The organism is Kribbella caucasensis (assembly GCF_004361855.1).
GTDB classification, from domain to species: domain Bacteria; phylum Actinomycetota; class Actinomycetes; order Propionibacteriales; family Kribbellaceae; genus Kribbella; species Kribbella caucasensis.
Map to the genome: position 1 here is coordinate 398157 of NZ_SNWQ01000002.1, position 57150 is coordinate 455306.

54 protein-coding genes (2 of these 54 running past the window's edge) are annotated in these 57150 nt (G+C 68.5%); 36 read left to right on the forward strand and 18 right to left on the reverse strand.

The features are described from left to right. On the reverse strand, positions 1-455 hold the 5' portion of the coding sequence (locus EV643_RS05940; RefSeq protein ID WP_133798939.1) for a phytanoyl-CoA dioxygenase family protein. 328 nt of this gene lie to the left of the window's left edge; the window shows 455 of its 783 coding nt (coding positions 1-455); it begins with the start codon at positions 453-455; the stop codon falls past the left edge of the window. 51 nt (positions 456-506) lie between these two features. Between EV643_RS05940 and EV643_RS05945 the strand changes: the two genes are divergently transcribed. The 4 genes from EV643_RS05945 to EV643_RS05960 are packed head-to-tail and all read left to right on the forward strand — an operon-like array spanning position 507 to position 3773. After that, positions 507-1313 (forward strand): helix-turn-helix domain-containing protein, encoded by an 807-nt coding sequence (locus tag EV643_RS05945; RefSeq protein WP_238165382.1) that lies wholly within the window; start codon positions 507-509, stop codon positions 1311-1313. 17 nt (positions 1314-1330) lie between these two features. Then, positions 1331-2185, forward strand: a complete 855-nt coding sequence (locus tag EV643_RS05950; protein WP_133798940.1) for an ABC transporter substrate-binding protein — start codon at positions 1331-1333, stop codon at positions 2183-2185. Then, on the forward strand, positions 2182-3033 hold the full coding sequence (locus EV643_RS05955; protein ID WP_133798941.1) for an amino acid ABC transporter permease: 852 nt from the start codon (positions 2182-2184) through the stop codon (positions 3031-3033). The genes EV643_RS05950 and EV643_RS05955 overlap by 4 nt, the downstream gene beginning before the upstream one ends. Continuing rightward, the gene (locus EV643_RS05960; protein ID WP_133798942.1) at positions 3030-3773 is read left to right on the forward strand and encodes an amino acid ABC transporter ATP-binding protein; all 744 of its coding nucleotides are present in this window, start codon (positions 3030-3032) and stop codon (positions 3771-3773) included. The genes EV643_RS05955 and EV643_RS05960 overlap by 4 nt, the downstream gene beginning before the upstream one ends. Here the strand turns inward: EV643_RS05960 and EV643_RS05965 are convergent. From EV643_RS05965 to EV643_RS05980, 4 genes are all read right to left on the reverse strand, one after another. Further along, positions 3770-4186 (reverse strand): YciI family protein, encoded by a 417-nt coding sequence (locus tag EV643_RS05965; protein ID WP_133798943.1) that lies wholly within the window; start codon positions 4184-4186, stop codon positions 3770-3772. The genes EV643_RS05960 and EV643_RS05965 overlap by 4 nt on opposite strands. A 79-nt stretch (positions 4187-4265) precedes the next feature. After that, on the reverse strand, positions 4266-5771 hold the full coding sequence (locus EV643_RS05970; RefSeq protein ID WP_133798944.1) for an Nramp family divalent metal transporter: 1506 nt from the start codon (positions 5769-5771) through the stop codon (positions 4266-4268). 96 nt (positions 5772-5867) lie between these two features. Further along, positions 5868-6515 (reverse strand): response regulator, encoded by a 648-nt coding sequence (locus tag EV643_RS05975; RefSeq protein ID WP_133798945.1) that lies wholly within the window; start codon positions 6513-6515, stop codon positions 5868-5870. Continuing rightward, the gene (locus tag EV643_RS05980) at positions 6467-7771 is read right to left on the reverse strand and encodes a sensor histidine kinase (RefSeq protein WP_133798946.1); all 1305 of its coding nucleotides are present in this window, start codon (positions 7769-7771) and stop codon (positions 6467-6469) included. Before EV643_RS05980 ends, EV643_RS05975 begins: the two co-directional genes overlap by 49 nt. A gap of 234 nt (positions 7772-8005) precedes the next feature. On the opposite strand from EV643_RS05980, the gene EV643_RS05985 reads away from it, so the two are divergent. From EV643_RS05985 to EV643_RS06000, 4 genes are all read left to right on the forward strand, one after another. Beyond that, positions 8006-9049, forward strand: coding sequence for a fatty acid desaturase family protein (locus EV643_RS05985; RefSeq protein ID WP_133798947.1), 1044 nt, complete (start codon positions 8006-8008; stop codon positions 9047-9049). Between the two features lie 61 nt (positions 9050-9110). Continuing rightward, complete coding sequence (locus EV643_RS05990) at positions 9111-9410, forward strand: Rv1322 family protein (protein WP_133798948.1); 300 nt, start codon at positions 9111-9113, stop codon at positions 9408-9410. 14 nt (positions 9411-9424) lie between these two features. Beyond that, on the forward strand, positions 9425-10186 hold the full coding sequence (locus tag EV643_RS05995) for an alpha/beta fold hydrolase (protein WP_133798949.1): 762 nt from the start codon (positions 9425-9427) through the stop codon (positions 10184-10186). Between the two features lie 214 nt (positions 10187-10400). Further along, positions 10401-11093 carry a PIG-L deacetylase family protein gene (locus tag EV643_RS06000; protein WP_133798950.1) on the forward strand — a complete coding sequence of 231 codons (693 nt, stop codon included), beginning with the start codon at positions 10401-10403 and terminating at the stop codon, positions 11091-11093. A gap of 48 nt (positions 11094-11141) precedes the next feature. Here EV643_RS06000 and EV643_RS06005 read toward each other — a convergent pair whose 3' ends face one another. From EV643_RS06005 to mce, 5 genes are all read right to left on the reverse strand, one after another. After that, positions 11142-12626 (reverse strand): AI-2E family transporter, encoded by a 1485-nt coding sequence (locus EV643_RS06005; RefSeq protein ID WP_133798951.1) that lies wholly within the window; start codon positions 12624-12626, stop codon positions 11142-11144. Beyond that, entirely contained in the window at positions 12623-14395 is a 1773-nt protein-coding gene (locus EV643_RS06010; RefSeq protein ID WP_238165383.1) for a transposase, read from the reverse strand. The genes EV643_RS06005 and EV643_RS06010 overlap by 4 nt, the downstream gene beginning before the upstream one ends. A gap of 132 nt (positions 14396-14527) precedes the next feature. Then, positions 14528-15859 (reverse strand): crotonyl-CoA carboxylase/reductase, encoded by a 1332-nt coding sequence (ccrA, locus tag EV643_RS06015; RefSeq protein WP_133798952.1) that lies wholly within the window; start codon positions 15857-15859, stop codon positions 14528-14530. 156 nt (positions 15860-16015) lie between these two features. Next, complete coding sequence (locus tag EV643_RS06020) at positions 16016-16918, reverse strand: sensor histidine kinase (protein WP_133798953.1); 903 nt, start codon at positions 16916-16918, stop codon at positions 16016-16018. A 66-nt stretch (positions 16919-16984) separates the two neighbouring features. Beyond that, the gene (mce, locus tag EV643_RS06025) at positions 16985-17428 is read right to left on the reverse strand and encodes a methylmalonyl-CoA epimerase (protein WP_133798954.1); all 444 of its coding nucleotides are present in this window, start codon (positions 17426-17428) and stop codon (positions 16985-16987) included. Positions 17429-17496: 68 nt separating this feature from the next. Between mce and EV643_RS06030 the strand changes: the two genes are divergently transcribed. The 17 genes from EV643_RS06030 to EV643_RS06105 all read left to right on the forward strand — a co-directional run bounded on the left by EV643_RS06030 (position 17497) and on the right by EV643_RS06105 (position 37106). Continuing rightward, positions 17497-18348, forward strand: coding sequence for an SDR family NAD(P)-dependent oxidoreductase (locus tag EV643_RS06030; protein ID WP_133798955.1), 852 nt, complete (start codon positions 17497-17499; stop codon positions 18346-18348). Then, positions 18348-19796 carry an AMP-binding protein gene (locus tag EV643_RS06035; RefSeq protein ID WP_133798956.1) on the forward strand — a complete coding sequence of 483 codons (1449 nt, stop codon included), beginning with the start codon at positions 18348-18350 and terminating at the stop codon, positions 19794-19796. The genes EV643_RS06030 and EV643_RS06035 overlap by 1 nt, the downstream gene beginning before the upstream one ends. Positions 19797-19839: 43 nt before the next feature. Beyond that, entirely contained in the window at positions 19840-21057 is a 1218-nt protein-coding gene (locus EV643_RS06040) for an acetyl-CoA C-acetyltransferase (RefSeq protein ID WP_133798957.1), read from the forward strand. A 21-nt stretch (positions 21058-21078) separates the two neighbouring features. Then, entirely contained in the window at positions 21079-22038 is a 960-nt protein-coding gene (gene meaB / locus EV643_RS06045) for a methylmalonyl Co-A mutase-associated GTPase MeaB (RefSeq protein ID WP_133798958.1), read from the forward strand. Positions 22039-22280: 242 nt separating this feature from the next. Continuing rightward, on the forward strand, positions 22281-22439 hold the full coding sequence (locus tag EV643_RS44025) for a hypothetical protein (RefSeq protein WP_166665331.1): 159 nt from the start codon (positions 22281-22283) through the stop codon (positions 22437-22439). Positions 22440-22528: 89 nt separating this feature from the next. Continuing rightward, positions 22529-23251, forward strand: a complete 723-nt coding sequence (locus tag EV643_RS06050) for a PH domain-containing protein (RefSeq protein ID WP_133798959.1) — start codon at positions 22529-22531, stop codon at positions 23249-23251. A 57-nt stretch (positions 23252-23308) separates the two neighbouring features. Continuing rightward, positions 23309-23812, forward strand: a complete 504-nt coding sequence (locus EV643_RS06055; RefSeq protein WP_133798960.1) for a MarR family winged helix-turn-helix transcriptional regulator — start codon at positions 23309-23311, stop codon at positions 23810-23812. A 189-nt stretch (positions 23813-24001) separates the two neighbouring features. Then, on the forward strand, positions 24002-25600 hold the full coding sequence (locus tag EV643_RS06060; protein WP_133798961.1) for a peptide ABC transporter substrate-binding protein: 1599 nt from the start codon (positions 24002-24004) through the stop codon (positions 25598-25600). Next, a complete protein-coding gene (locus EV643_RS06065) occupies positions 25600-26982 on the forward strand; it encodes a M14 family zinc carboxypeptidase (RefSeq protein ID WP_133798962.1) in 1383 nt (460 codons plus the stop codon). Before EV643_RS06060 ends, EV643_RS06065 begins: the two co-directional genes overlap by 1 nt. Next, a complete protein-coding gene (locus EV643_RS06070) occupies positions 26976-27902 on the forward strand; it encodes an ABC transporter permease (RefSeq protein WP_133798963.1) in 927 nt (308 codons plus the stop codon). Before EV643_RS06065 ends, EV643_RS06070 begins: the two co-directional genes overlap by 7 nt. Further along, entirely contained in the window at positions 27895-28788 is an 894-nt protein-coding gene (locus tag EV643_RS06075) for an ABC transporter permease (RefSeq protein WP_133798964.1), read from the forward strand. Before EV643_RS06070 ends, EV643_RS06075 begins: the two co-directional genes overlap by 8 nt. After that, the gene (locus EV643_RS06080) at positions 28789-30288 is read left to right on the forward strand and encodes a serine hydrolase domain-containing protein (protein WP_133798965.1); all 1500 of its coding nucleotides are present in this window, start codon (positions 28789-28791) and stop codon (positions 30286-30288) included. Positions 30289-30398: 110 nt separating this feature from the next. Further along, positions 30399-30902 carry a GbsR/MarR family transcriptional regulator gene (locus EV643_RS06085; protein WP_133798966.1) on the forward strand — a complete coding sequence of 168 codons (504 nt, stop codon included), beginning with the start codon at positions 30399-30401 and terminating at the stop codon, positions 30900-30902. Next, positions 30899-32536 (forward strand): dipeptide ABC transporter ATP-binding protein, encoded by a 1638-nt coding sequence (locus EV643_RS06090; RefSeq protein ID WP_133798967.1) that lies wholly within the window; start codon positions 30899-30901, stop codon positions 32534-32536. The genes EV643_RS06085 and EV643_RS06090 overlap by 4 nt, the downstream gene beginning before the upstream one ends. 172 nt (positions 32537-32708) lie before the next feature. Then, positions 32709-34382 (forward strand): coenzyme B12-dependent isobutyryl-CoA mutase large subunit, encoded by a 1674-nt coding sequence (gene icmA / locus EV643_RS06095; protein ID WP_133798968.1) that lies wholly within the window; start codon positions 32709-32711, stop codon positions 34380-34382. Then, entirely contained in the window at positions 34303-36144 is a 1842-nt protein-coding gene (locus EV643_RS06100; RefSeq protein ID WP_133798969.1) for an NAD-binding protein, read from the forward strand. Before icmA ends, EV643_RS06100 begins: the two co-directional genes overlap by 80 nt. Beyond that, positions 36141-37106, forward strand: coding sequence for a co-chaperone YbbN (locus EV643_RS06105; RefSeq protein WP_133798970.1), 966 nt, complete (start codon positions 36141-36143; stop codon positions 37104-37106). Before EV643_RS06100 ends, EV643_RS06105 begins: the two co-directional genes overlap by 4 nt. A gap of 56 nt (positions 37107-37162) precedes the next feature. Here EV643_RS06105 and EV643_RS06110 read toward each other — a convergent pair whose 3' ends face one another. From EV643_RS06110 to EV643_RS06120, 3 genes are all read right to left on the reverse strand, one after another. Beyond that, positions 37163-38485, reverse strand: coding sequence for an enolase C-terminal domain-like protein (locus EV643_RS06110; protein WP_202869409.1), 1323 nt, complete (start codon positions 38483-38485; stop codon positions 37163-37165). Between the two features lie 2 nt (positions 38486-38487). Beyond that, positions 38488-39402, reverse strand: coding sequence for a 5-dehydro-4-deoxyglucarate dehydratase (gene kdgD, locus EV643_RS06115; RefSeq protein ID WP_133798972.1), 915 nt, complete (start codon positions 39400-39402; stop codon positions 38488-38490). A gap of 71 nt (positions 39403-39473) precedes the next feature. Next, positions 39474-40388 carry a LysR substrate-binding domain-containing protein gene (locus EV643_RS06120; protein WP_133798973.1) on the reverse strand — a complete coding sequence of 305 codons (915 nt, stop codon included), beginning with the start codon at positions 40386-40388 and terminating at the stop codon, positions 39474-39476. A gap of 115 nt (positions 40389-40503) precedes the next feature. Between EV643_RS06120 and EV643_RS06125 the strand changes: the two genes are divergently transcribed. Genes EV643_RS06125 through EV643_RS06140 form a run of 4 tightly spaced genes read left to right on the forward strand, consistent with a single transcriptional unit; the run spans position 40504 to position 44733 of the window. Beyond that, positions 40504-41499 (forward strand): Bug family tripartite tricarboxylate transporter substrate binding protein, encoded by a 996-nt coding sequence (locus EV643_RS06125; protein ID WP_133798974.1) that lies wholly within the window; start codon positions 40504-40506, stop codon positions 41497-41499. A gap of 3 nt (positions 41500-41502) precedes the next feature. Continuing rightward, on the forward strand, positions 41503-41991 hold the full coding sequence (locus EV643_RS06130) for a tripartite tricarboxylate transporter TctB family protein (RefSeq protein ID WP_133798975.1): 489 nt from the start codon (positions 41503-41505) through the stop codon (positions 41989-41991). A 1-nt stretch (position 41992) separates the two neighbouring features. Continuing rightward, positions 41993-43486 carry a tripartite tricarboxylate transporter permease gene (locus tag EV643_RS06135; protein WP_133798976.1) on the forward strand — a complete coding sequence of 498 codons (1494 nt, stop codon included), beginning with the start codon at positions 41993-41995 and terminating at the stop codon, positions 43484-43486. Continuing rightward, a complete protein-coding gene (locus EV643_RS06140) occupies positions 43483-44733 on the forward strand; it encodes a glucarate dehydratase family protein (protein ID WP_133798977.1) in 1251 nt (416 codons plus the stop codon). Before EV643_RS06135 ends, EV643_RS06140 begins: the two co-directional genes overlap by 4 nt. Before the next feature lie 27 nt (positions 44734-44760). Here EV643_RS06140 and EV643_RS06145 read toward each other — a convergent pair whose 3' ends face one another. The 3 genes from EV643_RS06145 to EV643_RS06155 all read right to left on the reverse strand — a co-directional run bounded on the left by EV643_RS06145 (position 44761) and on the right by EV643_RS06155 (position 48974). After that, the gene (locus EV643_RS06145) at positions 44761-45462 is read right to left on the reverse strand and encodes a FadR/GntR family transcriptional regulator (RefSeq protein ID WP_133798978.1); all 702 of its coding nucleotides are present in this window, start codon (positions 45460-45462) and stop codon (positions 44761-44763) included. 7 nt (positions 45463-45469) lie between these two features. After that, positions 45470-46606, reverse strand: coding sequence for an L-talarate/galactarate dehydratase (locus EV643_RS06150; protein WP_133798979.1), 1137 nt, complete (start codon positions 46604-46606; stop codon positions 45470-45472). 814 nt (positions 46607-47420) lie between these two features. Next, on the reverse strand, positions 47421-48974 hold the full coding sequence (locus tag EV643_RS06155) for a citrate synthase (protein WP_238165384.1): 1554 nt from the start codon (positions 48972-48974) through the stop codon (positions 47421-47423). Positions 48975-49049: 75 nt separating this feature from the next. Here EV643_RS06155 and EV643_RS06165 point away from each other — a divergent pair, with 75 nt between their 5' ends. Further along, the gene (locus EV643_RS06165) at positions 49050-50204 is read left to right on the forward strand and encodes a citrate/2-methylcitrate synthase (protein WP_133798980.1); all 1155 of its coding nucleotides are present in this window, start codon (positions 49050-49052) and stop codon (positions 50202-50204) included. A 216-nt stretch (positions 50205-50420) separates the two neighbouring features. Here the strand turns inward: EV643_RS06165 and EV643_RS46840 are convergent, their stop codons facing one another. Continuing rightward, positions 50421-50855, reverse strand: coding sequence for an NAD(P)-binding protein (locus EV643_RS46840; protein WP_370452225.1), 435 nt, complete (start codon positions 50853-50855; stop codon positions 50421-50423). A gap of 151 nt (positions 50856-51006) precedes the next feature. Here EV643_RS46840 and EV643_RS06175 point away from each other — a divergent pair, with 151 nt between their 5' ends. The 3 genes from EV643_RS06175 (at position 51007) to EV643_RS06185 (ending at position 53174) form a co-directional block, all read left to right on the forward strand. Continuing rightward, a complete protein-coding gene (locus EV643_RS06175) occupies positions 51007-51375 on the forward strand; it encodes a YciI family protein (protein ID WP_133798981.1) in 369 nt (122 codons plus the stop codon). A gap of 163 nt (positions 51376-51538) precedes the next feature. Next, positions 51539-52783, forward strand: a complete 1245-nt coding sequence (locus EV643_RS06180) for an RNA polymerase sigma factor (RefSeq protein ID WP_133798982.1) — start codon at positions 51539-51541, stop codon at positions 52781-52783. Positions 52784-52817: 34 nt separating this feature from the next. After that, the gene (locus tag EV643_RS06185; protein WP_238165385.1) at positions 52818-53174 is read left to right on the forward strand and encodes a DUF4870 domain-containing protein; all 357 of its coding nucleotides are present in this window, start codon (positions 52818-52820) and stop codon (positions 53172-53174) included. Positions 53175-53181: 7 nt separating this feature from the next. Here EV643_RS06185 and EV643_RS06190 read toward each other — a convergent pair whose 3' ends face one another. Then, a complete protein-coding gene (locus EV643_RS06190) occupies positions 53182-54207 on the reverse strand; it encodes an NUDIX hydrolase (RefSeq protein WP_238165386.1) in 1026 nt (341 codons plus the stop codon). 122 nt (positions 54208-54329) lie between these two features. Between EV643_RS06190 and EV643_RS06195 the strand changes: the two genes are divergently transcribed. The 3 genes from EV643_RS06195 to EV643_RS06205 all read left to right on the forward strand — a co-directional run. Further along, complete coding sequence (locus tag EV643_RS06195) at positions 54330-55661, forward strand: hypothetical protein (protein WP_133798984.1); 1332 nt, start codon at positions 54330-54332, stop codon at positions 55659-55661. Between the two features lie 133 nt (positions 55662-55794). Next, positions 55795-57030: a hypothetical protein gene (locus tag EV643_RS06200; RefSeq protein WP_238165387.1), complete on the forward strand. Its 1236-nt coding sequence runs from the start codon at positions 55795-55797 to the stop codon at positions 57028-57030. A 13-nt stretch (positions 57031-57043) separates the two neighbouring features. Then, positions 57044-57150, forward strand: partial view of a hypothetical protein gene (locus EV643_RS06205; protein WP_133798986.1) — the beginning only. Its footprint extends 1201 nt past the window's final position; the window shows 107 of its 1308 coding nt (coding positions 1-107); its start codon is at positions 57044-57046; its stop codon lies off the right edge, out of view.

A 57150-nucleotide genomic window follows, 5' to 3' on the forward strand; every position in this document is an offset into this window, starting at 1 on the left:
CGGTGCGATCCCGGGACCACCGCCAGCCCGCCGTTCTCGGCGTCCACGTCGTCGACCGCGATCCAGGCGGCCAGGCAGGTCTCCGGATCGGCTCGCAGGAAGGTGTTGTCCTGGTGCATCGCCTGGCCCCGAGCACCCGGCGGCTTGAAGTAGAACATCGACTGGGCACCAAGCGGCGGCCCGATCAGCAAGGTCGCGACATCGAGGATCCGGCTGTCCAGCATCAGCTCCAGCGCGAGCCGGCCGGCCTCGACCTCCGGCCGCCGGTGCGGGTGCACGAAACGCGGATAGCGGGCCAGCGGGTCCTCCGCCGGTACGCCGTCGTCGATCGCCAACGAATGGTCGACGGCGACCTGCTCCATGAATACGGTCCTGATCCGGTCGATCTCGGCCGGGCTGAGCAACTGAGGGACCTGAACGATCCCGTCTCGCTGGTAGATCTCGGCAACGGTCATATCAACGAGTCTGCTCGCCGCGACCCTGATCCGGGGATACCGTAAAGAGCTGTGAACCTTCGAGATCCTGCTGTCCCGGACTCGTACACCCCGATCGTACGACGGCTGCTCACCGGCGAGTTCGACGAGGGACCGGGGTACGCGACGTACCGGCGTCGTGGCACCACCGACTGGCTCCTGGTCCAGACCCTCGGTGGTCGCGGGCACTTCAGCGCGGTGATGGCGGACCCAGGCACGATCACGCTGGTCCGACCGGGCACGCCGCACGACTACGGCGTCGAGGAGGAGCTGCGGCACTGGCATTTCCTCTTCGCACACTTCCACCCCAAGCCCGACTGGCTGCCGTTGCTGGACTGGCCGGAGGTTGCCCCCGGCATCGTTCAGCTCCGGCCCGGCGTACCGGCCGCCGAGCGGATCGCGGACCATCTGCGCGAGGCGGTCCGGCATCAACTCAGTGTGCTGCCACAGGGTGAGCTGCTCAGCGTCAACAGCCTGGAGGCGGCGCTGCTCTGGTGCGACACCCAGAATCCGAAGGCGATCCGGATCGACGACCGGCTGCTCCGTGCGATCGAGCTGATCGACCACGATCTGAAGGCGACCCTGGACGTGCCGCGGCTGGCCCGGGCGGTCAACCTGTCGGTCTCCCGGTTCGCCCACCTGTTCCGCGAGCAACTCGGGGTCGGCCCGCAGCAGTTCGTCGAACGCCGCCGGCTGGACGCCGCCTGCCGATTGCTCGAGCTCACCACCCGGCCGGTCGCCTCGGTCGCCGCCGAGGTCGGCTACCCGGATCCGCTCTACTTCTCCACCCGATTCCGCCGCCACACCGGCACCAGCCCCACGGCGTACCGGAACCGCTGAGCCTTACCCTTGCAGGCATGAATCCTCGGTCTCTCGTGGCGCTGGCCACGTTCGCTGTTGTCGGTCTGGTCGGCTGCGCCCCGGAGAACCAGCCGACCGGTACGTCGTCCCCGTCCGGAGCCGATGCTTGCGGCAAGGACAAGCTGGCGTTGAAGGTGCCGGGGACGTTCTCGGCCGGCACCGACAAACCGGCGTACGAGCCGTGGTTCTCCGGCGACGACCCGAGCAACGGCAAGGGGTACGAGTCGGCGGTGACATACGCGGTGGCGGCCAAGCTCGGGTTCCAGCCGGGCGAGGTGAAGTGGCAGACCGTGCAGTTCAACACCGCGTTCGCACCGGGGACGAAGAAGTTCGACGTGGACGTGAACCAGATCTCGATCTCCGAGGACCGCCGGAAGGCCGTCGACTTCTCCACCGGGTACTACGACGTCCGGCAGACCGTGATCACCACGGCCGGCAGCAAGATCGCCACGGCGAAGTCGATCGCCGAACTGGCCGACGCCAAGCTCGGCGCCCAGGTCGGGACGACGAGCTACACGGCCCTCCGCGATGTGATCAAGCCGAAGCCGTCGCCGGCCGTGTTCGACACCAACGACCTGGCCGTGCAAGCCCTGAAGAACAAGCAGATCGACGGCATCGTGGTCGACCTGCCGACCGCGTTCTACATGACCGCGGCGCAGCTCGACGCCGGCAAGATCGTCGGCCAGCTCCCGGCCGGCGCGCAGGCCGAGCAGTTCGGGTTTGTACTGGAGAAGGGCTCGGCGCTGACGGCGTGCATCTCGCAGGCGGTGGACGCGCTGAAGACCGACGGCACGCTGGCCAAGCTCCAGCAGCAGTACCTGACCGAGGAAGGCGCACCGGAGCTCTCGTGAGCGACTGGCAACCCTCGGCGCTGCAGGTCGAGCGGCTCGCGTACCGGCGGCGACGGACGATCCGGTCCGGCCTGATCGCCGGGATCAGCACGGTGCTGCTGGTCGCGCTGGCCGTTGCCGGGATCGGGTCGACGCCGGGCTGGCCGCGGGTGCGGGAGACGTTCTTCGACCTAGACCGGGGTTGGGAGGCGCTGCCGACCGTCGCTCAGGGGTTGTGGCTGAACATCCGGGTGATGCTGGTCTGCGCGGTCCTGATCGTGATCCTCGGGATGACGCTGGCGATCATGCGGACGCTGCGGGGTCCGGTGTTCTTCCCGCTGCGGATGTTCGCCGCCGCCTACACCGATGTGTTCCGCGGGTTGCCGTTGCTGCTGGTGATCTTCCTGCTCGGCTTCGGCGTACCGGCTCTGCAACTGCGCGGTCTGCCGAACGAGGCCGTCATCTGGGGTGGCGCCGCGCTGGTCCTCACCTACTCGTCGTACGTCGCGGAGGTCTTCCGGGCCGGCATCGAGTCGGTGCACCCGTCGCAACGGGCCGCGGCGCGCTCCCTGGGGTTGTCGCACCGGCAGACGCTGCGGTTCGTCGTACTGCCGCAGGCCGTCCGACGCGTGATGCCGCCGTTGCTCAACGACTTCGTCTCACTGCAGAAGGACTCCGGGTTGATCGCGGTGCTCGGCGTGATCGACGCGATCCGGGCCGCGCAACTGGAGACGGCCGAGGACTTCAACTTCACCCCGTACGTCGTGGCCGGGCTGCTGTTCGTCGCGTTGACGATCCCGTTGACCCGGCTGACGGATTGGGTGGCGCGACGACAAGGCTGGTACGGCGGGGGAGGTGGTCCGGTATGAGCCTGTTGTCCATCCGCGGCGTGCGGAAGACGTTCGGGGCCAACGTGGTGCTCGACGGGTTCGACCTGGACGTCGAGCAGGGCGAGTGCGTCGTACTGATCGGCGCGTCCGGCTCGGGCAAGTCGACGTTGCTCCGCTGCGTCAACCTGCTGGAGACGGTCGACGACGGCGTGATCGAGCTCGACGGCACCGACATCACCGATCCACGCGCCGATGCCGACCGGATCCGCTCGGGGATCGGCATCGTCTTCCAGTCCTACAACCTGTTCCCGCACCTCACCGTGCTCGACAACGTCACGCTCGCCCCTATCCGCGTCCATGGCGTACGCCGTGACGTCGCGCGGGCGCAAGCCCTGGAGATGCTGGACCGGGTCGGACTGGTCGAGAAGGCCGGCGCGAAACCGGACGAGCTGTCCGGCGGTCAGCAGCAGCGGGCCGCGATCGCCCGGGCGCTGGTGAACTCGCCGAAGCTGATGCTGCTCGACGAGGTCACCTCGGCCCTGGACCCCGAGCTGGTCGGCGAGGTCCTCGACCTGCTCCGCGAGCTCAAGGCGGACGGCATCACGATGCTGATCTGCACCCACGAGATGAGCTTCGCCCGCGAGGTCGCCGACAAGGTCTGCTTCCTCCACCACGGCCGCCCGCTCGAGGTCGGCCCACCCGGCCAGGTCCTCGCCGACCCGAAGGAACCCCGCACCCGCGAGTTCCTCAGCCGAATCATCAAATCCGGCCGCCTCTAACCGAGGGGGTTGAGTTCTTCGAAGTCGGCTGGTCCCATGACTCGGCGTACGCCGATCGGCTGCTGCAGCGGGACGCCGCCGGGGCCGGGGACCTGCGAGACGAGAGCGGCGATCTCGATCGCGCGCTCCTCGGACTCGACGTCGACGATCTGGTAGCCGGCCAGCAGTTCCTTGGACTCCGGGAACGGGCCGTCGGTCACCACCGGGGCGGAGACGCCGTCGGCGGTGACCTTCTTCGCCTGGTCGGGCCTGGTCAGCGACTCGCCGCCGATCAGCTCACCGCTCGCCCTCAGTCGCTCGTTGAGCTCACGGTAGTAGTCCATGTGCGCCTTGATTTCCTCCGGCGACCACTCGAGCATCGGCATGTCGATCACACCGGGGCTGTAGTCCACCGTCAGCAGGAACTTCGTCATCTCTGGCTCCAATCCGCTCGCGCCCAGTTTGGCGCATTCACCACGGAGACGAAGCCGGCGGCGCGCTCTCGACATCCAGTCAGAACGTGACCAGCGGATCTCCCACGAAGTCGGCGATGAAGTTGATGAAGAAGAACCCGAAGAACAGGAAGTTCAGCACCAGGATCACGTAGTGCCACCAGTGCGGACGCGCCGGCCTGGGCAGTTTGCTGTTCAGGTACATCAGCAGGAACGGATAGATCAGCGCGCCCAGGTTCGACATGTTCGCGGACCACTGGACCAGGCCGACCGGCAGCGCCAGGTGGATGATGACCGAGATCACCACCAGCAGCACGAGCATGAACGGGTAGTAGAACTTCCGCGGGTCGCCCTCGATCCGTGCCCGCAGTCTGGAACTGCTCGCGTGGGAGGCGTCAGTGGTGACCCGGACCATCGCCTCGAAGATGCCGAGCTGGGTGCTGAACAGGATCAGGACGCCCATCAGCAGCGCGATGTAGAAGATGAAGCTGCCGTACTCGCCCTTCAGCACGTCGGCGACGAACGTCGGCACGTTGGCCTGCGTCGGCGTATCGCCGCTGATCTCCACGGCGCGCGTCATCAGGATGGTCGGCAGCAGCATGCCGAGCATCGCGCCGACGAAGAAGACACCCCACATGTCGGTCAGCAGCAACCGGTACCACCGTCGCCACAAGCCGCGGTTCTTCTCGTCGTCCGGGAAGGTGACACCACTGGCGAGCAACTGCTTCCGCTCACCGCGCATACCGGCCAGATAACCTGCCCGGTGGCCCATTCCGTAGCCCTTGTCACGGTAGTGGCCCATCACGTACCAGTTCAGGCCCGAGGCGAGCGCGGTGAAGCCGGCCAGCGCGCCCAGCTGGGTCGCCGAGATCCCGTCCGGCGGCGCCGCCGGAGTGAAGAAGCCGCTGATGCCGTCCCACCAGATCCGGCCGGGGACGATCACGATGTCGATGATCAGCAGGCCGACCAGGATCGAGACGACCATCACCCAGTTCGCCAGCTCCAGCGCACGGCTGATCCGCCGGGCGGCCGCGGTGATGGCGAACACCAGCACGAGCAACAGGATCGCGTAGATCCTCGGTTCCTCGGCGTCACCGGAACCAGCGACCCGGCCGTGGACCAGCGCATAGACCCCTTGCCCGGCCGACGCCGCCCAGCCGCCGGCGATGAACGCGAAGATGATCAGGAAGACCGACGCCGGGACCCAGAAGAACCAGCCCGGCGGCACCCGTCCCCAGCCGACGACCGGTACCTCGCCGGTGGCCACGACGTACCGGGCGCACTCGACGTTGTAGAACGTCTGCAGCAGCGCGGACACGGTGATGATCCAGCCGACGCCGACGAACCCGTACTGACCCACGTTGAGCGGGCCGAGCAGCCATTCGCCACTGCCGATGGAGATCCCGAGTGCGATCAGGCTCGGGCCGATCGCGAACTGGATCAGTTCGCGCGGGCCGATCCGTCTGACCTTGAAGACTTCCTCGGGGGTCGGCAGGTCCTGGACCGCCAGGTCCGGACGGCTGACACCGAGAGGGTACGTGTTCTCCGACTGCACGATATCGGCCATCTGACTCTCCTCTGGCCAAGCGAGACCGGGCGTGAACCGCCGTGCACCTGACCCGATGGTCACGCGCGGTCACGGCCTTGGCAAGGCCTCGCGGGGTCAGCGAGAGGAGAGGTAGGTGAGCACCGCCATCACCCGGCGGTTGTCGTCCTCCGACGGCGGCAGATCGAGCTTCGCGAAGATGTTGTTGGTGTGCTTGGAGACCGCCTTCTCGGTGACGAACAGGCGGCCGGCGATGGCGGCGTTCGAACGGCCCTCGGCCATCAGCCCGAGTACTTCGGCCTCGCGGGGCGTCAGCCGCTGGATCGGTTCGTCCCGGGTGTTGCGGGCCAGCAGCTGACCGATCACGTCCGGGTCCATCGCGGTGCCGCCGGCCGCGACCCGGCGTACCGAGTCGAGGAACTCGGCCACGTTCGACACCCGGTCCTTGAGCAGATAGCCGACCGCGCCTCCGCCGCCGGTGAGGAGCTCGCGAGCGTACAGCTGTTCGACGTACTGCGAAAGCACCAGGACCGGCAGCCCCGGGACCTTCTGACGGGCCTCGATCGCGGCCTTCAGACCCTCGTCGGTGAAGGTCGGGGGCAGCCGGACGTCGACGACGGCCACATCCGGCCGGTGCTCGACGAGCGCGGGCACCAGCCGGGGGCCGTTGTCGACGGCTTCGACGACCTCGAAATCGTGGGCTTCCAGCAGCCGGATCAGGCCGTCCCGGAGGAGGGCGTGGTCTTCAGCGATGACGACTCGCAAGGCAACTCCATGATCACGGTGGTCGGTCCGCCGGTCGGGCTGACCACCGTCAACGTACCGTCGAATGCGGCCAGTCGCCGCTCGATACCGTACAGCCCGCCACCGGGTTTCACCTCGGCGCCGCCGACGCCGTCGTCACCGACCAGGATGTGGAGTTTCTCCTGCTCGTGGGTGATCTGGACCCACGCGTTCGTCGCGGCCGCGTACTTCACCGCGTTCGCCAGCGCCTCGGCGACCGCGAAGTACGCCGCGGACTCCACCGGCGCGGGCGGCCGGCCCGGTACGTCGAAGGTGACGTCGACCTTGAACGGGCAGCTCATCGCCAGTGCCTTGACCGCGCCCTCCAGCCCTCGATCGGCGAGCACGGGCGGGTGGATGCCACGAACCAGGTCGCGCAGCTCCGACAACGCCGTACTGGCTGATTCGCGGGCCTCGGTCAGCAGCGCGGCGGCCTGGGCCGGGTCGCGGGTGACCATCTCCTCGGCCATCCCCAGGTTCATGCTGAGCGCGGCCAGCCGGGCCTGGGCGCCGTCGTGCAGGTCGCGTTCGATCCGGCGCAGCTCAGCCGCCTGGGTGTCGACCGTCTCGGCCCGGGACTCGGCGAGCTCGCGGACCCGGATCGCCAACTGGGCGCTCTCGGTCGGGCCGAGCAGCGACTTGGCCAGGTAGGCGTTCGCCTTCAGCAACCGCTCACCGGACGCGGACCAGATCAGGAACGCGAACAGCCCGAGCGGAACCATCAGGAAGGCGGTCGCCACGTTGAGCTTGAACAGCCCGCCGAACGGCTGGTCGAACACGCCGTCCGGCGTCACCCAGACCAGGAACGGGTAGATCAGGTAGAACAGCGAGGCCAGGAACAGCACGGCCGACAGCAGGTTCAGGGTGAAACCGATCACAGCGTTGACCAGCAGCCAGGCGATGTCACGCCAGGTGGCGGGGTCGGCGAGCGTGGTCCGCAGCCACATCAGCACGCCTGGCATCGGCGGCTTGCGATAAGGCTTGGGAATCCGTACGCCGAGAACGCTGGACATGATCATCCGGTGCCCGTTCGCGAACCAGCGGGTGCAGGGCACGAAGACCAGCAGCATCGGGATCCCGACCCAGACCGCGATGAGTGGCACCGCGACCACGTTCAGGACGAAGAAGGCGATGCCGAGCTCCGCCAGGATCGCCAGCCCGAGCGCTACGAAGGGTTGCGCGAGCCGTGGGAACCGCATCGGCGGCACCGCCGGCGCGGTGGTCTGGATGGTCGTCATCGTGTCTTCTCCCGTGTGGTAGGCCCAGGGGGCGGCCCCGCAGTTCCCATCATGACTGAGGGTGCGGTCCGGCTCAGTGGTGCTAGACCCACCGTCACCAGGCGGATAAGTCCCCCAGGATCCGGGTGATACCACTCATGTGCTCGACCGCTGGGCCGACGAGGGTGGATCTTGTACGCTGGCCGCGGCTGTACGCCTAGGCCTCTCCCCACCGCTCCCGAGATGAGGACCTTGATGGCACAGCCACTTGCGTTTGCCCCTACCCGCCGCCGGACCGCCAAGGGCAGTGACTTCGCCCCACTGCTGCGCGAGGTCAAGGAAGCGGGCCTGCTGGAACGCCGGACCGCCTCGTACGTGATCGCGATCGCACTGAACGTGACGCTGGTCGCGGCGACCTGGGCCGGGGTGATCCTGCTGGGCAACTCGTGGCTGCAGCTGTTGCTGGCGATCCCGCTCGCCGTCCTGACCACGCGGGCCGCGTTCTTCGGTCACGACGCAGGGCACCAGCAGATCGGCAGCTCGCGGAAGCTGCACGACCTGATCGGCAGGCTGCACGGCAACCTGCTGTGCGGGATGAGCTACGGCTGGTGGAACGACAAGCACAACCGCCACCACGCGAACCCGAACCACACCGACAAGGACCCGGACGTCGGCGAGGGCGTCCTCGTCTGGACGCTGGAGCAGGCGGAGGGCCGCACCGGTCTGTACGGCTGGCTGACGAGGCACCAGGCGAAGATCTTCTTCCCGCTGCTCACCCTGGAGGGCCTCAACCTCAAGGTGTCGAGCATCTCGTTCCTGATCGGCCGTTTCAAGCGTCCTGAGGCCCGGCTGGAGCTGGGGCTGATCGCCGCCCACCTGACCCTGTACTTCGGTGCCCTGTTCCTCATCATGTCGCCGGGTAAGGCGATCGCCTTCGCCGCGCTGCACCACGCGCTGTTCGGTCTGCACCTCGGCAGCGTGTTCGCGCCGAACCACAAGGGCATGGAGATGCCCGATGACGACAGCGACTGGGGTCACCTGGAGAAGCAGGTGCTCACCTCGCGCAACGTGAACGGCGGCCTGGTCACCGACTGGATGATGGGCGGTCTCAACTACCAGATCGAGCACCACCTGTTCCCGAGCATGCCGCGCGCCAACCTGCGATTCGCGGTCCCGATCGTCCAGGGGTACTGCGAGCGGATCGGCATGCCGTACCTGAGCACCGGGCTGATCGAGTCCTACCGGATGGGCCTCGGCCACATGCACGACGTCGGCGAGGACCTCCGCGAACAGCGCTGACCTGGTCTGCGGCGTACGCGGTCGCCCGGCGGATTTAGCCGGTCGATAGGCTCGGGGTGTCATGTCACCCCGAAGGCGAAGGCCCTCCAAGCACACGCGGCCGGTCAGCGACCGGCCGCTGCTCGGCGGTACCCAGGACCGGGAGAGCCGTTCCGACGGGGACTGGATCGTCCGGCGGGTCAGTGGATCGGCCGCCGGCAAGGCGTACCGGTGCCCGGGGTGCGACCAGCAGATCCTGCCGAACACGCCGCATGTGGTGGTCTGGCCGGAGAACCCGAGCCTGCTCGCGGTGATCGGCGGCGGCCAGTCGCTGGACGAACGGCGGCACTGGCACACCGCCTGCTGGCAACGCCGTCATTAGTGGGAAGGCAACTGATGGAGCTTCCGGTCACGTCGTACGGCGAGAGTGGTACGCCGGTCGTGGTGATGCACGGGTTGTTCGGATCCGGCCGGAACTGGATGACGGCCGCCCGTAGGCTGGCCGATTCGCACAGGGTGTTCGCCTTCGACCTGCGCAACCACGGCAGCTCGCCGCACGTACCGACGATGAGCTACCCGGAGATGGCCGAGGACGTCAGGGAGACGATCGCCGGCCTCGGAGTCGGCCCGGTCGCCCTGGTCGGCCACTCGATGGGCGGCAAGACCGCGATGCTCACCGCGCTCACCCATCCTGAGGTCGTCGAGCGCCTCATCGTCGTCGACGCCGCCCCGGTCGCCTACCCGCCGGCCTTCGTCGAATACGCCAAGGCGATGCGCTCCGCCGATCTCACCAACATCAAGCGGCGGGCCGACGTGGATGCCCAGCTCGTCGACGCGGTCGAGTCGCCCGGCACCCGCGCGTTCCTGTTGCAGAACCTGATCCTCGATGAGTCCGGTGCCCGCTGGCGCCCCAACCTCGAGGTGATCGAGGCCGCCCTCCCCGCCATCTCCGGCTGGCCCGACGTCACCGGCACCTACACCGGCCCCACCCTCTTCATCTACGGCGGCAAGTCCGACTACGTCCGCGCCGACCACCGCCCCACCATCCAGTCCTACTTCCCCCAAGCCCAGTACGCCGAAATCCCCGAAGCCGGCCACTGGGTCCACGCCGAACGCCTGGACGACTTCCTAACCACCCTCACCCCCTTCCTCACCTGAGGGGCCTGTACCGATCGACATGAGGTAGTCCCCCGCTCGACAGCCCTCCACGCCTGAAACCCACCAACCGAACGCCTCGACCACCGACCACCTCATGTCCATATGCACGCCAGCCGCCTGAGGCCAAGGGTGCTGAGGTTAGGCGTTGCCGGATTGGGGCGGGATTGGGTAAATTTCCTTCCGACCGTTGTTGGTGGTTCGGAGGTGGGTGACTGTGCGGAGATCCGTGCTTGCTGTTGGGGCGCATATCGGGGACATGGACCTGGCGGCCGGGGCGGTGCTGGCGCAGTTGGTGCTTGAAGGGGCGAACGTGACGCTGGTGGCCTTGACGCCGGGGGAGCGGGGGCATCCGCGGTTGTCGCCGGCGGAGTACAAGCGGCAGAAGGTCGCCGAGGGGGAGGCATTCGCGACCGCGATCGGCGCGGACTTCATGGTGCTGGGGCACAGCGAGGGGTTCCTGCCCGACACCGATGAGGCGGCGCTGGAGCTGGCCACGATCATCCGGGAGAAGCAGCCGGACACCGTGATCACGCACTGGAAGCACAGCCGGCTGCGCGATCACGTACACGCCGCGAGGCTCACCGAACGAGCCCGGTACCTGGCCGATCTCCCGATGGATCACGAGCTGCCACGGCACGCCGTACGGACGTTCCTGTACGCCGAGAACGCGGAGGACATGGAGTCCTTCGAACCGTCGGCGTACGTGCCGGTGCCGGACGAGGCGTTCTATCGGTGGGTCAGCGCGATCCGGCACCAGGCGTTCGCGCGGGGCGAGACCGACGGGTTCCGGTACATCGACTACTACACGGCGCTGATGACGATGCGCGGGTGCCTGGCCGGGTACCCGCGAGCCTGCGCCTTCGTCGACCCCAAGGGTCCGGAAGTGAGCAAGCTCGCGGGACCCTGACGCCGACCGGCCGCCGGGACCTGTGGTGCCCCGGCGGCGTTGCGTGGGTCAGGAGGCGTCGGCCTTGCGGACCCAGACCTCGCGGATGATCAGCAGGATCGCGGCCGCGGTCGGGATCGCCAGCAGCGCGCCGACGACGCCGAGCAAGGCGCCACCGAGCAGCGCGGCGATCACCGTGACCGCGCCCGGGATGTCGACCGCGCGGCGCATGATCCGCGGCGCGACCACGTAGTTCTCGATCTGCTGGTAGATGATCCCGTACGCGAGGCAGGCGACCCCGACCCAGAGCCCGTCGGTGAAACCGATCAGCGCGACGATGACGACACCGATCAGCCCACCGACCATCGGGATGAACGCGGTGAACATCACCACGATCGCCAGCGCGACGGCGTACTCGCGCAGGCCTACGATCTGCAGGAAGACGAACATGAAGAACCCGGCGCACAACGCGACCAGGAACTGACCGCTGACGTAGCCGCCGACCCGGTTGAGCACCTCGTCGCCGAGGATCGAGAACCGGGTCCGCCGGGTGGCCGGGACCAGGCTGTACGCCGCCCGCTTCACCGACGGCAGTGAGGCCAGGAAGTACAACGTCAGGATGAGGATCGTGAACGCCGAGAACAGCGCGTTCGCAACCACCCGGCCGACCCCGAGGACACCGCCGAACGCGCGCTGCGCCAGAGCGGGATCCTGGATGTACTCGGTGGCCTTGTCGATGAACTTGTAGCGATTGTTCAGCTCGTTCAGCGTCTCGGACTTGGTGAGCAGGTCGAAGTACTCGGGGGCGTTCCGGATCAGGCTGTTGATCTGGTCGGTGACGACCGGGACGATCGCGAAACCGACACCGGCGACCGCGAGGATCATCAACAGGAACACCACGCCGACCGACAAACCGCGCTTCAGGCCGCGGCGCATGAACCACTCGACCAGCGGGTTCAGGCCGACAGCGATGAACATCGACACGACCAGCAGGATCAGCACCGACTTGGCCTGGCCGAGCGCGTTCCACAGTCCCCACGCGACCAGTACGCCGAGGGCGGCGAAGAAGCCGAAGACGAACGGGTTGGAACGCCGCAACGGCGGACCGGGCGCACCCATGCCCACCGACGGGTGCCGCTCCTCGATCAGCATTTCGCTGACCAGATTCCCGTCCCGCTCCGCTTCCTCCTCGGCCTTCTCAGCCTCGTCCGCCGATTCGTCGGCGTGCTCGGCCGACACCTCCGCATGCTTCGCCGAGGCTTCAGCGTGGTCGGCCGACTCATCGGCGTCCTCGGCCGAGTCCTCCGCCTGATCCGCGGACGTCGCGGCTTGGCCGGCGGAGGTTTCGGCTTGTTCAGCGCGGGTTTCGGCCTTGTCGGCGGCGGCTTCGGCGTGCTCCGCCGCGGCCTTCGCCTGCTCGGCCGCCTCCTGCACGTCTGCGACCTGGGTGTCGGCGTCCTGCGACTCGGCGACCTGGGTCTCGGCCCCGGCACTGCCGCCGGGGCCGCTGGTGTCCTGCGGTCGTTTGGAGTTGTCGTCGCCGGTAGGCGTCACGGCCGATCCTTCGTGGACTGCTCGTCCTCGTCGGCCTTGACATCAGCGTCGGCGGTGCCCTTGTCCTCAGCCTTGTCGTCAGCCTTGAACTCGGCCAGATCGCCGGGCTTGCCGTCCGTCTCGTCGGCCGCCTTCGCCTCCGGTTCCTCGGCTGCCTGCGGCTCCTCGTCCGACGCCGGCTTGAACGGGCTCTCGCCGCCCACCTTGGTGTCCTCGTTCATCAGGTCGTCGAGCCGGAACTCGTCGATCCTGGTCTCGTCCCGCCGCTCCTCGGGCTTGTCCAGCACCGCCGGATCCACCCGCAGGTCGGTGTCGATCCGGGTCTCGTCCACCCGCGCACTACCCGCACTGCTCCCGACGAACGGGCTCTCGCCGCTGAACACCGCGGCCGACGTCGGCGACGAGTCGCTGACCGGGGACTCGGCCGGCTGGTACGACGAACCACTGCTCGACGGACCACTGCTCGACGGCGGAGCGTCGTACGCGGGCTCGCTGTACGTCGGCCCGGCGTGCGCGGTCGGCGCGGCGTACGAGCTCGGCGGCGGCGCGAACGGGCTGCTCTCGGCCGGTCGGCCGAAGCCACCGCCTTCCGTCGGCCGGTCGAAGGGGCTGGTGCTCGACGGGCCGGCGACCGGCGGCGTCGAAGGCAGCGGGTTCGTGGACAGCGGGCTCGGGGCGGCCGGGGGAGTGCTGAACGGGCTGTACGCCGGGGCCGCGGTCTCCGAGTCGAGCTCGGCGGCCTGGCGGGCGATGTTGCTGGCGATGTCGTTCAGGCCGGCGATCTGGGCCAGGATGCCGTCCCGGCGCTTGGCCAGCCGCTCGGTCTCGCGGGCGATGATCGTGCGGGATCGCTCGGCCTCGTCGGCGGAGCTGGCCAGCTCGGCCTCGGCCCGGGTCCGCGCGGCGGTCAGCACCTGCTCGGCCTCGCGGCGGGACCGGGTCAGCGTCCGCTCGGCCGACTCCTCGGCCTCCTGGCGGATCTTCCGCGCCTGCTCGGTGGCCTCGGCGACCCGGCGCTCGGACTGCTCGGCGGCCTCGCGCATCTGGGTGGTCAGGTTGTCGGTGTCGGCCGCGATCTGCTGGTGCTTGTCGGCCAGCTCTTTGGCCTGCTGCTCGCGCTCGTCGGCGAGCCGGGCGCGCAGGGCGGCGGACTCGCGCTGGATCGCGGTGCGGATCTTCTCCGCCTCGTGCAGCGCGCCGTTCTTCAGCGTGCTGGCCTGCGACTCGGCGGTCAGCTGCAGCTGCTCGGCCTTGCGGCGGGCGGCCGCGAGCACCTCGGCGGACTCGGTGTCGGCGGTACGGCGGATCTCGGCGGCGTCGCCCTCGGCGCTGCGGCGCAGACTGTCGGCCTCGTTCAGCGCGACGGTGCGGATGTCCTCGGCCTCCCGCTCACCGGTCGCGCGGACCGCGGCCGCTTCCTTGGCCGCGGTCGAACGCAGCTCCTCGGCCTCGCGCTTGGCCTCCTCCAGCGCCTCGGACGCCTGGTCCGTGGCGAGCCGGAGGATCTGCGCGGCGCGGTCGCCGAGCCCGGCGTACGACGGGTTGGCGCTGGCCTCGAGCTGGCGCTTCGCCTCGTCCAGCTGGCGCTGCAGCGGGGCGTGACCGGACTGGAGCTCGTCGACCCGGTTGCGCGCGTCGGCGAGCTGCGCCTCGAGCGCGCGGACGTAGTCGTCCACTGCATGTTTGTCGTATCCGCGGCGCGCGACGGGGAAGCCCCCGGCAGCGGTCGCCGTACGGTCGAAGAACGGCAGGCTCGACTCGTCAGGCATCCCTGAGTGTCCCTTCTGGCGGCTCGGTTGAATCCCCCAGCGTAAGCCTGTCAGAACACGGGGGCGCACACCTAACCGGGTGTACACCTGGTACTACGTTCCGCTGGTTGCGGGCGGCGGGGATGCCCGGGGTCAGCGGTTGCGGAAGCGGTTGATCTGGGGTTCGTGGGCGGCCCGGAGTTCGGGGTTGCTGATGCCGAGGCCTTCGGTCGGGGCGAGGGTGAGGACGGCGACCTTGCCCTGGTGCAGGTTGCGGTGGACGTCGTACGCCGCCTGCGCGGTCTCCTCGAGCGGGTAGACCCGGCTGACCGTGGGGTGGACCATGCCCTTGGCGATCAGCCGGTTGGCCTCCCATGCCTCGCGGTAGTTGGCGAAGTGCGAGCCGATGATCCGCTTCAGGTTCATCCACAAGTAGCGGTTGTCGTACTCGTGCATGTAGCCCGACGTCGACGCGCAGGTGACGATCGTGCCGCCCCGCCGGGCGACGTACACGGACGCGCCGAAGGTCTCGCGGCCCGGGTGCTCGAAGACGATGTCCGGGTCGTCGCCGCCGGTCAGGTCCCGGATCCGGGCGCCGAACCGCTTCCACTCCTTCGGGTCCTGGGTGTGTTCGTCGGACCAGAACTTGTACCCCTCCGCCGACCGATCGATGATCAGCTCGGCACCCATCGCCCGGCAGATCTCCGCCTTCTCCGGCGACGACACCACGCAGACCGGGATCGCCCCGCCGTTCAGCGCGAACTGGGTCGCGTAGGAACCGAGTCCGCCCGACGCTCCCCAGACCAGGACCACGTCGCCCTGCTTCATGTTGGCGCCGTTCGCCGACACGAGCTGCCGGTACGCCGTACTGTTCACCAGTCCCGGCGACGCGGCCTCTTCCCAGGTCAGGTGTTCCGGCTTCGGCATCAACTGGTTCGACTTGACCAGCGCGAGCTCGGCCAGGCCACCGAAGTTGGTCTCGAATCCCCAGATCCGCTGCTCCGAGTCGAGCATGGTGTCGTTGTGCCCGTCGGGCGACTCCAGCTCCACGGACAGGCAGTGCGCGACCACCTCGTCGCCGGGCTTCCAGGCGTTCACACCGGGCCCGGTTCGCAGGACGACGCCGGCCAGGTCCGATCCGACCACGTGATACGGCAGGTCGTGTCGCGCGGTCAGCGGTGAGAGCTTGCCGTACCGCTTTAGGAACGCGAACGTCGAGACCGGTTCGAAGATCGACGTCCAGACGGTGTTGTAGTTGATCGCGCTCGCCATCACAGCGACCAGGGCCTCGCCGGGACCGAGCTCCGGGGTCGGTACGTCCTCGAGATGGAGGCTCTTGCGCGGATCCTTCTCCTTCGTGCTCAGCCCCTCGAACATCGTCGACTCGTCGGCGTGCACAGTGATCCCGCGGTAGTGGTCGGGTACCGGGAGCTCACCGACGGCGGCACTGTCACCGGCGAGGATCGCGTCGAGGATCTGCTTCACGTCAAAACCTCCAGGAACGGCGGTCGGTGAGCGGAACTTACCGTCGAGTATGCCCGCGTGGCTGTGCCTTGTGACACAGTTCGGGGCCGGTGAGACGACCGTCACTTTTCCAGTCCACCGAAGCTACTGGTCTTATGCCGTGGTTGGCCTTCGATGTCAACGTGACCAGGTGTGCAGGCGGACCTCGGTGAAGTCGTCGCCGGACCTCAGCTGGACCAGGTCGCAGAGCTGGTTGGCCAGCCAGACCCCGCGACCGCCGAGCCGGTCGACCGGAGGCAGGACGCGTCCGACCAGCAGGTCGTCGATCCGCCCGTGGTCGGCGACGTCGCAGATCAGCGCGCCGTCTTCGAGCCACCAGGAAGCCGTACCGCGTCCTCCGCCGAAGCGGACGCTGTTCGTGCAGATCTCGTGCAGCGCCAACTCCAGATCGTCGGCCCGGTCGTTGGACAGCCCCGCAGCCCGCGCCGCCGCGTTCGCACGGCGCCGTACGTCGCCCAGCTCGGCGAGCCCGAACTCCATCCGCTCCGCGTGATCCGGTACGCCGGGCAGCGGCGTACGGAACGTTGTCTCGGCGTCCGCCCGGGCTGCATCGCCGGAGGTGTGCGACTCGACCTCGACCGCCGCCGCATACGAGCACAGGAGCCGGAACGAGTCGGCGTCCTGGAACGCCACGTCCTGGAGGAGCTCATGCAGCACGACCTCGGTCAGCTCGGCCTTGGTCCGCCCCTGGTATGCCGGTTCGGCGAGCCCGCGCATCGGGATGCCAGGGGCCTGGTCGAGCAGCTTGCGCCAGAGCGGGATCAGCCGGGCCGGGTTGCGGCCGAGCTGGGCGATGTCGAGGAAGACCACGTGGGCCGCCGCGCCGCCGAGCTCCTTGCGCAGGATGCTGTTCCAGCTCTCGGGCAGGGCGGCCACGACCGTCTCACCGGCGGCCAGTCCGTCGTGGAGGTACGGCGCCGCCTGGCGAACGAAGTCCTCGTCGCTGGTGTAGACGAAGGCGTCGTGCTGGAACCTGGCAGGCAGTTGGTGCGGAGCATCGGTGGCGCTCTCGATCAGCACCCCAACAGATTAGCTCCGCACTCACACGTTGTGACCAGTTTCGGCGAGTTTTGCCAATATTGTTACTCAGTGTGAGTGGGCGGGTTCGACGAGTTCCACCAGAACGCCGCCCGCGGACTTCGGGTGGATGAAGTTCACCCGGGAGCCGGCCGTGCCGCGCCGCGGCTCGTCGTACAGCAACACCACACCGCGGTCGCGCAGGATCGCGGACACCTCGTCGAGGTCGCGGACCCGGTAGGCCAGCTGCTGGATGCCGGGGCCGGATCGGTCGAGGAACTTCGCGATCGGGGAGTCGTCAGACAGCGGCGCGAGCAACTGGATCGACGAACCGGAACCGCCGACCGAGAGCATCGCCTCCCGAACGCCCTGCTCCTCGTTGGTCTCCTCGTGGTCGACCGTCATCCCGAACGTCTCGGCGTAGAACCGGACCGCCTCGTCGAAATCAGCCACGGCGATGCCGACGTGGTCGATCGCCTCGAAAAGGGTCTTGGTGGCGGTCAAGTGGTCCATGCCGCCAGAGTGGCCCAACCTGTTGTTGGACGCCATGGAAAGTGGCCGATGCGACACTGGTTGATTCCATGAACGTGACGAACGACATCTACCGGCTGCTGCTCGGGCCGTCCTGGTCGCGAGTCGCCTCGGCACGGCTGGAGGCGGCCGTGGGTGACCGCGTCGTCCTGGTCACCGGTGCGTCGTCCGGGATCGGCGCCCGTACTGCGGAACTGCTGGCTGGTGCCGGCGCGAACGTACTGCTCGCCGCCCGGCGGGTTGACGAGTTGACCGTTGTCGCCGACCGGATCATGGCGGCCGGCGGGCGGGCGTCGGCGTACCGGGTCGATCTGGCCGAGCCGGCGGAGGTGGACCGGCTGGTCGAGGAGGTGCTCGCGGATCACGGCCGGGTCGATGTGGTCGTGAACAACGCGGGCAAGTCGATCCGGCGATCGCTGGCCGACACCGCCGATCGGTTCCACGACGTGACCCGGACGAACGCGGTCAACTACCTCGGTCCGGTGCGGCTGGTGTCGGGATTGCTGCCGCAGATGCGGGCGCGGGGCGGCGGTCACGTCGTCAATGTGAGCTCGTTGACGGTGGATCTGCCGTCGGCGCATTGGGCCGTCTACACGGCTTCCAAGGCGGCGTTCGAAGCTTGGTTGCGGTGTGTGGCGCCGGAGATCCGGGTGGACGGGGTGGCGACGACGTCGATCCATTTTCCCTTGGTACACACGGCGATGAGCGCGCCGACGTACAGCACGAGGCTGCCCGGGTTGACGGTGGACGGGGCGGCGGAGGTGATCGGGCGGGCGCTCGTGTACCGGCCGCGGGTGCTGATCCCGTGGTGGGTGCGGCTGGCCGGGCTGGTCGCGGATGTTGCCCAAGGCCCCTATGAGGCGGGCCAGGCCCGGGTACTGCGGATCACCGGGAGGACGTGATGCGGGGCCGGTCGCTTGGTGTCGGCGCGATCGGGTCGCCGCGGCTGCTTGGGGACGGGGCGATCGGGCTGGCGCGGCTGCTTCGTGGGGTCCCGGTCTGGCGGCCTCGGGTCGTCCGGATCCTTCAGCGGGACGGGCTCACGTTGGCCGCGCTGGTGGCGATTGCGGCGGCCCGTCGGCCTGATGAGGTCGCGCTGCTCGACGACGACGGGCCGCTCACGTACGCCGAACTCGAGCAACTCGTCGCCTCCCATGCGGGGGAGTTGCCGCCAGACCTGGGGCGCGTCGAGATCCGGGAGCCCAACCATCGGTCGTTCGTCATCGCCGTGGCGGCCGCGCTGCGGCGGAACGCCGATGTGGTGCTGCTCGATCCGCGGTCACCTCCTGTCGACGTATCAGGCGGGCGGCGGGGGAGACGCGGGCAGATCGTGTTGATGACGTCCGGGAGCACTGGTTCGGCGAAGGGGGTCGAACGTGGTGGGGTGCGGTCAGCGCAGGGGATTCCGATCACGACTATGGTGCGGTTGTTGCCGATCTCGGCCGGAGTTCCATTGGTGGTGACGCCACCGTTGTTCCACGGGTTCGGGCTGGGGTTTCTTGCGTTGGGGCTGGCTTTCGGGATGCCCGTGGTGTTGCGGCGCCGACTGGATCCGGCCGAGATCGCGGATTTCGTGCGGGCTCACCCGGGCTGCCTGCTGGTCGGCGTACCGCCTGTGCTCGCTCGGATCGAACGGGCCGGCGCACCGGCTGAGCCGGGTGCTGTCGTCAGCGGAGCAGGGTCGCTTCATCCGGCTGTGGCGGCGCGGTTGAGTTCGTCGTACGGGCCGGTGGTCTTCAATCTCTACGGATCGAGTGAGGACGGCTGGTCGACGATCGCGACGCCGGCCGACCTGGCCGAGGCGCCCGGCACGATCGGTCGACCCGCGGCCGGTGTGCGCGTCGCGGTACTGGACGAGAGCGGAAAACCCTTGCGGGCTGGGGAGATCGGGCATCTCTGCGTCGCGAGCCGGCTGGAGTTCGCGCAGTACGCCGGTGGTGGTGGGCGCGCGCGGCTCGGCGGGATGGCGGACTCGGGGGACCTGGGGCACTACGACACGGCCGGGCGGTTCTTCGTGGACGGGCGGGCCGACGACATGGTGGTGACCGGCGGCGAGAACGTGTTCCCGACCGAGGTGGAGGACGTGCTGCTCGGGCATCCCGCGGTCGCCGAGGTGATGGTCGACGGCGTGCCCGACGAGGAGTACGGCGCCCGGTTGGAGGCGTTCGTCGTACGGCGGCCTTCGGGCGAAGCTGCTTTGCGGGCGGAGGACGTGCCTCCTTTGCGGGCGGAGGAGTTGATCGCCTACGCGCGGACGCGGTTGGTGCCGGCCAAGGTGCCGCGGATCGTGCACTTCGTGGCGGCCCTGCCGATGACGCCGACGGGCAAACCCCGCCGACGTGTGACCTGATCGACAGGGGCGTACCAGTGCTGTCGCAGGTATCGTGACAGACATGTCTGACGCCACTCGTAGCTCGCAGAACGAAACCGTCATAGTCGCCGGTGCGCGGACCCCGATCGGGCGGCTGCTGGGTGGCCTCAAGGGCTTCTCCGGCGCCGACCTCGGTGGCTTCGCGATCAAGGGCGCACTGGAGAAGGCCGGGGTCTCGCCGGACCAGGTCGAGTACGTGATCATGGGCCAGGTGCTGCAGGCCGGGGCGGGCCAGATCGCCGCCCGGCAGGCCGCGGTCAAGGCCGGCATCCCGATGTCGGTGCCCGCGATCACGATCAACAAGGTCTGCCTGTCCGGGCTGAACGCGATCGCCCTCGCCTCCCAGCTGATCCGCGCCGGCGAGTACGACGTGGTCGTGGCCGGCGGGATGGAGTCGATGACGAACGCGCCGCACCTGCTGCCGAAGTCGCGCGAGGGATTCAAGTACGGCGATGTCACGCTGGTCGACTCGATGGCGTACGACGGGTTGTGGGACGCGTTCACCGACCAGGCGATGGGGTCGCTCACCGAGCAGGCGAACACCGACCGGGAGAAGCTGAGCCGCGAGGAGCAGGACGAGTTCAGCGCCCGGTCGCACCAGCGGGCCGCGGCCGGCTGGAAGAACGGCGTCTTCGCCGACGAAGTGGTCCCGGTCGAGGTACCGCAGCGCAAGGGCGACCCGCTCGTGGTCGACGCCGACGAAGGTGTCCGCGCCGACACCACTGCCGAATCGCTGGCCAAGCTGCGTCCGGCGTTCGGCAAGGAGGGCACGATCACGGCCGGCTCCGCCTCGCAGATCTCCGACGGCGGGTGTGCCGTAGTCGTGATGAGCAAGGCGAAGGCCGAGGAGCTCGGGCTGACCTGGCTCGCCGAGATCGGCGCGCACGGCTCGGTCGCCGGACCGGACTCGTCGCTGCAGAGCCAGCCGGCCAACGCGATCGCCAAGGCCTGCGCGAAGGAGGGCATCGACCCGTCGGTGCTGGACCTGGTCGAGATCAACGAGGCGTTCGCGGCCGTCGGGATCGCCAGCGCGCGTGAGCTGAAGATCGATGAGGACAAGGTGAACGTCAACGGCGGCGCGATCGCGCTCGGCCACCCGATCGGCATGTCCGGCGCCCGCGTCGTGCTGCACCTCGCGCTGGAGCTGCAGCGGCGTGGCGGCGGGGTCGGTGCGGCCGCGCTGTGCGGTGGTGGTGGCCAGGGCGACGCGCTGATCGTCCGGGTACCGGCCGCCGGCTGACGGCGAGCCGATACTGACCTGATGCCACGAAGTACCGCCGCCCCCGTCGCCGAACTCGTCGAGCGCGCCCGGTCCGGGGAGCCCCGGGCCGTCGCGCGGCTCATCTCGCTGGTCGAGGACGCTTCGCCCCGGCTCCGTGAGGTGATGGCCGCGCTGGCGCCGCATGCGGGTCAGGCGCACATCGTCGGCATCACGGGGTCGCCGGGGGTGGGGAAGTCCACGTCCACGTCGGCGCTCGTCACGGCGTACCGGAAGGCTGGGAAGCGCGTTGGGGTGCTCGCGGTCGATCCGTCGTCGCCGTTCTCGGGTGGCGCGTTGCTGGGCGACCGGGTGCGGATGCAGGACCACGCGACCGATGCCGGGGTGTTCATCCGGTCGATGGCGTCGCGGGGTCATCTCGGTGGGCTGGCGTGGTCGACTCCGCAGGCGTTGCGGGTGCTCGACGCGGCCGGGTTCGACGTCGTCCTGGTGGAGACGGTCGGCGTCGGGCAGTCCGAGGTGGAGATCGCAGGGATGGCCGACACGACGGTGATTTTGCTCGCGCCGGGGATGGGCGACGGGATCCAGGCGGCGAAGGCGGGCATCCTCGAGGTTGGCGACATTTACGTTGTGAACAAGGCGGATCGCGACGGCGTGCAGAACGTCACCCGCGATCTGCGGGCGATGCTCGCACTGGCCGAACGGTCCCCCGACGCGTGGTCGCCGCCGATCCTGAAGACCGTGGCGAGTCGTGGTGAAGGCGTCGACGAAGTGGTCGCGGCGATCGATGATCGGCTCGCCTGGATGCGTGCCAACAGCGTACTGGAGGAGCGGCGCAGGAGCCGGGCCCGGGACGAGATCGAGGCGATCGCGATGACAGCCCTGCGGGCGCGGTTCGCCCATCTGCACGGGGACGCGCGACTCGACGTACTGGCGGCCAAGGTGGCGGCCGGCGGGACCGATCCGTACTCGGCCGCGGACGAGCTGATCGACGCCCTTTGATACGTTTGATTACGGACCGCTGCGACAGCTGAACACTCTCTGTCACATCGGTGCTCGTCGGCCCTGGAGCGATGTTCGTCTCACGGCGGCGCGCCGCTGGGTGCCGTGCCCCTCGATCCGTTACAGAATGGGTCTTGTAGCTGGTGGGCATCGTGCTGTGGGCTGTGTTCAATCAGTGACAATTGGTGACCGTCCGTGATACAACACAGTCGACCGAATGGTTGCGAGCGAGGAGTGGTGACATGCCGAAGAAGTTGCTGATCTGGTCAGTGATCGCCTTTGCCGGCTTCTATCTGTTCACTCAGCCGACGAATGCGGCGAACGCGGTGGGCGGTGCGTTTTCGGCCGTCGGTTCCGCGTTCGGGAGCGTAATCACCTTCCTGACCGCGCTGTTCAACTGAGCTTCGCGTCAAGTGTCCCGCACCGCGCCGCCGTGCGGGACACTTGCTCGTAGAGGTCGTGACAGCGGGGTGAACAGGGGAGTGAGTGGATGGCCGGAATAGGCCTGTTCCGGATCTTCGACCCGAAGGTCCGGCGCCATCTGATCTCGGACGAGGGCGAGGTCGTCATCGACGAGGTGCGGCACCACTGGGTGGTGTTCACCGTGCCGATGCTCGAGGTCGTCCTGGCCGCGGCGCTGCTGGCGACGATGCTCTGGATGTCGCTCAGTGGCGCGGGCGTGCTGCTGGCGATCGTGCTGGTGCTGCTGACGCACGCGTTCTGGCAGTTCCTCACCCAGCACCGGGACCGGTTCGTCGTCACCAACATGCGGGTGATGCGGATCCGCGGCGTCTTCTCCCAGACCGTCGCGACCACCCCGATCGCCCGGATCCTCGATATCACCCTGGTCAAACCGATCAATGGCCGGATCCTCGGCTACGGCCACTTCATCTTCGAGTCCGCCGCGCAGGATCAGGGCTTCCGCGAGATCAAGTTCGTCAGCCGCCCCGACGACCGTGACCTGACCATCCAGCGCGTCATCCAGCGCACCGGCCTGCGCGCCTCCGCCAGCGTCGACGTGGTCCAGGGCGACGACGACGATTCCGACGACGACGGCACCGGCCCGATCGGGATGGACTCCGCACAGGAGGTCACCACGACCATCTCCACCCGGCCGGCCACCTCCCACACCCAAACCCGCGTCGGCGGCAGCTCCAAGTCCATCTTCAACAGCGAACGCGCCAACTGGACCGACCCGGACCACGACGACTGACCCGTGGGGTCAACGCGCCTGTGACGTATTGGGGGGTGTGGCGGATAACCTTCCGGCATGGCGAGGAAGAAACCGCTGCCGTTCGACCCGATCGACGAGGCCTCGCGGCAGTGGGGCCGGCGCTGGGGTGCGGTGGAGCAGATGCGGGCCGTCACCTCGCTGATGCGCGCCCAGCAGATCGTCATCGGTGAACTCGACGACATCCTGAAGAAGCACGGGCTGAGCTTCGCCCGGTTCGAGGCGCTGGTGCTGCTGACGTTCTCGCGGCGGGGGTCGTTGCCGCTGGGGAAGATGGGGGAGCGGTTGCAGGTGCACCCGACGTCGGTGACGTCGATTGTGCGCCGGCTGGAGGCCGCCGGCTTGGTGACGAGGACGCCGCACCCGGACGACGGTCGCGCCGTCCTGTGCGAGATCACGCCCGAAGGCCGCGAACTGGTCGAGCGGGCGACGGCCGATCTGGTCGCCGCCGACTTCGCCCTCCGCGGACTCACCGACGACCAACTCAAGATGCTCTGGTCCGTCCTCGAACCCCTCCGCCAAAACGCCGGCGACTTCGCCTGACCCCACCTGCACCCCGCCCGACCCCGCCGCCGCGCCCACCGCCTCGTCTGGGAGTGCTGTTACGGCCGCGCTAAAAGTTCATTTCCTACTGAAACTTCTGAGGGTTTCCTATTGCGGGGCATCGCGAGAGGCTCCAAGATCGGCAGGGTCGGCCTCGTGGATGGGGCCGCAAAGTCCCCTGGAGGTCCGATGAAACGCCGTGCTGCGCGGTCGGCCGCTGTTCTGCTCGCAGGTGCCCTGACCCTGACCGGCTGCTCCGGTGGTGGTTCCGGCGGGTCGGCCGAGGGCGGTACCAAGTCGATCTCGTACGCCGTGGCGGACCCGGTGACGCTGAACCCGGGCCGGCAGACGATCGCGTTCGCCCAGTCCAAGGTGCTCTTCTCGTCGCTCACCTTCGTCAAGAGCGACGGCACCCTGACCTACCTCAACGCCGAGTCGGTGAAGTCGGCCGATGCCGTGCACTGGACGATCAAGCTGCGTCCCGACTGGACCTTCCACAACGGCGAGAAGGTCACCGCGAACAGCTACGTGAAGGCGTGGAGCACCGTCGCGTACGGCCCGAACGCCTGGGAGAACAGCGGCCAGCTGATCAACATCGCCGGCTACGACGCGCTGAACCCGGCCAAGGGCAAGCCCGCCACCACGACGCTGTCCGGTCTCAAGGTCGTCGACGACCTCACCTTCACGGTCACGCTGAAGAGCCCCGACGGTCAGTTCCCGACCCAGTTGTCGCAGGCGCAGACCGGGTTCTTCCCACTGCCCGAGGCGGCGTACGCCGACTTCGACGGCTTCGCCCACAAGCCGATCGGCAACGGCCCGTTCGAGATGGCCGGCAGCTACGCCGAGAACGAGCCGATGACGGTCAAGGCCTACGGCAACTATCAGGGCCCGAAGCCGACCGTCGACGAGATCGTGTTCAAGCCGTACACCGACATGACCACGGCGTACACCGACGTCCAGGCGAACAACACCGACATCCTGTTCGTCCCGGCGGCCCGGATGGCGCAGGTGAAGCAGGACTTCGGCGACCGGGCCTACGTGTTCGAGGGCCTCGGGATGAGCTACCTCGGCCTGCCGCTGTGGGACAAGCGGTACGCCGACGTCCGGGTCCGGCAGGCGATCTCGATGGCGATCGACCGGCAGGCCGTCAGCAACGTGATCTACGGCGGCATCTGGACCCCGGCCACCGCGCTGACCCCACCAGGCGAGCCCGGTACGCCGGTCGGGTTGTGCGGCGAGCTGTGCACCTTCAACCCCACCAAGGCCAAGCAGCTCCTCGCCGACGCGGGCGGCTTCACCGGCAAGATGGAGATCCGGTACCCCGGCGGCTCCGGCCTCGACGACCTCTACAACGCCTACGCCAACCAGCTCCGGCAGAACCTCGGCATCAAGGACGTCACCGCGACGCCGACCACGGACTTCCCGGAGTTCCAGAAACTGCGCAACGACAAGAACCTGAGCGGCCCGTACTTCTCCCGCTGGGGCGCCCTGTACGCCAGCCAGCAGAACACCCTTCGCTCCTTCTACACCAAGGCCGGCGGCTGCGTGAACTGCATCCCGTACTACACCGACGAGGTGGAGCAGCTGCTCGCCAAGGCGGACGCGCAGGTCGATCCGCAGAAGGCGATCGAGGGCTACGTCGGGGTGCAGAAGGAGATCCTCAAGGACTTCCCGGCACCGCCGATGTTCTTTGAGAAGTACACCTACGCCACGTCGGACCGGATCGCCAAGCTGGCCGAGGGCGCGGGCAGCCTGGAACTCGAGAACACCGCCGTGGCCGAGAGCTGATGGGCAGCACCACACCGACGGCAGGCCCGCTCCAGCAGATCCTGGAGCGGGCCCACCGCGTCCCCGAAGTCGACCACTTCCCCGGCGTCGACGAGATCAACGCAACCCTCGACAACCTGGCCGACCGCCACCCGGACCTCGTGACAACGCGCAGGATCGGTACGTCGAGGCTGGGCGAACCGCTGACCATGTACTCGATCGGCGACGGCCCCGACAACGCACTCGTCTACGCCGGCGTCCACCCGAACGAGCCGATCGGTTTCTGGACCGCGATCCGGCTCGCCGAGGACCTTTGCGCCGATGAGGAACTCCGCAAGTCCTGCCGGTGGAACATCATCGGCTGCATCGACCCGGACGGGACCCGGCTGAACGAGGGCTGGTTCGACGGCCCGTGGGACCGGGTGACCTACACCGCCAACTTCTACCGTCCGGCGCCGGCCGAGCAGGTGGAGTGGTCGTTTCCCTTCCAGCACAAGGCGGCGTACTTCGACGCGGTGATGCCGGAGGCGTTCGCCCTGATGCGGGTGATCGACGAGCTGAAGCCGATCATCGCGGTGTCGCTGCACAACACCGAGCTCGGTGGCGTCTACTACTACGTCACCGAGGAGCTCGACGGGTTCGTCGCCGAGTTGCACGCGATCGCCGCCGACTTCGAGCTGCCGCTGGACCTGGGCGAACCCGAGACGCCGGCCGCGAAACCGCTCGGCCCGGCGGTGTACGAGATGATCTCCGCGAAGGCGACGTACGACTACGCAGAGAGCCTGGGGATGACGCCATACACGGGCTCCGGCGGATCGTCGGCGGAGTACGCGCAACGGCACGGCACGGTGAGTCTGGTCGCCGAGTTGCCGTACTGGACGCATCCCGCGATCGACGATCAGTCGCCGACCGACCTGGCCTACCGCGACGCGCTCACGGCCGCGGCGGACGAGCTGGCCGGGAATCTCGAGGCGCTGATGGAGATCTTCGAGGCGGCCCGGCCGTACCTGTCGGACGACTCGCAACTGGTCCGGGCGACGGCCGCGTTCCTCCCGTACTTGGTCAAACGTCCGCAACGCGACAAGCTCCGGGCGGAACAGGAGGACCCGGAGCGGCGAGCGACGGTCGCGGAGGCGTTCGGGCTGCGCGACGTCACCCGATTGCTCCGGCTCCGGTACGGCGGGATGCTGGTGCGCGCGATCGACGGGGAGATCGCCCGGGGTAGCGCGGCCGCCGGACTGCATCCCCTCGCCAAGCGACTGGGTGCCGTCTATCGCGAATGGCAGGACGAGGCCGCCACGCTCGAGCCCGAGTTGCACCGGGTCCCGATCAACCACCTCGTTGGAGTCCAGTACGCCGCCACTCTCGCCCTTCTCGACGCGGTCAGGCGGAAGGGATGCTGAGATTCACGATCCGCCGGGTGATCGAACTGGTGCTGGTCTTCTTCGGCGTCACGTTCGCGATCTACGCGGCGGTCTGGGCGCTGCCGGGCGACCCGATCTCCAGCCTCGGCGGGGACCAGCCCCTGTCGCCGCAGGTGGTGGAGCGGATTCGGGAGCTCTACCACCTGAACGATCCGCTCTGGTCGCAGTACTTCCGCTACATCGGCAACCTGCTCACCGGTGACCTCGGCGTCGACTTCCGCGGCCGGTCGGTCGCAGAACGGCTGGCGACCCGCTGGCCGGTGACGATCCGGCTGGCGGTGACGGCGTGGATCATCCAGGTCGTGATCGGGGTAGGACTCGGTCTGCTCGCCGGGCTGCGGAAGAACACCTGGATCGACCGGGGCGTGCTGATCATGACGATCCTGGTCGCGTCGGTGCCGATCTTCGTGATGGCGGTGACGGCCCAGCTGGTCTTCGGCGTCAAGCTGTCGCTGGTGCCGATCGCCGGGGTGAACGACGGCTGGCCGCTGTCTTACTTGCTGCCGGCAACGGTGCTGGCGATCTACGGACTGGCCGCGGTCGCCCGGCTGACCCGGGGCAGCGTGGTCGACACGATGAGCTCCGACTTCGTCCGGGCGCTGTGGGCGAAGGGGTTGACCAGGCGGCGCGTGATCGGCATCCACGTGCTGCGCAACTCGTCGATCCCGGTGCTGACTTATCTCGCGATCGACCTCGGCGCGTTACTCGGCGGTGCCGTTGTCACCGAGGGCATCTTCAACCTGCCGGGCGTCGGTCAGCTGTTGTTCGAGTCGATCCGGGTGCACGAAGGCCCGACCGTGGTGGGGATCGCGACGGCGCTGATCCTGATCTTCCTGCTGACCAGTGTGGTGGTCGACCTGCTCAACTCGTTGCTCGACCCGAGGATTCGCCATGACTGACCAAGTACTGGCCCAGGCCGTCGAGGAGGACACGCTGGGCGGTCGCGGGGTCTGGGCGACGGTCCGGAAGCGGGTGCTGTTCTGGGTTCCGCTGGCCGTGCTCGCCGTACTGGTCCTGCTGGCCGCCTTCCCGGGCTGGGTCGGGGGCTGGTTCGGCAGTGACGATCCGCGGGCTTGTGACCTGTCCGCCAGCGCGCGGCCGTCGTCGCCAGGGCATCCGTTCGGCCAGGATCTGCAGGGCTGCGACGTCTACACGAACGTCGTACACGGTGCCCGCGCGTCGTTGGCGGTCGGCCTGTTCTGCACGTTGATCGCGCTGGTCATCGCCGTACTGATCGGCACGCTGGCCGGCTACGTCGGCGGCTGGACCGATTCGGTGCTCGCCCGGCTGACCGATGTCTTCCTCGGGTTCCCGTTCCTGCTCGGCGCGATCGTGGCGCTGAACAGTCTGGGTGATCGGTCGGTGCTGTCGATCTCGCTGGTGCTGGCGTTGTTCTCCTGGCCGACGCTGGCCCGGATGGTCCGTACGACGGTCCGCGCGACCCGCGACGCGGAGTACGTGCAAGCGGCGAAGGCGATGGGGTTCCCGACCCTGCGGATCCTCACCCACTATGTGCTGCCGAACGCGATCGGCCCGGTGCTCGCGGTCGCTACGTTGACCGTCGGCGGCGTGATCGTCGCGGAGTCGACGCTGACCTTCCTCGGTCTGGGCCTGCGACCGCCGTCGATCTCGTGGGGTCTGCAACTCGCCACCGCGCAGTCGCGATTCCAGCAGGCACCGCACACACTGATCTACCCGGGCATCTTCCTCGCCGCGACCGTACTGAGCCTGATCACCCTCGGCGACGTACTCCGCGACGCGGTGAACCCGAAGGGACGCTCCTGAATGACATCCACGATCCATGGCCACGACAGAACGGACGCCGCCTTGACTGTCCCCACCCACCCCGCCGCCCCGGCCGGTTTCGGTCTCACCACCGCCCGAGAAGCCGCTCCCGCGTTGCAAAACTGGCTCGACTACCAGCGTCGCTACCTCAGGACGCCGGGAGTGCAGGCAGCGGTCCGAGTCGGTGACGAACTCGTGCTGTCGATCGCGCTCGGCTACAGCGACGAGGTCGCCGGTACGCCGCTGGGCACGGACCACCTGTTCCGGATCGCGTCGCACTCCAAGACCTTCACCGCGACCTCGATCCTGCAACTCGTCGAGCAGGGCAAGGTCCGGCTGGACGACCCGGTCGACGCCCATATCGCCGAACTCGCCGGCAGCGCACTCGGCCCGGTCACCGTGCGGGAACTGCTCGGCCACCAGGGCGGCGTGATCCGCGACGGCGTGGACAAGGACTACTGGCAGCTGATGGACCCGTTCCCGGACCGGGAGGCGCTGATCGCGCTGTGCCTGGCGAACGGCCGGATCTTCGAACCGAACGAATACTTCAAGTACACCAACATCGGCTACTCCCTGCTCGGCCTGGTGATCGAGGCTGCGAGCGGGCTGTCGTACGGCGACTACGTCGAGGCCAACATCATCGGCCGGCTCGGCCTGACCAACACCGGCGCCGAATGGGACCCGCTGCGCGCCGGTGAGTACGCCGCCGGCCATACCGGTCTGCTCGACGGCAGCGACGTACGTCAGACGATCCCGCACGTCGACACTCGCGCGATGGCCGCGGCCACTGGCTTCTACTCCACCGCCGAGGATCTGACGTCGTACGGCGCCGCGCACTTCTTCGGGGCCGAGCAGCTGCTGACGGATGCGAGCAAGCGGCTGCTGCAGCGGGACGAGAGCCTGATCAATGCCCACGGCAACGAGATCGGACGGTACGGGCTCGGGATGATCATCGGCACGATCGGCGACCGGCGGCTGGTCGGGCACAGCGGTGGGTACCCGGGCCACATCACCCGGACCTTCATCGACCCAGTCGACCAGCTCGTCGTGTCGGTGCTCACCAACTGCATCGGGGGTCCGGCCGAGGCGCTCGCGACCGGCGTCGTGAAGCTGCTCAACCTGGCCGCGCAGCCTCCGGCCGGAACTCAGGTGCCTGCCGATATCGATGCGCGGCGGTTCTGCGGGAACTTCGCGAACCTGATGGGCGTGATCAGCGTTTCGCTGCTCGGCGGGCGGCTGGTCGCGTTCTTCCCGGCGGCGCCGAACCCGGTCGAGAGCTACGAGGAGCTCCAGGTCATCGACGAGAACACGCTGGCCGTCGTACCTGCCGCCGGTTATGGCTCGATCGGCGAGAAGGTGGAGTACAGGTGGGACGCGGACGGGCAGCCGTCGGTCGTCCGGTACGGCGGGAGCTCGCGGTGGCCGGTCGAGGTGTTCCGGGCGCGTCGATCGGCGCAGATCGCGGATGCCGAGGTGCACTCGTTGGCAAGGAGGTCGTGATGCCAGACCGGGGCGGTGGGGCGGGGAAGGAGTCAAGGCCAGACCGGGGCGGTGGGGCGGGGAAGGAGTCAAGGCCAGACCGGGGCGGCGGGGCGGGGAAGGAGTCAAACATGGTTGACGACGATGCGTGGGAGGAGGACTCGCGCCGCGCGGACTTCGTCGAGCAGTTCGCCCTGCTGAGAGAGCTGGCCGGCTCGCCGCGGATGGAGGGGCGGGTGCTCGGCTATCTGATGGTGAGCAACAAACCGTACGTGTCGTCGGCCGAGCTGGCCCGGGCGCTGTCGGCGAGTGCCGGCTCGATCTCGAGTACGACGCGCCGGCTGATCGACCTCGGGTTCGTCGCCCGGCACGCCGTACCGGGGGATCGCAGTCACTACTTCAAGGTCGACGACGACATCTGGGGCAGCTTCCTGGCGGGCGAGCGCCGGTCCCTCGGCAAACAACGGCAGCTCTTCGAGGACATGCTCACTGAGTTGCCCGACGGCATGCCCGGTCCGCGGAAGCGGCTGCGGAACGCGCGCAACTACTTCGAGTGGCTGACGTCGTACCACCGGAAGATGCTGGCCGACTGGCAGGAGTACCGGGACAAGCTCGACGCCGAGGAGGGTGAGTGAGCGACGATGTCTTGCGGTTCGAGGACCTGACGGTCGACTTCCAGGTCGGCGGTACGACGCATCGCGCCGTAGACAAGGTGAGTTTCGCGGTCCGGCCGGGCGAGGTGCTCGCGGTCGTGGGGGAGTCGGGGTCGGGCAAGAGCGTCACTTCGCTGGCCGCGCTCGGGCTGCTGCCGCCGAACGCATCCGTCGGTGGGCGGATCAGCTTTGCCGGTGAGGACGTGCTGGCGATGTCGCGCGCGGAGCTGACCGCGTTGCGGGGGCGGCGGGTCGCGATGATCTTCCAGGATCCGGTCGGCGCGCTCGACCCGGTGTTCTCGATCGGGTATCAGCTGATCGAGATGATCCGGGCGCACCAGCCGTCGCTGTCCCGGGCGGAGGTGCGCTCGCGGGCGATCGAGCTGCTGGAGCTGGTCGGGATCCCCGAGCCCGAGGCCCGGTTGCGCTACTACCCGCATCAGTTGTCGGGCGGTCAGTGCCAGCGGGTGATGATCGCGATCGCCGTGGCCTGTGATCCCGAGCTGCTGATCGCGGACGAGCCGACGACGGCGCTGGACGTGACGGTCCAGCAGGAGGTGCTCGACGTCCTGCTCGCGATGCGGTCGAAGATCTCCGGCTCGATCCTGATCATCACCCACGACATGGGCGTCGTCGCCGATGTGGCGGACCGGGTGGTGGTGATGCGGCAGGGATCCGTGGTGGAGACGGCCGAGGTCCACGATCTCTTCGACCGGCCCTCGCAGCCGTACACAAAGGCGTTGCTGGACGCGGTACCGCGGAGTCGGGGGCGCGACAGTACGGCCTCTGGGGTTGACGGTGGCGTCGTGCCGGCGCTGGCGATCGAGTCGTTGGTGGTCGAGTATCGCGGACGTCGGGGCAAGATCGTTCGCGCTGTCGATGACGTGAACCTGGAGTTGAAGCCGGGGGAGATCACCGGGCTGGTCGGTGAGTCGGGTTCGGGGAAGTCGACGATCGGTAAGTCGGTGCTTGGTCTTGCGCCGATCACGGCGGGTCAGGTGCGTGTCGCCGGGCAGCCGATGACGGCGGGGACGTCCGCAGTACTGCGGGAGGCGCGGTCCCGGATCGGCGTGGTCTTTCAGAATCCGACTGGTTCGTTGAATCCGCGGGCCACGATCGGCCAGTCGATCGGGGAGCCGCTCGCCGTACATCGTGGTGTGCGTGGGGTCGAGCTGCGTGGGCGGGTGGAGGAGCTGCTGGAGAGTGTGGAGCTGCCGAGCGCGTGGTACGGGCGGTATCCGCATGAGTTGTCGGGTGGTCAGCGGCAGCGGGTGTCGATTGCCCGGGCGATCTCGCTGGATCCGGCGCTGCTGATCGCGGACGAGCCGACGTCGGCATTGGATGTGTCGGTGCAGGCGACCGTGCTGGAGCTGTTCCGGTCGGTTCAGGAGCGGTTCGATTTCGCCTGCCTGTTCATAAGCCACGATCTGGCGGTGGTGGATCAGGTCAGCGATCGGGTAGCGGTGATGAGCGGGGGACGGATCGTCGAGCAGGGGGATCGAGAGGCGGTACTACGGGCTCCGCAGGATCCGTACACGGTCCGCTTGCTGGAGGCCGCCCCGGTGCCCGATCCCCGCGAGCAGACCCGCCGCCGAGGGTTGCGGCTGGCCGGCTGAGTTCGGCGGGGAGACCATGCGGAACGGGGAGGGTTTCTCCGCCGATCGGGGCGGGTTCTTGGCCTCTGACGCGACATTTCTCTCCCCGGACGGCCAGCCAGTGAGCTGCGGTGGGTTGGAAATAGTTGGACGTCCTAGTATTTTGGGATCAGTTCCCGAGGAGGTCTGACTGATGGATGCCGAGCAGGTCGCCGCCGGCCGGAGCCGGTGGCAGCAGCGGTACGACGCGGCGCGGAAGCGGGAGGCGGACTTCACCACCCTCTCCGGCACCCAGGTCGAGCCCGTCTACGGGCCTCCCGAGGGTGTGGACGACCCGCGGATGGAGCGGATCGGGTGGCCGGGGGAGTTTCCGTTCACGCGGGGGCTGTATCCGACGGGGTACCGCGGGCGGACCTGGACGATTCGGCAGTTCGCCGGGTTCGGGAATGCGGAGCAGACCAACGAGCGGTACAAGATGATCCTGAACGGCGGTGGCGGCGGGTTGTCGGTCGCGTTCGACATGCCGACGTTGATGGGCCGGGACTCCGACGACCCGAAGTCGCTCGGTGAGGTCGGGCACTGCGGGGTGGCGATCGACTCGGCGACGGATATGGACCGGCTGTTCAAGGACATCCCGCTGCAGGACGTCACCACGTCGATGACGATCTCCGGGCCCGCCGTACCGGCGTTCGTCATGTACCTGGTCGCGGCCGAGCGGCAGGGCGCCGACATCACCAAGCTGAACGGCACGCTGCAGACCGACATCTTCAAGGAGTACATCGCCCAGAAGGAGTGGCTGTTCCCGCCGGAACCCCATCTGCGGTTGATCGGCGACCTGATGGAGTACTGCGCCGCGAACATCCCGGACTACAAGCCGCTGAGCGTCTCGGGCTACCACATCCGCGAGGCGGGCTCGACGGCCGCGCAGGAGCTGGCGTACACGCTGGCCGACGGGTTCGGGTACGTCGAGCTCGGGCTCTCCCGCGGTATGGACGTCGACACCTTCGCGCCCGGGTTGTCGTTCTTCTTCGACAGCCACCTGGACTTCTTCGAGGAGATCGCCAAGTTCCGGGCCGGCCGGCGGATCTGGGCGCGCTGGCTGCGGGACGTGTACGGCGCGAAGACGGACAAGGCGCAGTGGCTGCGGTTCCACACCCAGACGGCCGGGGTCTCGCTGACCGCACAGCAGCCGTACAACAACGTCGTCCGTACGGCGGTCGAGGCGCTGGCCGCGATCCTCGGGGGGACGAACTCGCTGCACACCAACGCCCTCGACGAGACGCTCGCGCTGCCGACCGAGGAGTCGGCCGAGATCGCGCTGCGGACCCAGTCGGTGCTGATGGAGGAGATCGGCGTCACCAACGTCGCCGACCCGCTCGGCGGTTCGTGGTACGTCGAGGCGCTGACCGACGACATCGAGCGGCAGGCCGAGGAGATCTTCGCCCGGATCAAGGAGATGAGCCCGGACGGCACGATGACCGGCGGCATCCTGCGCGGGATCGAGGACGGCTGGTTCATGGCCGAGATCGCCGACGCCGCGTTCGAGTACCAGCAGAAACTGGAGAAGGGCGAGAAGAAGATCGTCGGCGTGAACACGCTGACCGACACCGTTTCCGGCGAGCTGGAGATCCTCCGGGTCAGCCATGAGGTGGAGATCGAGCAGGTCGAGGTGCTCGCCACGCGCAAAACGCAACGCGACGAGGACCGGGTGCGTCGTACGCTAACCGCGCTGGTCGAGGCGGCCAGAGGGACCGGCGGCTTGATCGAACCCATGCTGGAGGCGGCGCGTGCGGAGGCCACGATGGGGGAAATCTGTCACGTTCTTCGGGACGAGTGGGGCGAATACCGAGAGCCCGCCCGCTTCTGAGGAACCGGCGGAGGCGACACCCCAGGGACGGCGACGGGGCCGGGCGGCTGCGGTCGCCCAGCAACAGGCGGCCGCCCAGACACACGACGACCGGGGTGTCGTGGTCTGCGGATCGGATCGGGCGATGCTGCGGGTCGTCACCGAGCTGGTCGGTTCCGGTGAGCTGGTGACCGCGGTCGTCAACCCGGCATCGAGGCACTTCGACCGGATCAGTGAGCTGGGCGCCAAGCAGGTGATGGGCGTCCGGGTGGTGAGCGAGTCCGTACTACGCCGCGCCGGGGTCGACGCCGAAGGCAAGAAACCGTCGACCGCGCGGGCCCTCGTCCTGCTCGACGCGGACGACGTGCACAACGTCCATACCGCGTTGACCGCGCGGGAGATGGATCCGGACCTGCGCATCATCGTGCAGATGGTCAACCCCCGACTCGGCGCCCAGCTGAACGAGCTGCTCGGCGACTGTGTGGTGATCTCCGGTCCGCAGCTCGCGGCGCCCGCGTTCGTCGCCGACGCGTTGGAGGACGACGAGCTGACCTGGCTGGAGGTGGGTGCACGCCGGATGGTGGCCGGCCCGGCCGAGCTGATCCGCGACCATGTGACCGCGCTGGCCAACAGCACCGACTCGGCGACGCCCAAACTCCTGCCGACCGAGAGCACCGACCCCACTACCGACGTGGTTCTCGGCCTCGGGCTGCGCAAGGTCTGGCGGACCCGCGACGTCCGCCGGACCGGCTGGGTGATGGCGACCCGTGACGTACTGGATCGCCGGGTCCGGATCATCGCCGCGGTGATGGCCCTCTTCGCCCTGACCGGGACGGCGCTGATGCACTACATCGCGGGCGTTCCCTGGCTCCGGGCGCTCTACCTGGCGCTGGGCGCGGTGACGTCGGCGGGGATCGAGGACAACGTGTTCTCGGACGCCCCGCCGTGGGCGAAGGTCGCGGCCGTCGTGGTCCAGCTGTCCGGCATCGTGCTGGTCGCGCTGCTCACCGCGGTCATCGTCGACTCGCTGATCGGGGCCCGGCTGTCCCGGGTGATCGGTGGCGTCCGCGGCCGGCCGAGGAATCACGTGATCGTCTGCGGGCTCGGCACGGTCGGCGCCCGGGTGCTGGAGATCATGTCCGAGCGCGGTGTCGCCGTCGTCGGCGTCGAACAGGACGACGACGCTCCCGGCGTACAGACGGCGCACCGGTTGCGGATCCCGGTGGTGATGGGGGACAGCAGCCTGGAGGAGACGCTGCGATCGGCCGGGGTGCAGCGCGCGCAGGCGGTGTTGGCGATCACCAACGGAGACATCACCAACCTGGAGACGGCGATGGTGGTCCGGGAGCTCAACGAGGACGCCCGGATCACGATGCGGATGTTCGACCACGACCTGGCCCAGCGGGTCGAGCGGCAGCTCGGGCTCGGGCACAGCCGGTCGGTGTCGATGCTGGTCGCGCCGGCGGTCGCCGCGGCGGTGGCGAACCGGCGCAGCCAGACCACGGTGCCGGCCGGACGGCGCGTGCTGCTGCTGACCGAGGTGACGGTCGAGCGGGACTCGGTCGCGGTCGGCAAACGGCTCGGCGAACTGGACGAGAGCGGCGGCTTGCGGGTGCTGGCCCGGCAGCGTGGCGCGACGTGGGACTGGACGCCGGCGTTCGACGAGGTACTGACCGCGGGGGTCCGGATCGCCGTCGCCGGGACCCGGAGCGGGCTGGCCAGACTGCTGCTGGCGACCCGCGCTCCACACCGGCCGGAGCGGTCGGAGAGGATAGAGCCATGAACCGTGATTTCACTCGACCTGGTGCGATCGACCTGTCGGCTCTGCGCAAGCCGCCGGCGCGACCCGGAGGCCCCGCCGCCGGCCCGGCTCAAGGTGGTCCGTCGGCTGGTCCGGGGGCTGCTGCCGCGGGTGGGGGTGCCGCCGGCGCCTATGTGCTGAACGTGACCGAGCCGACCTTCCAGGCGGACGTGATCGAGCGGTCGGTCCAGCACCCGGTGCTGGTCGAGTTCTGGTCGCCACGGTCGCAGGCGTCCGTGTCGCTCGGTCCGGTGCTGGCCCGGCTGGCCGACGAGTACGCGGGCAAGTTCCTGCTCACCCGGATCGACATCGACGCGAACCCACAGCTGGCCCAGGCGGTCGGCGTCCAGACGGTGCCCTTGGTGATCGCCGTCCTGCGTGGTCAGGTGGTCCCGTTGTTCCAGGGTGCCGTCGCGGACGCCGAGGCCAGGCAGTACGTCGACCAGGTGCTGACCGTGGCGGTGGCCAACGGCATCACCGGGCGCGCCGAACCGGTCGGCCCGGCCGCTCCCGCGGAGGCCGCCGAGCCCGAGCCGGACCCGCGGTACGAGGCCGCCGAGAACGCGGTTGCCGAAGGTGATCTGGACGGCGCGATCGCGGCGTACGAGACGTTGCTCAAGGAGACGCCGAACGACGCCGAGGCGAAGTCCGGGCTGGCCCGGGTCCAGTTGGTGAAGCGGACCCGCGACGTACCGGCCGAGGTGCGGACGCGGGCGGCCGAGAACCCGACCGACGTCGAGGCGCAGCTGCTGGTCGCCGATGTGGACCTGATCGGCGGTCACGTCGAGGACGCGTTCAACCGGCTGATCCGCACGATCCAGGCGACCGCGGGCGACGAGCGCAACACCGTCCGGCTGCATCTGCTCGAGCTGTTCGAGGTGGTCGGCTCCGACGACGAACGAGTCGTCAAGGCCCGCCGCCGCCTGATGACCGCCCTGTTCTGATTCGTTGCGTCCGAAGAAGCGAGCGCTAGAGCGCACGGTTCTTCGGACGCACGGTTTCAGCGGATCAGGCAGGGGCGTTTGGGGTCGAAGGTCCAGCCTTCGATCAGGTACTGCATGGCGATCGCGTCGTCGCGGGCGCCGAGGGCCTGGCTGAGGTAGAGCTCGTGCGCGGCTGCCAGTGCGTCGCGGTCGAGTTCGATGCCGAGGCCGGGCCCGGTCGGTACGGCGATCCGGCCGCCCTTGATCTGCAGCGGTGACGTGGTCAGGGCCTGGCCGTCCTGCCAGATCCAGTGGGTGTCGAGCGCGGTGATCTCGCCGGGAGCCGCCGCGCCGACGTGGGTGAACATCGCCAGCGAGATGTCGAAGTGGTTGTTCGAGTGCGATCCCCAGGTCAGCCCGAAGTCATGGCAGAGCTGGGCGACCCGGACCGATCCGTTCATCGTCCAGAAGTGCGGATCAGCCAGCGGGATGTCGACCGCCGCCGCCCGGATCGCGTGGCTCAGTTCGCGCCAGTCGGTCGCGATCATGTTGGTCGCGGTCCGCAGTCCGGTGGCCCGGCGGAACTCGGCCATCGTCTCGCGGCCGGAGTACGGGCCTTCCGGGCCGCACGGGTCCTCGGCGTACGCGAGCACGTCGTCGCGGCCGGTGCAGAGTTCGATGGCGTCCTTCATCAGCCAAGCGCCGTTCGGGTCGAGGGTGATCCGGGCGTCCGGGAAGCGCTGGGCCAGGGCGGTGACGGCGGCCAGCTCCTCCTCGCCGGAGAAGACGCCGCCCTTGAGCTTGAAGTCCGCGAACCCGTACCGCTCCTGGGCCGCCTCGGCCAGCGCGACCACGGCCTCGGGCGTCAGCGCCTCCTGCCGGCGCAACTTCGACCAGCGATCGCCGTCGCCATCACCAGTTAGATAAGGCAGATCGGTGACGCTCGGATCGCCGACGTAGAAGAGGTAGCCGAGCATCGGCACGCTGTCCCGCTGCTGCCCTTCGCCGAGCAACTCCGCGACCGGTACGCCGAGGTGCTTGCCCAGCAGATCGAGGAGGCCGGACTCCAGACCGGTCACGGCATGGACTGTGGTCCGCAGGTCGAAGGTCTGGGCGCCGCGGCCGCTGGAGTCCCGGTCCGCGAAGGCCTGCGCGACGGATCGGAGCACCTGGCGGTAGCGCGCGAGTTCCTGACCAACGACGAGTTCGGCGGCGTCGGTGATCGTCGCGGTGATCTTCTGACCGCCCGGGACTTCACCGAGTCCGGTGTTGCCGTCGCTGTCGGTCAGGATGACCACGTTGCGGGTGAAGTACGGTCCGTGCGCGCCACTGAGGTTGAGCAGCATGCTGTCGTGGCCGGCGACCGGGACGACCTCGACAGAGCTGATGGTCGGCGTCATGGTCAGTCGATCTTGTTGATGAGGGCAACCAACTGGGCGAGCTCGTCGGAGTCCAGATCCTGGAGCGGCGGCCGGACCGGACCGGCCGGTTTGCCGATCGCGGTGAGGCCGGCCTTGACGATCGACACGGCGTACCCCTTCTGCCGGTCGCGGATGTCCAGGTAGGGCAGGACGAAGTCGTTGAGCTTGCGGTAGACGCTGTCCCGGTCCTGTTTCTGGACGTCGGCGTAGAACCCGAGCGCGAACTCCGGGACGAAGTTGAAGATCGCCGACGAGTAGGTGCTGACACCGAGTTGCAGCAGCGGCAGCGCGAACGTCTCCGCGGTCGGCAGGCCGCCGATGTAGGTGAGCCGGTCGCCGACCTTCGCGTAGATCCGGGTCATCATCTCGATGTTGCCGACACCGTCCTTGAAACCGATCAGGTTCGGATTGCGGTCGACCAGTTCGAGGACAGACACGTCGTTGAGGATCGCGTTGGCGCGGCTGTAGACGATCACGCCGAGATTCGTACTGCGGCAGACGGCGGAGACGTGTTCGACAAGACCACGCTGACCCGCTTCGGTCAGGTACGGCGGCAACAGCAACACCCCGTCCGCGCCGGCCGCTTCGGCTGCTTGCGCCTGGGCGATCGCGGTCGCCGTGCCGCCGGTCGCGGGAGCGAGCACGGGGACCTTGCCGTCGACCTGCGAAACGGCGGCCTTGACCACGCTGTCGATCTCGGCCGGGGTCAGCGAGAACCCCTCACCGGTCCCGCCGGCGGCGAACAGCCCTGCCACGTCGTACTGGCTCAACCAGGACAGGTGCTCGCGGTAGCGGGGCTCGTCGAAGCTGAGGTCTGCGGCGAAGGCCGTGACCGGGAAGGAGAGCAGCCCGGTCTTGAGCCGGCTGGCCAGGGCATCGGGGGAGTATGGCGTCACGCCGTCAGGGTATGGACGGCCGCTGATGCCTGTCCAAGACCGGTTCTGTATCCATTGATGCTCTCAAAGCATCACCGCGCATCGCTGTCGAAGAGGTCCAGCACGCGGTGGAGCAGGGGGCTGACCGGCTGGCGGTTCCAGATCGCGTGCAGTTCGACCGGGCGGCCGGGGATCTCGGCCTCCTCCACTGATTCGCTGCCGCCGTCGATGAGATCGCAGTACTGGACACCGGCGATGCCGAGCGAGCGCGCGGAGTCCGGGACCAGGGCAACTCCGCGGCCGGCGGCGACCAGCAGCACCACGGTGAGGATCTGCTGGACCCGCTGGTCGATCCGGGGGTGCGCATTGGTGAGGAACCGCACGGTGAGTTCGTGGAAGTAGCGAGCCTGGGTCGGGTGGTAGCTGATCACCCGCTCGTTGGAGAAGTCGGTCGGCCGCAGTGGCCGGCGTACCGAGGCCAGGGGATGGTCACTCGGTACGACGGCGATCAGGGGCTCGCGGGATATCACGCGCGAGGCGAGCGCTTCGGAGTCGAACGGCGGACGGGCGAGACCGAGGTCCAGTTCGCCGCGGCGCAGACCGTCCACCTGGGCGGGCGTGACCCGCTCGTGCAGGATCACGTCGACGCCGGGCAGTTCCTCGGAGAGCCGGCGCAGCAGGGGGCCGAGAGTACGGATCGCGGAGGCCGCGGTGAAGCCGAGTCGTAGCGTGCCGACCGCGCCCTGGTCGACCCGGCGGGCCAGGTCGCCGGCGGAGTCGACGAGTGCGATCAGCCGGCGGGCTTCACCGAGGAAGGCGCGGCCGGCCTCGGTCAGCTCCACCCGGCGGTTGTCGCGCTCGAGCAACTTGGCGCCGACGGCGCGTTCGAGCTTCTGGATCTGGCGGCTCAACGGCGGCTGGGTCATGGCCAGTCGCTCCGCCGCCCGGCCGAAGTGCAGCTCCTCGGCGACGGCCACGAAGGCGCTCACCTGGTCCAGCGAGAACATGATTCTCGAAAGGTATCACTCGATGCCCAATCGGCCTTGGACAGGCATAACGAGCCCTCATACGCTCCCTCGGAATCGGTCGGTCTCGCGACGGGGCCCGAAGGAGGGATCCAGAATGAAATCCGTACGGGTAAGAGTGTGTCTCGGCCTGACTGTGGCGGCGCTGCTCGCCGGATGCGGCGGGGTGAAGACCACGTCGTCGGGTGGCGGTGCCGAGGGCAACTATCCGACCGGGAACATCCAGATGAGTGTCGGTGCTTCGCCTGGTGGCAGTACCGACCTGATCACCCGCGCGATCGCCGAGGGTCTCGGCAAGGAGCTCGGCGTCTCGGTCCCGGTGGTGAACAAGCCCGGTGCGAACGGCGCGCTGAACGCCAAGGAACTGCAGTCCGCCCCGGCCGACGGCTACAAGATCGCCGTCCAGAACGCGTCGCTGTTCACCATCACCCCGCTGGCCGTGTCCGCGGCCGAGGCGGTGAAGATCGACGACTTCGACCTGATCGGTGGCGTTTCGCAGGACGACTACATGCTCGCCGCGCACGCCGACTCGGGGTACAAGACGATCGCCGACCTGAAGAAGGCCGGGAAGACGATCAAGTACGGCACGACCGGGGTCGGTACGGGCGCTCAATTGGCGTCCGCGCTCACCTTCAAGGTGGCCGGCATCCCGTCGACCGACGTGCCGTTCGACGGCGGTGCGCCCGCGATGACCGCGCTGCTTGGCCGTCAGGTGGACGTCGCGACCTTCCAGCTCGGTGAGGGGATCGAGAACGTGAAGGCGGGCAAGCTCGTTCCGCTGGCGGTGTTCTCGGGTGAGCGGATCAAGTATCTGCCGGACGTGCCGACCGCCAAGGAACAAGGGTTCGACGTCGTGGTTTCGCAGTACCGGTTCCTCACCGCGCCGAAGGGGACGCCGGAGGAGGTGAAGAGCAAGCTGTTCGACGCGGCCAAGAAGACGTTCGCCACCGACGCGTACAAGAAGTTCAACGAGGCGAACTTCCTCACTCCGATCGAGGTGCCGCCGAGCGAGGTCCAGAAGATGCTGGGCGACTCGACTTCCAAGTACAAGGGACAGGTCGAGCAATACGGCATCAAGCTCGGCAGCGCCTAGGCCATGGACGCTTCGTACGAAGAGGAGCGGCCGGTTGAAGAGGAGCGGCCGCCGCCGGCTGGGGCGTGGTCGCAGCTGACGGCTGCGCTGGTCGCTGCCCTGCTTGGAGTGGCCGGTTTGATTGGGTCGTGGCGACTCGGGTTGGGGCGGTTGACCGAACCTGGGCCGGGGTTGTGGCCGTTCGTCATCAGTGTGGTGATCACTCTGCTGTCGGTGGTGCTGGCGATCATCGGTCGGCAGGCGCTCGACAGCGAGCGGTTCAACCGGGCCAGTCTGCTGGTGGTCGTCGCGGTCGTCACGCTGGTGTTGCTGGCGGTGGCGATGCCGTTGATCGGGTTCGAGATTCCCTCGCTGTTGCTGACGTTCGTCTGGCTGCGGTTCCTGGGCAAGGAGTCGTGGCGGTCGTCGATCGTGATCAGTGTGGTGACGGTGGTCGCGTTCCACCTGCTGTTCGTGACGGCGCTCCAGATCCCCTTGCCGCGGCTGGTGTGAGATGGACTTCCTGAACCCCGTGCTCGACGGCTTCGGCGTCGTCCTCGAACCGGCGAACCTGCTGTACTGCCTGGCCGGTGTCGTCATCGGCATGCTGATCGGCGTGCTGCCCGGTCTCGGCCCGGCGGCGACCATCGCGATCCTGCTGCCGATCACGTACGGCGTGGAGCCGGTGGCCGCCATCATCATGCTGGCCGGCATCTTCTACGGCGCGCAGTACGGCGGCACCATCACGTCCGTGCTGCTCCGCCTACCCGGCGAGGCGTCCTCGGTGGTCACCGTGTTCGACGGGTACGCCCTGGCCCGGCAAGGCAAGGCCGGTACGGCGCTCGGCATCGCCGCGATCGGGTCGTTCATCGGCGGCACGATCTCGATCATCGGGCTGAGCCTGCTCGCCCCGATCGTGGCCGAGGTCGCGCTCGACTTCGGGCCGCCGGAGTACGCCGCGCTCGCGCTGCTCGGAGTCCTGCTGGTCGCGACAGTCGGCCGCGGCGGCAAACTGAAGTCGGTCATTGCCGCCGGCATCGGATTGCTGCTGGCAACGGTCGGCCGGGACACGTTCACCGGGGCGAGCCGGTTCACGTTCGACAGCCTGAATCTTGCCGACGGCATCGACTTCGTGCCGATCGCGATGGGCCTCTTCGGGCTCGGCGAGATCCTCTACAACCTGGAGGAACGGCACACCCGGGTGCAGGTACCGGCGAAAGTTGCCAACGTGTGGCCATCCCGGTCGGAACTACGGCAGGCCCGAGGTGCGATCGGCCGCGGTTCGGTGATCGGCTTCGTCCTCGGAGTGCTGCCGGGCGGTGGCGCCACCTTGTCTTCCCTGGTCGCGTACGCCGTCGAGAAGCGGCGCGCGAAGCAGCCCGAACGGTTCGGCCACGGCGCGATCGAGGGTGTGGCCGCGCCGGAGACCGCGAACAACGCGGCTGCGACGTCGTCGTTCATCCCGCTGCTGACGCTGGGCATCCCGGCGAACGCGACGATGGCGTTGATGTTCGGCGCCCTGCTGATCCAGGGGATCCCGCCCGGCCCGCAGTTGGTGTCTGAGCACCCGGACCTGTTCTGGGGCGTGATCAACTCGATGTACGTCGGGAACGTGCTGCTGCTGATCATGAGCATCCCGTTGGTCGGCGTGTTCGTGAAGATCCTCCGGATCCGGCCGGCGATCCTGGCCCCGATCACCGTGCTGATCACGTTGCTCGGGGTCTATACGGTGAACAACCAGGTGTTCGACATCTTCCTGGTGATCGTGTTCGGTGTGGTCGGGTACCTGATGAAGAAGTTCGGGTTCGAGCCGGGTCCGCTGGTGCTGGCGTTCGTGCTCGGCAGCGTGCTCGAGATCGCAGTACGGCAGTCGCTGTTGATCTTCGAGGGTGATGTGACCGGGTTCGTGACCCGGCCGATTTCCGGGACGGTGCTGGGGCTGTTGGTCGTCGTACTGGTGCTGCCGTTGGTGAAGATCGTGCTGAAGAGGCAACGGAGGAGCTTGTGAGCAGAGTCGCTGGTGTGGTCGTCACCCCGGTCGCGTTCGCCGATCCGCCGCTGCTGAACGTGGTCGGCGTGCACGAGCCGTTCGCGTTGCGGGCGCTCGTCCAGGTGCGGACGGATGACGGGCTGGTCGGGCTGGGGGAGACATATGCGGATGATGCGCATCTGGCTCGGCTTGGTGCTGTGGCCTCGGCGGTTGTCGGTCTGGACGTCTACGACTTGAACGGTCTGCGTCGGATCGTGATCGATGTGCTGGGCAACGGTCGGGGTGCGGCGTTCGGCGGGATGCTGGCGGTGCAGGATCCGGCGGATGTGGTTCTTTCGCCGTTTGAGGTTGCGTTGCTGGACATCCAAGGGAAGGAGCTGGGGCGTCCGGTCGCGGATCTGCTGGGCGGCGTGGTACGGCCTGAGGTGCCGTTCAGCGCGTACTTGTTCTACAAGTGGGTGGCGCATCCGGGGCGTGCGGGCGACTCGTGGGGGGAGGCTCTCGATTCGGACGGGATCGTGGCGCAGGCGCGGCGGATGGTGGACGAGTACGGGTTCACCGCGATCAAGCTCAAGGGCGGGGTGTTCGCGCCGGAGCAGGAGATCGAGGCGGTCAAGGCGCTGGCCGCGGCGTTCCCGGAGCACTCGCTGCGGATCGATCCCAATGGGGCTTGGACGCCTTCGACGTCGGTGCGGGTGGCGAAATCCTTGGAGGGTTTGATCGAGTACCTCGAGGACCCGACGCCGGGGATCGGCGGGATGGCCGAGGTCGCCCGGCAGACGGAGCTCCCGCTGGCGACGAACATGTGCGTGATCGCCTTCGACCACTTGAAGCCGGCCGTGCTTGCCGACGCGGTGCAGGTCGTGCTGTCCGACCATCACTACTGGGGTGGGCTGCGGCGATCGCGGTTGCTGGCGGGGATCTGCGAGACGTTCGGGATGGGGTTGTCGATGCACAGCAACTCGCATCTCGGGGTCAGCCTCGCGGCGATGACCCATTTGGCCGCGGCGACGCCGAACCTCACGTATGCGTGCGACACGCACTACCCGTGGAAGACCGAGGACCTGATCAAGCCGGGCGTTCTGGACTTCGTGGGTGGGAGTGTCCGGGTGCCGTCCGGGCCGGGGTTGGGGGTCGAGTTGGACGAGGACGCTGTTGGGCGGTTGCATGAGCAGTACCTGAGCTGCGGGATACGGGGGCGTGACGACACGTCGTACCTGCGCCGCTTCGACCCATCCTTCTCGCCGAACACCGCACGCTGGTGAGCGATCCCCATTCGCGTCGGTGAGCAATTAGGGCTGTTTCAGGCGGTGCCGGGAGTTGGAGAGGTGGACGCGGACGGCTGCCCGGGCGGCCTCGGCGTCGGCGCGGGCGATGGCGTCGTGGATGTTCTCGTGTTCGAGCGTGACGCGGGTGAAATGGGTGGCGTCGGTGAGCTCGTAGGACGGGTCGAGGCGGGTGCGGGGGAGCATGATCATCATCGGCCCGAGGGAGCCGAGCAGCTCGGTGTAGAAGCGATTCCCGGACGCCGCGGCGATCTTGAGATGGAACGCGAAGTCGGCCTCGACCGCTCGCGCCGGGTTGCCCGCGGCCCGCTTGAAGGTTTTGAGCGCGCGTTCGATCGCCTTGAGCTGGTGTTCGGTACGACGGTGCGCGGCGAGCCCGGCGGCTTCGGTCTCGACGCCGATCCGGAAGTCGAGCAGGTCGAGGACGTCGCGGTGCGAGCGGATCCTGGTCGGCTCGAATGTGGTTGCCTCGGGCAACGCCAGCACGAACGAGCCGCGGCCCTGGAACGTCTCCACCAGCCCCGCCGCCTGCAGCCGCGAGATCGCCTCACGGACCACAGTCCGGCTGACGGCGTACTCCGCCATCAGCGAACTCTCGGCCGGCAACTTCCGGCCCGGCTCGATCTCGCCGCCGAGAATCTTCTCCTTGAGCCGCTCGACCAGCTCCTGCGCAAGCCCGCGCCCGGTATCCCGATCCAGCTCAGTCATCGCGCCTTCATCGGGTCCCGTACTCGACGGAGTCCACGGTCCAGGCTTGGCACTGGTCGCTGGTGGTGAAGCCGAGGCCGGGGCGGTCCGGTACCAGCATCCGGCCGTCCAGCGTCTCCAGCCGCTCGTTGAACAACGGATCGAGCCACTCGAAGTGCTCGACCCACGGCTCCCTCGGGTACGCCGCGGCCAGGTGCAGGTGGATCTCCATCGCGAAGTGCGGCGCCAACTGGAGACCATGGTGATCGGCCAACGTGGCTAGCCGGAGGAACGGCGTGATCCCGCCGATCCGCGGCGCGTCCGGCTGGATGATGTCGGCCGCCCGCGCATCGATCAGCCGCAGGTGTTCGGTGACGCTGCCGAGCATCTCACCGGTGGCGATCGGGGTGTCGAGTTCGGCGGCGAGTTGGGCGTGCCCCTCGGCGTCGTACGCGTCGAGCGGTTCCTCGATCCAGACCAGTCCGAACTGCTCGAGCGTCCGCCCGATCCGGAGCGCGGTGGGCCGATCCCATTGCTGGTTGGCGTCGACCATCAGCGGTACGTCGTCCCCGAGGTGCTCGCGAATCGCCTGCACCCGTTGGAGATCCGCGCGGGTATCGGGCTGGCCGACCTTGATCTTGATCCCGCCGATCCCCGCGGCCAGCGACTTGGTCGCGCGCTCCTTGATCTCCTCGATCGGCGCATGCAGGAATCCACCGGACGTGTTGTACGCCCGAACCGAGTCGCGGTGAGCCCCGAGCAACTTCGCCAGCGGAAGCCCCGCCCGCTTCGCCTTGAGATCCCACAACGCGATGTCGATCGCCGCGATCGCCTGAGTGGCAACCCCGGACCGCCCCACCGATGCCCCGGCCCAGAGCAGCTTGTCGTAAATCTTCCCGATGTCCGACGGATCCTCGCCGATCAGATCGCCCGCGATCTCCTTCGCATGCGCATACTGCGCCGGCCCACCGGCCCGCTTGGAGTAACTGAACCCGATCCCGTGCTGATCCTGCTCGGTACTGATCTCCGCGAACAAAAACACGATCTCAGTCATCGGCCGCTGCCGCCCGGTCAACACCTTCGCATCACTAATTGCCTGCTCCAGCGGCAAAACCACAGAAGCCAACCGAACATGCCGAACCCGATCACTACCACTGGCGGTCATGCCCACAGATCGTACAAGTCCCCCACCTGTACGACAACTAACCACCCACCCTGTACGACCGACAGGCAGTAACCCCTTCCCCGACAGCACCCCACGCCTGACGCCCGCCCCTAAACACCCCTCCGACCGACCACCTCCTGTCCATCCGTACGCCATCATCAGCCACCACCCCGCCGGGCCCAGCCACCACCTTGCCGCCGCGGTGCCGCGGGCGGTGCACCGGACCGCCAGCCCATCAACCGCAAGCCAGGCAGGACTGGATCAGGCTCAGTTCGGGTGCGCGGGAGCGTGGCAGCGCGATTGTGATGGGCTGGCGGTCCGATCACCGCCGCCCGCCGCCTCCCGCCGACCGCCGACCGCCGACCGGCCGACTGCCGCCTGCCGTCCGCCGTCCGCCGTCCGTCGTCGCTGACTGTGCTGCTGCCTGTTGTCCGCCGTCGCTGATCGTCCCGCCGTGCGCCTCGCCGGCTGCTGCCTCCGCCTGGCTTGTCGTCGCGCGAACACCCACCACTCACTAACTGTGCCGAGCCTTCGCCTCCCACGCCTGTGCGGCGTCGCGGAGAGCGGGTTTGGGGTGGTTGCTGAGTGGTGCAGGTACGCCCACTGTCGTCGCCGATCGTCCTGCCGCCCGGCTAGCAGCGGAGTCCCGCCCGCTCGGCTGCGGGTGATCTGGCAGCGGCGAACTGCCCCGTGAGCTGTACCGGTCGACAGCAGGTAGTCCCTTCACCGGCTGCGATTCACGCCTGATGCCTGCCGGTTAACGCCTCGGCGGCCGACTACTTCCTGTCCGTCCGTACGCCAGGCCGCAGCTGGTTCAGGTTGGTTGGGTGGATTGGCCGGTGTAGATGCCTTCGGGGCGGAAGCGGAGGGCGGGTTGGGCGTACTCCTCCAGGGCGTGGGCGGTCCAGCCGATGATTCGGGCCAGGGCGAACAACGCTTCGCCGGCGTCGGGGCGGAAGTTGTGGGCGTGCATCATCGCCGCGACGGCCAGGTCGCTGTTCGGGAAGCCGGGGAGTTGGGCGGTGAGGGTCTGCACGGTTTCGACGACCGGGGTGTCGCCCAGCAGTTCTAGGAGTACTTCGGCTCGGGGGTCGCGGTTCTGGTAGAGCTTGTGGCCGAAACCGGGTACCGGTTCACCCGAGCGCAGCTGATCCGACAGCGCCCGCACGGGATCCTCGAGCGCTCGGCCAAGGAACTCGTACGCCAGCGTGGTCGCCGCCCCATGAAGATGTCCGTCGAGCGCGCCCAGCCCCGCCGACACCACGGCGTACAGGTTGGCTCGAGCGCTTGCCGCGACCCGTGCTGCGATGGTGGATACCGCCAAGCCGTGGTCAGCGAGGAGGATGACTGCGGCATCCAGCAGTTCCGGTCGCGCCGGCCGCTTCGTCGACAGCTTCGGCCACAACCGCCCGCCAAAACTCCCCTTGCCCGCAGGCCCCGGCAACGCCGTCACCAGTACGCCGAGCAGCCGACTCGCCGCCACCTCGACCGAATGCGGCGCCAGATCAAACCGCAACGGATCGCCCGCCCCCAACACCGCCACCGCGATCCGCAACTTGTCCGTCAACCGAGCCCCCGCCGGCGCAACCGCCATCGCCGCCCGAGCCAACTCCACCCCCTCCCGCGGTGCCGGAAACGGCTCCACAACCCCACTACCACCCCCCACCTGAACCTCTCGCGGCTCCGGATCGGCCGAGCCGGTGCGTGACACCCGTGCCGCCTCGCCAGCCCGGCCCTCTCGCATGTCCGGATCGGCCGAGCCGGTGCGTGACACCCGTGCGGCCCCGCCAGCCCGGCCCTCTCGCATGTCCGAATCGGCCGAGCCGGTGCGTGACACCCGTGCGGCCCCGCCAGCCCGGCCCTCTCGCATGTCCGAATCGGCCGAGCCGGTGAGTGGTACTCCGCCAGCCCTACCCCGGCGCATCGCTGCGGGGAGGTCAAGGTCTTGCGAGCCGGGGCGTCGTGTTCCAGCAGCCCCGCCGGCCCGATCTCGGCGCGTGGCGGCGAGCAGTCCGGGGAGCACATCGGTTTCTCGGTCGGGTTCGCCGCTCCAGAGGAGTCTTGCGACGGACTCGACGGTTTGGGTGGTGGCTAGGGCGCGGACGGGGTGGCCTCGGTAGTAGAGCTCATCGTCGGTGAGGAGGGTCAGCTTGGATTCGATGCGTTCGATCGCGCCGGGGTGGTCGACGCTTCGGCTGGCGAGGCGTTCGACATCCGCCTCTGCGAACAGGCTGCCGCGCCGGCCGCGGGCCCGGCGGCTGGTGAGCAGGCCGCGGCTGACGTAGGCGTAGATCGTCTCCGGCTTCACCTTCAGCCGGTCGGCGACCTCGGCCGTGGTCAGGTAATTCTCGTCACTCGACTGCGTCATGCCACGCTCCCGCAGGCCTTCATATTGACTTGATCAACATTGACAATACTTGATCAATAGATCAACTCTGAATCCATGTCAGTCAATGTGGATCAACCTCTTGAGGTTCCGCCCGGGCTGCGCAACGTCATCGTCACCGAGACCGAGCTGGGTGACGTCCGCGGGCAGGAGGGCTTCTACCACTACCGGCAGTACTCCGCGATCGACCTGGCGAAGTCGAAGACGGTGGAGGATGTCTGGTTCCTGATGTTCGAGGGGCGGCTGCCGACGGCCGAGGAGCGGGACCGGTTCGTCGAGGAGTTGGCGCCGTTGCGGGTGCTGCCGTCCGAAGTACGGGAGATCTTGCCGGCGGTTGCTGCGGCGGGGCCGGAGTTCAATCCGCTCGCTGGGCTCCGTACTGCGCTGTCGGTGCTGGCTGCCGCTCGTCAGCTTCCGCCGTTGTGGGATGCCGATGCGGATCGTCGGAAGGCGGACGCGATGCTCGTCTGCGCGGTGACGCCGACGATCCTTGCTGCGCTGTACAGATTGCGCGAGGGCGCGGAGCCGTTGGAACCGCGGGCCGATCTGGCCGCTGCGGCGAACTGGTTGTACCTTGTCACGGGTCGCGAACCCAGTGCGGCTGACGCGCGCGCGATCGAGCACTATCTGATCGCCACGATCGACCATGGGTTCAACGCGTCGACCTTCACAGCGCGCGTGATCGCCTCGACCGGTGCGGACGTCGTCTCTGCGGTTGCCGGCGCGATCGGTGCGTTCTCCGGACCGCTGCACGGCGGTGCGCCGGATCGGGCACTCGCAAGCCTCGACGAGATCGGTACTCCGGACCGCATCGACGAATGGGTCCGAGCGAAGGTCACCGCGGGCGACCGCATCATGGGATTCGGGCACGCCGTCTATCGGACCGAGGATCCGCGGTCGCTGATGCTGCGGGAGATCGCGCAGTCGCTCGGCGGCGAACTGGTCGACTTCGCAACCACCGTCGAACGCCGCATCGTCGAGGTGCTTGCCGAACTCAAGCCCGGTCGCAACCTGTACGCCAATGTGGAGTTCTACGCCGGCGTTGTGATGGAGCTCTGCGGTCTGCCGCGCAGCATGTTCACCCCGACGTTCGCCGTCAGCCGGGTGATCGGCTGGACCGCCAACATCCTCGAACAGTCCGCCGACAACAAGATCATCCGCCCCGCCGCTCGCTACGCAGGACCGCCTCCCCCCGCACCCATCCCCAGCTAGGTGGTACCCGGCGAGCGCGATGAGGCTGGCCAGGTTCGCCGCTGGGTCGGCCACTTTGAGCACCCGGCGGGCACGATTTCGGAGATCTGGCGGCTGACGGGTGCTCAAAGCCGGATCGCGGGGGCGGCTTGAGCACCGGGTGGTCACGGATTCGGCGATTGGGTCGTTGGTGGGTGCTCAAAGCCGGATCGCGCGGGCGGCTTGAGCACCGGGTGGTCACGGATTCGGCGATTGGGTCGTTGGTGGGTGCTCAAAGCGGGGGCGTGTGGTGGGGCGGCGGGCGTGATGGGGCTGAGGGTGTGGAGGCGGGCGGGTGGTGTTCGGGGGCCCGGGTGGTGCGCCGGCGCTGGCACTGGGTGCTGGCTGCGGGGCGGGTGGATGTGCGGGGCTGGCTGGTGTGCGGGGCTGGCTGGTGCGCGGGGCTGGGTGGTTGCCGGGGCGGGTGGGGATCGGGGCGGGTGGTGGGATGGTTGGGGCGGGCGTGGACGTACTGGGTGGGGTGGGATAGCGGAACAGGTCCCAGGTGCCGCCGAGATCCGGGCGCGCTTCGAGTACGGCGTACGAGCGCTGCGGGCTCTGGGTCTGCAGACGGTAGGCGGCGCCGATACCGGACAGGCCCGCGCCGACGACCAGGACATCCAGGTGTTCCACTGATGCCTCCTTGTTGAGCGACTCCTCAACAGTAGCCCGGTACGACGGGTTACGTGGAGCGCACGGAAAGTTGCCGGTGCGGCCTGTCGATTCCCACGGCGGCCGATCGTCAGGAAGATGTCAGAAGAACCCCGAGACAAGGGAGCGCGTGATGGCGCAGTACATGTTCCTGCTGTTCGACAACGAGGACTGGTACGACCAGGTCACCCCGGAGGAGTGGCAGCGGCAGATGGAGCTGCACGGGGAGTTCACGGCGGCGGTGGTCGCGGCCGGGGCGAGCGTGCTGGGTGGGGAGGCGCTGGACCGGTCGTCGACGGCGAGCACGGTGCGGCAGGGTGATGGCGAGCCGCTCGTCACGGATGGGCCGTTCATCGAGACCAAGGAGGGGCTCGGCGGGTTCTACATCATCGAGTGCAAGGACCTCGACCAGGCGCTGGCGCTGGCGAAGCTGTGCCCGTCGCCGAATATCGAGGTACGCCCGGTGATCCCGACCGGGGACGGTACGTCGGCGCCGGCCTGACCGTCCGCAGGCGTCGTGCGCGGAGCGCTGGTGCACAAGGCGCAAACCGCAAGGTGGGGTGCGCACGGCGCCGGGCGCGGTGCGCGGTGCGCCTAGCACGGGGCGCGGGGCGCGGGGCGTGGGGCGTGGGGTGCGGGGCGAGGCGGGAAAGGAGGTGGGGTGGGTGGGGAGTAGTGCTCGGGAGGTTGCCTCCTGGGTGGAGGGGGCGCATCGGGAGTACTGGGCCACGGTGCTGACGGCCGCCGTCCGGGTGACCCGGGATCTGGATCTGGCCGAGGACTGCGCGCAGGACGCGTTCGTCCGGGCGTTGCGGGCCTGGCCGGACGGGGTACCGGAGAATCCGGCCGGCTGGCTGGTCACGGTGGTGCGGCGGTTGGCGCTGGACCGGCTGCGGCGGGAGACGACGCTGCGGCGGAAGTTGCCGTTGCTGATCGAGGATCCGGTCGCGGCGGAGGACGACGAGCGGCCGACGGATCCGTTGCGGTTGGTGTTCACCTGTTGCCACCCGGCGCTGGCGCGGGATTCGCAGGTGGCGTTGACGTTGCGGTTGATCTGCGGGTTGACCACCCGCGAGGTGGCCGCGGGGTTGCTGATCAGCGAGGCGACGGCGGCCGCGCGGATCACCCGGGCGAAGAAGAAGATCGCGGCCGCCGGTATCCCGTACCGGATCCCCACGGATGAGGAGTTGCCCGCCCGGCTGGACGCCGTACTGACGGTGGTGCACCTGGTCTACACGGCCGGTCACGTTGCGGCGGGGCCGGAGCTGACCCGGACCGATCTGACCGGGCGGGCGATCGGGTTGGCGCGGTTGCTGGTTCGGTTGATGCCGGCCGAACCGGAACCGCAGGCGCTGCTCGGGTTGCTGTTGATGACGCAGGCACGCGGTAACGCCCGGGTGAGTCAGGACGGCGAACTCGTCCTGCTCGCCGACCAGGACCGCTCCAGGTGGGACGCGCGGATGATCGCGGAAGGCGTGTCGCGCGCGACGGCTGCGCTGCAGCAGGGACACGGGCGGTTCGCCTTGCAGGCCGCGATCGCCGGGTTGCACGTGACCGCGCCGTCCTGGGAGCGGACCGACTGGACTCAGGTGGTCCGGATGTACGACGCGATGCTGGTCGGCTGGCCGTCCCCGATCGTCGAGCTCAACCGGGCGGCCGCGCACAGCTTGGTACCGGGGGCCGACCTGACCGCCGTACTCCGGGAGCTCGATGCTCTGGGCAACCAGTCGGCACTGAAGTCGTACGCCTACCTGCCGGCCGCGCGGGCCGACGTACTGGCGCGGCTGGGCCGGCCCGACGAGGCGGTGCGGGCGTACGACGAGGCGATCGCGCTGACCGTGAACGAGGCTGAAAGGCGGTTCCTGCACAGGCGGCGAGCGTCGTTGCTGTCGGCCGCGCCGAGTGCTTGACTGGAGTATGAGTTACCCGCGGCAGGGAACTCCGTTGTCGCCCTCCGAAGAGCGGACGTGGAGCATGATCGCCCACATCGGCTCGCTGGTCGCGGCCTGGTTCGCGATGGGGTTCCTGTGCCCGCTGGTGGTCTGGCTGGTCTACCGGGACCGGTCCGACTTCGTCCGCCGGCACGCGCTGGAGTCGCTGAACTTCCAGATCTCGCTGCTGATCTACGGCATCGTTGCGGCGATCCTGGTCGCGATCACGTTCGGCCTCGGCATCCTGATCGTGATCCCGGCGGCGTTCATCGGGGTGATCGCCGCTCTGGTCGTCATCATCCTGGCGACGGTCGCGGCGTCCGGCGGGCGCGAGTACCGATACCCGCTGACGCTCCGGCTGGTGAAATAACCCCAGCTCAGTACGGGACGCCGTCGCGCAGGTTGTGCAGGCTGGTGGGGTCGGCCAGCAGGGTGGGCAGTCGGCGTTGGTTGAGGGGCGAGACCAGGCCGGCCAGCTCCGTGGGTCGGTGCCAGGCGAGGCCGAGGATCTCGCGGCCGTCGGGGTGCAGCCGGTCGATCAGGTCGGGCTCGTGGACGCCCCCGTCGTACAGGATCTCGATCGCGTCGCCCCAGCCCTCCCAGCGCGGCAGCCAGTCGATCGCGAGGACACCGGCGATCGGGAGCGCGACGCCGAGTTCCTCCTCCATCTCGCGGCTCGCGCCGGTCGCCGGATCCTCGTCCGGCTCGACCACGCCGCCGGGGAGTTCCAGGTCCTTCTTGTAGCTGACCTTGCAGAGCAGTACGCGGCCCTCGGTGTCGCGGACCACGACGTGCGCGATCACGCGTTTCTTCGGCAGCACCGAGTCCATCAGCGCGGTCCAACCGGACAGACTGTCGGCACGTGGATCGTCCCAGCGCAGTCCGTAGACGGCCACGTCGCGCCGTTCACCACGCAGTACGGCGCCGCCGCGGAGCAGGCCCTCTCGGCGGAAGCCCGAGCGGATCGCGACCCGGGTGGACGCGCGGTTCTCCGGGTCCACCTCGACCTGCAACCGTTCGAGGCCGAGCTCGCCGAATGCGTAGACCACCAGCAACCGGACCGCGCGCTGGGCGATCCGCCGGCCCCGGTACGGCTTGTACGTCGCCCAGGTGACCCCGCCGACCCCGGTCGCGAGCTGCTGGACCTGGACCGAGCCGACCGGACCGGTCTCGCCGGCGAGCTCGACGACGAAGTTCACCACCGACCGGTCGTCGTCGTACCCCCGCTGCCAGCGCTTGACCGCCTCCGCCAGGCGGGATCGGGGTGCCTCGGCCGGGAGGTCGAACCAGCGGGCCAGCTCATCGTCCGCCAGCCCGTGCGCGATGTCGATGTCCTCGTCCCGCCACGGCCGTAGGGTCAGTTCACCGTCAGTAAGGGTGGGTTGCGGCGGCACACCAGTCACGCCTGAACGTTACACGGCCCCGACCTACCCCCTTCCCGGCCGACGGAGAACCGTGCACACTGGACCGCAACCTTCCCCCCGGGTGACGCATCGAGGCAGAGCAGAGGCGAGAGGACACCCGGATGCTGAAGAGATCTATCGCGCTGGCCGGTTCGGTGGCGCTGCTTGGGGGAGTGACCGGCCAGGTCGCGCAGGCCGATACCCGGAAGGCCGCGGCGATCAGCGCCGTCCAGGTCGAATGGGCGGACGCCGAGCACACCAACATCAAGATCACCTGGACCGAGACCACTCCGGTCGCCAACACGCTCTCGCTGGGGACCAGCGGCAGCCCGGTGACCACCGAGTTCGGCGTGAGCCCGGTGGGGGCCGACAACGAGTTCATCATCGACTCGGCCAGCCTCCTCGATTCGGCCGGCCACAGCAGCACCGCGGACCCGGCCGCGAAGAGCTGGATCGTGGTCGCGGCGGACGGCGAGACATCGGCCAGGTCAGCCGACTTCGACAGATTCCTGTACCAGCCGTCGGGTGTGACGGTGTCGTTCACCGCCGACAACCAGATCAGCTGGTCGATACCGGCCAGCCCAAATAGTGTCCAGGACGACCCGCTCGACGTGCCGAGTCAGCTCCGCTACCTGGTGATCCGCCGGCTCGACCCCGATCCGGCGTCGGCAGGATCGGCGTGCCAGAACGAGGACGTCGCGACTACCAGTACGACGACCGGCGTGGTCGCGCCCAACGGGCAGCCGTACGAGCTGTCCGTGAACCCCGACAACGAATGGGGTGCGCGCCTCGGACCGGTGGCCAACGTCAGGCTGGCCACATCGGCGACGATCAGCGCGCCCGCCAGCTCGCCGTACGGCGGGAACACGACGATCACCGGGCAGGTCACCGGTCGATCGCTCCAGATCAGCGGCCCGCCCAGCGACCCGATCTGCGACGAGGCGACCATTGGAGTGCCGAACCAGTCGGTCGTGCTGCAGCAGCGGACGTCGAGCACGGCGGCGTGGACAGTGGTCGGCACCACCAAGACCGACGCCACCGGCAAGTACACCGCGGTCGTGAAGAACCCGGGCCACCGCGAGTACCGAGTCGTCCCCGCGAACACCGGCGGGGTCGGCGCGGCCGCGCACGGCGCCGCACCGACCGCGAGCAGAGCGGTCCGTGCGATCACGCGCGTCGTGTCGGCGAAGTTCATCCAGCCGGTGATCACCTACGGCACCAAGCCGCAGGCCTACCTCTGGGTCGACCCGGCCGGGACGCAGCAGGCGGCGCTGCAGTTCAAGAACGCCAGCGGTGTCTGGCAGGGCGTCATGTACAAGACCCTGTACGCCGGCCGCGGCATCGCCACGTACTCCTGGAACCGCCGCGGCGCCACCCAGTTCCGCTGGTGGGTCCCCGCCACCCCAACCGCCGACGCCACCTACAGCGGCATCTTCACGTTGACTGTTCGCTGATTCGCAACTTCCGCGCGGGCCCCTGCATCGAGAGAGGAGTAGAGACAGACACCTGGGGGCTTTCATGCTGAAGAGATCATTGGCAGCGAGCGTTGTCCTGCTCCTGAGTCCACAAGCACTGAGCACACAAGCGATGGCGGCCGTCGCGGTTGACGAAGTGACGATCGGGTGGGCGGATGCCACCCACACCAAGATCCGCGTGACCTGGACCGAGACCGCGCCGGTGGCGAACACGCTGCGGCTCGAGGTCGGGTGGTGGGAGGAACCGCTGCCGCTCGGCTCGGTCGCGGCGACGGCTCCGAACGAGGCGCTGATCAACACCAGTTACCTGGGCTACAAGACCAGCAACGAGAGCGCGCAGATCGTGGTCGCGGACCCGGCGGGCAACGAGGCCCGGTCGGTCTCGTTCGACCGGTACCTCCGGCAGGGATCCGCGCCGAACCTGGCCCTGGCGCCGGATCGCTCGCTGCGCTGGACGTTGCCGGCCGAGCAGCCCGACACGACGCCGAACGATCCACTCGACCTCGCCGGCACGACGAAGTACACGCCCAGGTTGGTGCTGGACATGCAGCCGCGCGTGGTCGGGGACTGCGGCGAGCTGAGGTTGCCGACGACGAGCGAGGATTCCGGGCTGATCCCTGAGCAGGGCAAGCCCAGTGACGTCACGATCGGCACCGCCAATGAGTGGAATCCGCGCGGAGCGAGTGATGAATTCGGCGGCACGATCGCCACGACCGGTCTGACGGTCACGGGCCCGTCCTCGACGCCGTACGGATCGGCTCTGCAGCTCACTGGTGAGGTCCGGTACCGGTACATCACGATGAACGCCGCGGACGTCTGCAAGGAGACCAGCTACCTCCTGCCGAACGAGCCACTCGTACTGCAAGGCCGCAACTCCAGTACGTCGCCCTGGTACGTCGTCGGCAACCTCAAGACCGACGTCTACGGCAGATACACCGCGACGGTGAAGAACCCCGGCGGCCGCGAGTACCGGGTGGTTCGGCCCGACACCTCATGGATCAATGGTTTCCAGTACGGCGCTGCCGCGAGCTTGACCGTCCGGGCGACAACCCGCCTCGTGTCGGCCAAGTTCGTCCAGCCGGTGATCTCGTTGGGGACAAGGCCGCAGGCATATCTGTGGGTGGATCCGGCCGGGACGCAGAAGGCGGCGCTGCAGTTCAAGAACGCGAGTGGGGCGTGGCAGGGCCTGACCTACAAGACCTTGTACGCCGGTCGCGGGCTGGTCTCCTTCCCATGGAACCGGCGAGGCAGCGTCCAGTTCCGGTGGTGGGTGCCGGGGAGCACCACGAGCACCGGGCTGGTGGTCGACCCCGTCTACAGCAGCCCCTTCTCCCTGACCGTCCGCTGAGGAAGGACCTGACATGCTGACACATTCCCTCGCGATGCTGGGTCTTCTGGGCAGTCTCGGAGCCACTCCGCCCGCGCCGGTCGACATCTTCGCCGGCGGCGTTCGACTGGCCTGGGCTGA

Coding starts and splice junctions, on each gene's coding strand:
- EV643_RS05950 (WP_133798940.1), top strand. CDS start 1,331: ATGAATCCTCGGTCTCTCGTGGCGCTGGCCACGTTCGCTGTTGTCGGT.
- EV643_RS05960 (WP_133798942.1), top strand. CDS start 3,030: ATGAGCCTGTTGTCCATCCGCGGCGTGCGGAAGACGTTCGGGGCCAAC.
- EV643_RS05965 (WP_133798943.1), bottom strand. CDS start 4,186: ATGACGAAGTTCCTGCTGACGGTGGACTACAGCCCCGGTGTGATCGAC.
- EV643_RS05970 (WP_133798944.1), bottom strand. CDS start 5,771: ATGGCCGATATCGTGCAGTCGGAGAACACGTACCCTCTCGGTGTCAGC.
- EV643_RS05980 (WP_133798946.1), bottom strand. CDS start 7,771: ATGACGACCATCCAGACCACCGCGCCGGCGGTGCCGCCGATGCGGTTC.
- EV643_RS05985 (WP_133798947.1), top strand. CDS start 8,006: ATGGCACAGCCACTTGCGTTTGCCCCTACCCGCCGCCGGACCGCCAAG.
- EV643_RS05990 (WP_133798948.1), top strand. CDS start 9,111: ATGTCACCCCGAAGGCGAAGGCCCTCCAAGCACACGCGGCCGGTCAGC.
- EV643_RS05995 (WP_133798949.1), top strand. CDS start 9,425: ATGGAGCTTCCGGTCACGTCGTACGGCGAGAGTGGTACGCCGGTCGTG.
- EV643_RS06010 (WP_238165383.1), bottom strand. CDS start 14,395: ATGCCTGACGAGTCGAGCCTGCCGTTCTTCGACCGTACGGCGACCGCT.
- mce (WP_133798954.1), bottom strand. CDS start 17,428: ATGGACCACTTGACCGCCACCAAGACCCTTTTCGAGGCGATCGACCAC.
- EV643_RS06030 (WP_133798955.1), top strand. CDS start 17,497: ATGAACGTGACGAACGACATCTACCGGCTGCTGCTCGGGCCGTCCTGG.
- EV643_RS06035 (WP_133798956.1), top strand. CDS start 18,348: ATGCGGGGCCGGTCGCTTGGTGTCGGCGCGATCGGGTCGCCGCGGCTG.
- EV643_RS06040 (WP_133798957.1), top strand. CDS start 19,840: ATGTCTGACGCCACTCGTAGCTCGCAGAACGAAACCGTCATAGTCGCC.
- meaB (WP_133798958.1), top strand. CDS start 21,079: ATGCCACGAAGTACCGCCGCCCCCGTCGCCGAACTCGTCGAGCGCGCC.
- EV643_RS44025 (WP_166665331.1), top strand. CDS start 22,281: ATGCCGAAGAAGTTGCTGATCTGGTCAGTGATCGCCTTTGCCGGCTTC.
- EV643_RS06050 (WP_133798959.1), top strand. CDS start 22,529: ATGGCCGGAATAGGCCTGTTCCGGATCTTCGACCCGAAGGTCCGGCGC.
- EV643_RS06055 (WP_133798960.1), top strand. CDS start 23,309: ATGGCGAGGAAGAAACCGCTGCCGTTCGACCCGATCGACGAGGCCTCG.
- EV643_RS06060 (WP_133798961.1), top strand. CDS start 24,002: ATGAAACGCCGTGCTGCGCGGTCGGCCGCTGTTCTGCTCGCAGGTGCC.
- EV643_RS06065 (WP_133798962.1), top strand. CDS start 25,600: ATGGGCAGCACCACACCGACGGCAGGCCCGCTCCAGCAGATCCTGGAG.
- EV643_RS06070 (WP_133798963.1), top strand. CDS start 26,976: ATGCTGAGATTCACGATCCGCCGGGTGATCGAACTGGTGCTGGTCTTC.
- EV643_RS06075 (WP_133798964.1), top strand. CDS start 27,895: ATGACTGACCAAGTACTGGCCCAGGCCGTCGAGGAGGACACGCTGGGC.
- EV643_RS06080 (WP_133798965.1), top strand. CDS start 28,789: ATGACATCCACGATCCATGGCCACGACAGAACGGACGCCGCCTTGACT.
- EV643_RS06085 (WP_133798966.1), top strand. CDS start 30,399: ATGGTTGACGACGATGCGTGGGAGGAGGACTCGCGCCGCGCGGACTTC.
- icmA (WP_133798968.1), top strand. CDS start 32,709: ATGGATGCCGAGCAGGTCGCCGCCGGCCGGAGCCGGTGGCAGCAGCGG.
- EV643_RS06105 (WP_133798970.1), top strand. CDS start 36,141: ATGAACCGTGATTTCACTCGACCTGGTGCGATCGACCTGTCGGCTCTG.
- EV643_RS06110 (WP_202869409.1), bottom strand. CDS start 38,485: ATGACGCCGACCATCAGCTCTGTCGAGGTCGTCCCGGTCGCCGGCCAC.
- EV643_RS06120 (WP_133798973.1), bottom strand. CDS start 40,388: ATGTTCTCGCTGGACCAGGTGAGCGCCTTCGTGGCCGTCGCCGAGGAG.
- EV643_RS06125 (WP_133798974.1), top strand. CDS start 40,504: ATGAAATCCGTACGGGTAAGAGTGTGTCTCGGCCTGACTGTGGCGGCG.
- EV643_RS06130 (WP_133798975.1), top strand. CDS start 41,503: ATGGACGCTTCGTACGAAGAGGAGCGGCCGGTTGAAGAGGAGCGGCCG.
- EV643_RS06135 (WP_133798976.1), top strand. CDS start 41,993: ATGGACTTCCTGAACCCCGTGCTCGACGGCTTCGGCGTCGTCCTCGAA.
- EV643_RS06145 (WP_133798978.1), bottom strand. CDS start 45,462: ATGACTGAGCTGGATCGGGATACCGGGCGCGGGCTTGCGCAGGAGCTG.
- EV643_RS06150 (WP_133798979.1), bottom strand. CDS start 46,606: ATGACCGCCAGTGGTAGTGATCGGGTTCGGCATGTTCGGTTGGCTTCT.
- EV643_RS06155 (WP_238165384.1), bottom strand. CDS start 48,974: ATGACGCAGTCGAGTGACGAGAATTACCTGACCACGGCCGAGGTCGCC.
- EV643_RS06165 (WP_133798980.1), top strand. CDS start 49,050: ATGTCAGTCAATGTGGATCAACCTCTTGAGGTTCCGCCCGGGCTGCGC.
- EV643_RS06175 (WP_133798981.1), top strand. CDS start 51,007: ATGGCGCAGTACATGTTCCTGCTGTTCGACAACGAGGACTGGTACGAC.
- EV643_RS06195 (WP_133798984.1), top strand. CDS start 54,330: ATGCTGAAGAGATCTATCGCGCTGGCCGGTTCGGTGGCGCTGCTTGGG.
- EV643_RS06200 (WP_238165387.1), top strand. CDS start 55,795: ATGGCGGCCGTCGCGGTTGACGAAGTGACGATCGGGTGGGCGGATGCC.